General features: G+C 66.8%; 48 protein-coding genes, 3 tRNA genes and 1 pseudogene. 19 read left to right on the forward strand and 33 right to left on the reverse strand.

Annotated features, from left to right (window positions below; translation table 11 throughout):
- The 3 genes from OU11_RS02460 to OU11_RS02470 form a co-directional block, all read right to left on the reverse strand.
- Nucleotides 1-5,388, reverse strand: a 5,388-nt coding sequence (locus OU11_RS02460) for a fatty acid synthase subunit beta domain-containing protein (RefSeq protein WP_033514337.1), incomplete at its 3' end; no start/stop codon positions are given.
- Nucleotides 5,389-5,435: 47 nt separating this feature from the next.
- Nucleotides 5,436-7,043 (reverse strand): acyl-CoA carboxylase subunit beta, encoded by a 1,608-nt coding sequence (locus OU11_RS02465; RefSeq protein WP_033514338.1) that lies wholly within the window; start codon nt 7,041-7,043, stop codon nt 5,436-5,438.
- Nucleotides 7,040-8,899, reverse strand: a complete 1,860-nt coding sequence (locus OU11_RS02470) for an acetyl/propionyl/methylcrotonyl-CoA carboxylase subunit alpha (protein ID WP_033514339.1) — start codon at nt 8,897-8,899, stop codon at nt 7,040-7,042. The genes OU11_RS02465 and OU11_RS02470 overlap by 4 nt, the downstream gene beginning before the upstream one ends.
- 268 nt (nt 8,900-9,167) lie before the next feature.
- Between OU11_RS02470 and OU11_RS02475 the strand changes: the two genes are divergently transcribed.
- Nucleotides 9,168-9,731, forward strand: coding sequence for a biotin transporter BioY (locus OU11_RS02475; RefSeq protein ID WP_033514340.1), 564 nt, complete (start codon nt 9,168-9,170; stop codon nt 9,729-9,731).
- Nucleotides 9,732-9,897: 166 nt separating this feature from the next.
- Here OU11_RS02475 and OU11_RS02480 read toward each other — a convergent pair whose 3' ends face one another.
- Nucleotides 9,898-11,007 carry a biotin--[acetyl-CoA-carboxylase] ligase gene (locus tag OU11_RS02480; RefSeq protein ID WP_033514342.1) on the reverse strand — a complete coding sequence of 370 codons (1,110 nt, stop codon included), beginning with the start codon at nt 11,005-11,007 and terminating at the stop codon, nt 9,898-9,900.
- Between the two features lie 260 nt (nt 11,008-11,267).
- On the opposite strand from OU11_RS02480, the gene OU11_RS02485 reads away from it, so the two are divergent.
- The gene (locus OU11_RS02485) at nt 11,268-13,286 is read left to right on the forward strand and encodes a DUF6020 family protein (RefSeq protein WP_373869292.1); all 2,019 of its coding nucleotides are present in this window, start codon (nt 11,268-11,270) and stop codon (nt 13,284-13,286) included.
- Nucleotides 13,283-14,131, forward strand: coding sequence for a PucR family transcriptional regulator (locus OU11_RS02490; protein WP_081963403.1), 849 nt, complete (start codon nt 13,283-13,285; stop codon nt 14,129-14,131). The genes OU11_RS02485 and OU11_RS02490 overlap by 4 nt, the downstream gene beginning before the upstream one ends.
- A gap of 102 nt (nt 14,132-14,233) precedes the next feature.
- On the opposite strand, the gene rplA is transcribed toward OU11_RS02490, so the two are convergent.
- The 13 genes from rplA to dapE all read right to left on the reverse strand — a co-directional run bounded on the left by rplA (nt 14,234) and on the right by dapE (nt 26,141).
- Complete coding sequence (gene rplA, locus OU11_RS02495) at nt 14,234-14,926, reverse strand: 50S ribosomal protein L1 (protein ID WP_033514344.1); 693 nt, start codon at nt 14,924-14,926, stop codon at nt 14,234-14,236.
- Nucleotides 14,927-14,940: 14 nt separating this feature from the next.
- Nucleotides 14,941-15,372 carry a 50S ribosomal protein L11 gene (rplK, locus tag OU11_RS02500; protein WP_033505350.1) on the reverse strand — a complete coding sequence of 144 codons (432 nt, stop codon included), beginning with the start codon at nt 15,370-15,372 and terminating at the stop codon, nt 14,941-14,943.
- A gap of 347 nt (nt 15,373-15,719) precedes the next feature.
- Complete coding sequence (nusG, locus tag OU11_RS02505) at nt 15,720-16,493, reverse strand: transcription termination/antitermination protein NusG (RefSeq protein WP_033514345.1); 774 nt, start codon at nt 16,491-16,493, stop codon at nt 15,720-15,722.
- 25 nt (nt 16,494-16,518) lie between these two features.
- Entirely contained in the window at nt 16,519-16,746 is a 228-nt protein-coding gene (gene secE, locus OU11_RS02510; RefSeq protein WP_033514346.1) for a preprotein translocase subunit SecE, read from the reverse strand.
- A 36-nt stretch (nt 16,747-16,782) separates the two neighbouring features.
- A tRNA-Trp gene (locus OU11_RS02515) sits at nt 16,783-16,858 on the reverse strand.
- Nucleotides 16,859-17,010: 152 nt separating this feature from the next.
- The gene (locus tag OU11_RS02520) at nt 17,011-18,216 is read right to left on the reverse strand and encodes a pyridoxal phosphate-dependent aminotransferase (protein WP_033514347.1); all 1,206 of its coding nucleotides are present in this window, start codon (nt 18,214-18,216) and stop codon (nt 17,011-17,013) included.
- Between the two features lie 68 nt (nt 18,217-18,284).
- Nucleotides 18,285-19,418 carry a glutamate 5-kinase gene (gene proB, locus OU11_RS02525; RefSeq protein WP_033514348.1) on the reverse strand — a complete coding sequence of 378 codons (1,134 nt, stop codon included), beginning with the start codon at nt 19,416-19,418 and terminating at the stop codon, nt 18,285-18,287.
- Nucleotides 19,419-19,434: 16 nt separating this feature from the next.
- Nucleotides 19,435-21,111, reverse strand: coding sequence for a GTPase ObgE (gene obgE, locus OU11_RS02530; RefSeq protein ID WP_033514349.1), 1,677 nt, complete (start codon nt 21,109-21,111; stop codon nt 19,435-19,437).
- Between the two features lie 102 nt (nt 21,112-21,213).
- Nucleotides 21,214-21,465: a 50S ribosomal protein L27 gene (gene rpmA, locus OU11_RS02535; protein ID WP_033514350.1), complete on the reverse strand. Its 252-nt coding sequence runs from the start codon at nt 21,463-21,465 to the stop codon at nt 21,214-21,216.
- 34 nt (nt 21,466-21,499) lie between these two features.
- Nucleotides 21,500-21,808 (reverse strand): 50S ribosomal protein L21, encoded by a 309-nt coding sequence (gene rplU / locus OU11_RS02540; RefSeq protein WP_033514351.1) that lies wholly within the window; start codon nt 21,806-21,808, stop codon nt 21,500-21,502.
- A 139-nt stretch (nt 21,809-21,947) separates the two neighbouring features.
- Nucleotides 21,948-24,602 carry an Rne/Rng family ribonuclease gene (locus OU11_RS02545; protein ID WP_033514353.1) on the reverse strand — a complete coding sequence of 885 codons (2,655 nt, stop codon included), beginning with the start codon at nt 24,600-24,602 and terminating at the stop codon, nt 21,948-21,950.
- 160 nt (nt 24,603-24,762) lie between these two features.
- Nucleotides 24,763-24,936 carry a hypothetical protein gene (locus OU11_RS09315; protein WP_161782751.1) on the reverse strand — a complete coding sequence of 58 codons (174 nt, stop codon included), beginning with the start codon at nt 24,934-24,936 and terminating at the stop codon, nt 24,763-24,765.
- Between the two features lie 47 nt (nt 24,937-24,983).
- Nucleotides 24,984-26,141: a succinyl-diaminopimelate desuccinylase gene (dapE, locus tag OU11_RS02550; RefSeq protein ID WP_223224083.1), complete on the reverse strand. Its 1,158-nt coding sequence runs from the start codon at nt 26,139-26,141 to the stop codon at nt 24,984-24,986.
- Nucleotides 26,142-26,493: 352 nt separating this feature from the next.
- On the opposite strand from dapE, the gene OU11_RS02555 reads away from it, so the two are divergent.
- Nucleotides 26,494-27,435, forward strand: coding sequence for an AEC family transporter (locus OU11_RS02555; protein ID WP_033514354.1), 942 nt, complete (start codon nt 26,494-26,496; stop codon nt 27,433-27,435).
- Between the two features lie 139 nt (nt 27,436-27,574).
- Here the strand turns inward: OU11_RS02555 and OU11_RS02560 are convergent, their stop codons facing one another.
- The 10 genes and pseudogenes from OU11_RS02560 to OU11_RS02605 all read right to left on the reverse strand — a co-directional run bounded on the left by OU11_RS02560 (nt 27,575) and on the right by OU11_RS02605 (nt 38,495).
- On the reverse strand, nt 27,575-29,035 hold the full coding sequence (locus OU11_RS02560; RefSeq protein WP_033514355.1) for an FtsX-like permease family protein: 1,461 nt from the start codon (nt 29,033-29,035) through the stop codon (nt 27,575-27,577).
- Nucleotides 29,010-29,934 (reverse strand): annotated as a pseudogene (locus OU11_RS08605) (ABC transporter ATP-binding protein); the annotation flags it as partial. The pseudogene OU11_RS08605 and the gene OU11_RS02560, both read right to left, overlap by 26 nt.
- 649 nt (nt 29,935-30,583) lie before the next feature.
- Nucleotides 30,584-31,318: a ribonuclease HII gene (locus tag OU11_RS02570; protein ID WP_033514356.1), complete on the reverse strand. Its 735-nt coding sequence runs from the start codon at nt 31,316-31,318 to the stop codon at nt 30,584-30,586.
- Nucleotides 31,319-31,504: 186 nt separating this feature from the next.
- The gene (lepB, locus tag OU11_RS02575) at nt 31,505-32,242 is read right to left on the reverse strand and encodes a signal peptidase I (protein WP_081963404.1); all 738 of its coding nucleotides are present in this window, start codon (nt 32,240-32,242) and stop codon (nt 31,505-31,507) included.
- A 135-nt stretch (nt 32,243-32,377) separates the two neighbouring features.
- Nucleotides 32,378-32,749 carry a 50S ribosomal protein L19 gene (rplS, locus tag OU11_RS02580; protein ID WP_033505372.1) on the reverse strand — a complete coding sequence of 124 codons (372 nt, stop codon included), beginning with the start codon at nt 32,747-32,749 and terminating at the stop codon, nt 32,378-32,380.
- A gap of 296 nt (nt 32,750-33,045) precedes the next feature.
- Nucleotides 33,046-33,486 carry a DUF1893 domain-containing protein gene (locus OU11_RS02585; RefSeq protein WP_081963405.1) on the reverse strand — a complete coding sequence of 147 codons (441 nt, stop codon included), beginning with the start codon at nt 33,484-33,486 and terminating at the stop codon, nt 33,046-33,048.
- 163 nt (nt 33,487-33,649) lie between these two features.
- A complete protein-coding gene (locus OU11_RS02590; RefSeq protein ID WP_033514357.1) occupies nt 33,650-34,216 on the reverse strand; it encodes an ECF transporter S component in 567 nt (188 codons plus the stop codon).
- A 43-nt stretch (nt 34,217-34,259) separates the two neighbouring features.
- Nucleotides 34,260-35,159, reverse strand: coding sequence for a DUF362 domain-containing protein (locus tag OU11_RS02595; RefSeq protein WP_052122569.1), 900 nt, complete (start codon nt 35,157-35,159; stop codon nt 34,260-34,262).
- Nucleotides 35,160-35,451: 292 nt separating this feature from the next.
- Nucleotides 35,452-37,149 carry a glucose-6-phosphate isomerase gene (gene pgi, locus OU11_RS02600; RefSeq protein ID WP_033514358.1) on the reverse strand — a complete coding sequence of 566 codons (1,698 nt, stop codon included), beginning with the start codon at nt 37,147-37,149 and terminating at the stop codon, nt 35,452-35,454.
- A 143-nt stretch (nt 37,150-37,292) separates the two neighbouring features.
- A complete protein-coding gene (locus OU11_RS02605; protein WP_152597042.1) occupies nt 37,293-38,495 on the reverse strand; it encodes an acyltransferase family protein in 1,203 nt (400 codons plus the stop codon).
- 322 nt (nt 38,496-38,817) lie between these two features.
- Here OU11_RS02605 and OU11_RS02610 point away from each other — a divergent pair.
- The 3 genes from OU11_RS02610 (at nt 38,818) to OU11_RS02620 (ending at nt 40,203) form a co-directional block, all read left to right on the forward strand.
- A tRNA-Thr gene (locus tag OU11_RS02610) sits at nt 38,818-38,893 on the forward strand.
- A 72-nt stretch (nt 38,894-38,965) separates the two neighbouring features.
- Nucleotides 38,966-39,046, forward strand: a tRNA-Leu gene (locus OU11_RS02615).
- Between the two features lie 155 nt (nt 39,047-39,201).
- The gene (locus OU11_RS02620; RefSeq protein ID WP_033514460.1) at nt 39,202-40,203 is read left to right on the forward strand and encodes an AEC family transporter; all 1,002 of its coding nucleotides are present in this window, start codon (nt 39,202-39,204) and stop codon (nt 40,201-40,203) included.
- Here OU11_RS02620 and OU11_RS02625 read toward each other — a convergent pair.
- Together OU11_RS02625 and rph are read right to left on the reverse strand one after the other, a co-directional pair.
- On the reverse strand, nt 40,200-40,868 hold the full coding sequence (locus tag OU11_RS02625) for a non-canonical purine NTP pyrophosphatase (protein WP_033514461.1): 669 nt from the start codon (nt 40,866-40,868) through the stop codon (nt 40,200-40,202). The genes OU11_RS02620 and OU11_RS02625 overlap by 4 nt on opposite strands.
- 116 nt (nt 40,869-40,984) lie before the next feature.
- Nucleotides 40,985-41,743 carry a ribonuclease PH gene (gene rph / locus OU11_RS02630; RefSeq protein WP_033514360.1) on the reverse strand — a complete coding sequence of 253 codons (759 nt, stop codon included), beginning with the start codon at nt 41,741-41,743 and terminating at the stop codon, nt 40,985-40,987.
- Nucleotides 41,744-41,841: 98 nt separating this feature from the next.
- Here rph and OU11_RS02635 point away from each other — a divergent pair, with 98 nt between their 5' ends.
- Together OU11_RS02635 and OU11_RS02640 are read left to right on the forward strand one after the other, a co-directional pair.
- On the forward strand, nt 41,842-43,164 hold the full coding sequence (locus OU11_RS02635) for a nicotinate phosphoribosyltransferase (protein WP_033514361.1): 1,323 nt from the start codon (nt 41,842-41,844) through the stop codon (nt 43,162-43,164).
- Between the two features lie 29 nt (nt 43,165-43,193).
- Complete coding sequence (locus OU11_RS02640; RefSeq protein ID WP_033514363.1) at nt 43,194-44,207, forward strand: aldo/keto reductase; 1,014 nt, start codon at nt 43,194-43,196, stop codon at nt 44,205-44,207.
- A gap of 4 nt (nt 44,208-44,211) precedes the next feature.
- On the opposite strand, the gene OU11_RS02645 is transcribed toward OU11_RS02640, so the two are convergent.
- Nucleotides 44,212-44,502 (reverse strand): DUF3039 domain-containing protein, encoded by a 291-nt coding sequence (locus OU11_RS02645; protein ID WP_373869293.1) that lies wholly within the window; start codon nt 44,500-44,502, stop codon nt 44,212-44,214.
- Nucleotides 44,503-44,650: 148 nt separating this feature from the next.
- On the opposite strand from OU11_RS02645, the gene coaD reads away from it, so the two are divergent.
- The 9 genes from coaD (at nt 44,651) to OU11_RS02690 (ending at nt 51,442) form a co-directional block, all read left to right on the forward strand.
- Nucleotides 44,651-45,145 carry a pantetheine-phosphate adenylyltransferase gene (coaD, locus tag OU11_RS02650; protein WP_033514365.1) on the forward strand — a complete coding sequence of 165 codons (495 nt, stop codon included), beginning with the start codon at nt 44,651-44,653 and terminating at the stop codon, nt 45,143-45,145.
- Entirely contained in the window at nt 45,094-45,816 is a 723-nt protein-coding gene (locus tag OU11_RS02655) for an ATP synthase subunit B family protein (RefSeq protein ID WP_373869291.1), read from the forward strand. Before coaD ends, OU11_RS02655 begins: the two co-directional genes overlap by 52 nt.
- A gap of 4 nt (nt 45,817-45,820) precedes the next feature.
- A complete protein-coding gene (locus OU11_RS02660; RefSeq protein WP_033514366.1) occupies nt 45,821-46,435 on the forward strand; it encodes a YceD family protein in 615 nt (204 codons plus the stop codon).
- Between the two features lie 87 nt (nt 46,436-46,522).
- Nucleotides 46,523-46,717 carry a 50S ribosomal protein L32 gene (gene rpmF / locus OU11_RS02665; RefSeq protein WP_033505387.1) on the forward strand — a complete coding sequence of 65 codons (195 nt, stop codon included), beginning with the start codon at nt 46,523-46,525 and terminating at the stop codon, nt 46,715-46,717.
- Between the two features lie 167 nt (nt 46,718-46,884).
- Nucleotides 46,885-47,673, forward strand: a complete 789-nt coding sequence (gene rnc / locus OU11_RS02670) for a ribonuclease III (protein ID WP_081963406.1) — start codon at nt 46,885-46,887, stop codon at nt 47,671-47,673.
- A 161-nt stretch (nt 47,674-47,834) separates the two neighbouring features.
- Entirely contained in the window at nt 47,835-49,769 is a 1,935-nt protein-coding gene (locus tag OU11_RS02675) for an acetolactate synthase large subunit (protein WP_033514367.1), read from the forward strand.
- Nucleotides 49,770-49,798: 29 nt separating this feature from the next.
- Nucleotides 49,799-50,353, forward strand: a complete 555-nt coding sequence (gene ilvN, locus OU11_RS02680; RefSeq protein WP_033505388.1) for an acetolactate synthase small subunit — start codon at nt 49,799-49,801, stop codon at nt 50,351-50,353.
- Nucleotides 50,354-50,753: 400 nt separating this feature from the next.
- Complete coding sequence (locus OU11_RS02685) at nt 50,754-51,017, forward strand: FitA-like ribbon-helix-helix domain-containing protein (RefSeq protein WP_033514368.1); 264 nt, start codon at nt 50,754-50,756, stop codon at nt 51,015-51,017.
- Nucleotides 51,017-51,442, forward strand: a complete 426-nt coding sequence (locus OU11_RS02690; RefSeq protein ID WP_206538218.1) for a type II toxin-antitoxin system VapC family toxin — start codon at nt 51,017-51,019, stop codon at nt 51,440-51,442. Before OU11_RS02685 ends, OU11_RS02690 begins: the two co-directional genes overlap by 1 nt.
- Nucleotides 51,443-51,445: 3 nt before the next feature.
- On the opposite strand, the gene OU11_RS02695 is transcribed toward OU11_RS02690, so the two are convergent.
- Both OU11_RS02695 and OU11_RS02700 read right to left on the reverse strand, forming a co-directional pair.
- On the reverse strand, nt 51,446-53,818 hold the full coding sequence (locus tag OU11_RS02695) for an ABC-F family ATP-binding cassette domain-containing protein (RefSeq protein WP_033514369.1): 2,373 nt from the start codon (nt 53,816-53,818) through the stop codon (nt 51,446-51,448).
- 213 nt (nt 53,819-54,031) lie between these two features.
- The gene (locus tag OU11_RS02700) at nt 54,032-54,757 is read right to left on the reverse strand and encodes a type 1 glutamine amidotransferase (protein WP_033514370.1); all 726 of its coding nucleotides are present in this window, start codon (nt 54,755-54,757) and stop codon (nt 54,032-54,034) included.
- A 172-nt stretch (nt 54,758-54,929) separates the two neighbouring features.
- On the opposite strand from OU11_RS02700, the gene cysS reads away from it, so the two are divergent.
- On the forward strand, nt 54,930-56,567 hold the full coding sequence (cysS, locus tag OU11_RS02705) for a cysteine--tRNA ligase (protein ID WP_373869294.1): 1,638 nt from the start codon (nt 54,930-54,932) through the stop codon (nt 56,565-56,567).
- A gap of 120 nt (nt 56,568-56,687) precedes the next feature.
- Here the strand turns inward: cysS and OU11_RS02710 are convergent, their stop codons facing one another.
- Nucleotides 56,688-57,593, reverse strand: a complete 906-nt coding sequence (locus OU11_RS02710; RefSeq protein ID WP_033514372.1) for a cation transporter — start codon at nt 57,591-57,593, stop codon at nt 56,688-56,690.
- Nucleotides 57,594-57,671 lie beyond the last annotated feature (78 nt).

Genomic DNA, 57,671 nt, shown 5'->3' on the forward strand with positions numbered 1-57,671 from the left:
CGGAGCGGACTCGACCGGGGCCGGGGCGGCGGCAGGAGCGGCCGCGGGGGCGGCCGGAGCGGACTCGACCGGGGTCTCCTCCGGCTCCTCCTCGACGACCAGCGAATCGGAATCGGTCATCGTGACACGTCCCTCATCGCGACCGACGTTGTACACGGTCACGTCGCGGCCGGCGAACTCCGGCAGCTTCAGGGTCTTGGCGGCCATGTTGGCCAGCGTAGGCGAGTTGCCCAGGCCGACCTCCACGAGCTCCTCCACACCCAGGCCGCCGATGCCGCGGGCGCTGAACATCAGGTTCTGCGTCTCGATCCAGCGCACCGGGGAGGCGAACTGCCAGGAGAGCAGCTCGGTGAGCAGCAGACGGCCGAGCTTCTGGTCGTCGGCGGCATAGGAGTCCCACACGGCCGGATCGTCCAGCGCGGCCTTGATGCGCTCGGAGGGCACGACCTCGAGGATCTTGGCAGCGAATTCCTTGGTCATCTCGAACGGGCAGGCCACCAGGTTCGGGATGTAGCGGCCGACCAGGCGGTCGTAGTCGATGTACTGCGGCAGCAGCGCGTCGAGCTTGTCGCGGAAGTCCGGCACGCCCTTGCGCAGCATGCGCGAATGGAACGGCACGTCGATGCCGGGCAGCACCATGAACGACTTGCGCCCGCCGTATTCGGCGGCGCGGCGTTCGGCGTCGGCGCCCAGGGCCTTCAGACCCGCCACGGTGCCGGCGATCACATACTGCGAGCCGGAGAGGTTGTAGTTGACGATCTGCAGGAACTCGCCGGTCTTCTCGGCGATGGACTGCACGTACTCGTTCACGCCGTCGTCGCCGATGCCGAACTGGTTGGAGCGCAGGGCGCCCATGCGGTAGTTCGTGCGGCCGTTGGCGTCACGTTCGACCAGGCTGTCCATGGCGGAGCCACGGTGGAACACGAGCACCAGCACGGTCTCCAGCGGGATGATGCCGGCGAACGAGCTCAGCGCGTTGTACTCGCCCAGCGAGTGGCCGGCGAAGTAGGCGGGCCAGATGTCGCTGCCGGATTCGCGCAGGCGCGCGGTCTGCACGAACGCCACGGTGGCGAGCGCCACCTGTGTGAACTGCGTCAGGTTGAGCAGGCCGTCCGGATGGTAGTAGCGCACGCCGTTGGCCACGAGCTCCTTCGGGTTATCGCGCACGACGGCGATGATCGAGAAGCCGAGCTGCTCACGGGTGATCTGGTCGGCTCGCTCCCAGACCTCGCGTGCGGCCGGGGACTTGGCGCGGGCGTCGAGTTCCATGCCCTGCTGCTGGATGCCCTGGCCGGGGTAGACGAAAGCGGCCTTCGGGGCGCGGGTGATCGCGGTGCCGCGCGAGACGATCGCGCCATCGATGCGGCAGGTCACCTCGAGCACCATGCCGCCGTGACGCACCTTGCCGACGCGTTCGACGGAGATCTCCACTTCGTCGTCCAGCTGCACCATGCCATACATGTTGTAGGTCCAGCCGGCGATCTCGTAGTGGGCGCCCTTGTCGTCGGTGGCCTGGGCCACGTGCTGGGCGGTGGCGGACAGCCACATGCCGTGCACGAGCGGGGCCACGAGTCCGGAGATGGCGGCGCCGCGGTGCGAGGTGTGGATCGGGTTGAAGTCGCCGGAGGTGCGCGCGAACGCGGTCATCTCGTGCGGCGCCTTGACCTTGACGCGGCGCAGCAGGCGGCGCGGGGTCGAATCGGTGAGCAACTCGTTGGCGTCCATACCGTCGAGGGCGAACATCGTCTCCTTGACGGCGAGCTCGTCGCGATGGAAGTCGAGGTAGTCGCCGTAGTCCGGGGCCTCGGTCGGCAGCGCGTCGGAATAGGCGCGGCCGCGGATCGCGAAGCGCTCGGTCTCGTGGGCGAGCACGGTGCCGTCGGCGGCGGCGTGGTCCACGTGAATGGTCACCACGCGGCCGGAGGCGGACTCGAAGTAGTCCTCGGCCCAGCTGGTCATGCTGATGGTCTCGCCGGTGTGGGCGAGCAGCTCCTCCTCGGTGACCTCGAGCTCGATGAGGTGGTCGAGGTGCACGGCGTTGAGCAGGCCCTCGATGACCGGGAAGCCGTTGACATACACGGAGCCGAGCGCCGCGTAGATGGCGGGCCAGGCCGGGCCGACCAGCGCGTCGGGGGCGATGCGGGAGGCCTTGAGGTTCTGCGGCATGGTGCCGGCGGTGGCGGCCTCGTGGTCGAATCCGAGGTTGGCGGACAGCGTGTAGGTGGCGTGGGCCTCGCCGAACGGGCGGGCGGCCGTGTCGTCGCTCTTCTCGATGACCGGCATGGCGGTCAGCTCGTCGCCGGTGATGGCGGTGTTGCCGATGCCGGCGGTGGCGGCGAGCATCGCGTAGACGTGCTCGGGCAGGCGCTCGCGGTCGACGACCGGGAACAGGCCGGATTCGGTGCCGTTGACGACCAGCGGGATGACGATGTCGCGCACGGCGTGCTTGGACAGGCCACCGTCCGGATCGTTGTCCCAGTAGGTGTCCAGATGGATGTCGAGGTCGAACAGCTCGCCGTTCTCGCCGGTGCCGACGTGGCGGATCTCGTAGTGCTCGTCGCCGTTGGCGGTGCCGTAGGCGGGGTTGGCCATCAGGTGGCCGACCCAGGAGATGTTCGGGCAGTTGCGGATGAACGCCTCGGCGTCGGCGGAGACGCCCAGCTCGGCGAAGGCCTCGGTGGTCTCGCCGTTGTTGGCGGCCTTGACGCGCTCGGTGGCGGCCTGCTCGAAACGGCCGAGGATGTCGGCGATCGGCTCGTCCATCGTGGTGATGCCGGCCACGGAGATCGGTCCGGGGATGATGCGCACGGAATCGGCGGAGTAGCGGGCGTCCTCGGACTGCCACAGCTGGTCCTGGCCCCACCAACGCAGCAGGTCGTTGTCGATGACCGGCACGAACGGCATCGGCTTGGGGAATTCACGCACCAGGGTCGGGAACCAGGCCACGTCGGCGGCGGTCACCTTGAGCTCGGCGGCCTGCGGATAGGCGGCGCGCAGCTTGGCGATGGCGGCCTGCGGATCGGATTCCACGGCGGCGCGGTCGGCGAACAGCGAGTCCAGCTCGCCGGACTCCTGCGAGCAGACGCGGGCCTCGATGCGCTGCAGCAGGTGCAGGAAGCGCTCGGCGTAGGTCTCGTCGACCCACGGGAAGGACAGCTCGGCGAAGCGCTCGGCCCACTCGAGATAGGTCATGTCCTTGAGGTCGCCGAAGTACGGCTTGGCGGTCTTGTTCAGGGCCTCGACGATCTCGTCGTGGCGGGCGTCCAGCTCCTCGGGGTGCTTCATGACGCGCACGAGCAGGCGGCCGCACTGGGCGGAGGAGTTCTCCAGCTCGTAGATGTCGGCGTGCAGGTGGCTCAGACCGGAGGTCACGCCGCCGACGGCCTTGCCGGACGGCACCCACTTCTCGCCGCGCGGCGCGAACGGGTCCGGATCGGGGGTGGTGTCGGTGATGCCGGGGGTTTCGACCAGCATCTTCTTGACCTGCGGGCTGGTGTGCGCCTCCTTGGCGGTCATTGCGGCGGTGCCGACGAGCACGCCGTCCACCGGCATGTCAGGCATGTCATAGACGCGGGCCCACTGACCGGAGATGTAATCGGCGGCACGCTCCGGCGTGCCGATGCCGCCGCCGGCCACGAGCACCAGGTTCTCGCAGTCGCGCACGTCGGCGTAGGTGGTCAGCAGCAGGTCGTCCAGCGACTCCCAGGAGTGGTGGCCGCCGGCCACGCCGCCCTCGATCTCGACGATGATCGTGGTCGGGGCCACCGCCTTGGCGATGCGCACGACCTGGCGGATCTGGTCCACGGTGCCCGGCTTGAACGCCACGTACGGGATGCCGTCGGCCGCGAGCGAGGCGACGAGCTCCTTGGCCTCGTCGAGCTCGGGGATGCCGGCGGAGACGACGACGCCGTCGATCGGGGTGCCGGAGGCGCGCTTCTTCGGCACGATGCGCTGGGAGCCGAACTGCAGGTTCCACAGGTAGCGGTCCATGAACATCGCGTTGAACTCGACGGTGCGGCCCTCCTCGAGCTGTTCCTCGAGCTTGGCCACGTTGCGGTCGAACACGTCGGCGGTCACCTGGCCGCCGCCGCCGATCTCAGCCCAGTAGCCGGCGTTCGCGGCCGCGGCCACGATCTCCGGGTCCACGGTGGTCGGCGTCATGCCGGCGAGCAGCACCGGGGCCTTGCCGGTCAGCTCGCTGAACTTGGTGCGGATCTTGTCGCCGGCCGGCGTATGCAGCACGCTCGGGGCGAAGCGACGCCAATCCTGGGTGCGCTCCGGGTCGCCGTCCAGCGTGGCGAGCGCGGCGCGTTCGGTTCCGGTGGAGGCCTCGACCACGCCGACGCCGGTGCCCTGCACGTTGGCGGCGATCAGCTTGCCGGCGGTGGCGCCGGGGCCGAGATCGACGATCCACAGCTTCGTCGGATCGTTGGAGGCGATCAGCTCGCGCACGCGCGAAGCCCAGTCCACATGGTTGACGAGCACCTCGTCGGCCAGCACGCGGGCGCGCTCGCCGTCGAGGCCGCAGACCTGCGCCCAGGCCACGGTCTGCTCGACCGCGTCGGCCATCAGCGGGGAGTGGAACGGCAGCGTGACCTCAAGGTATTCGAGCACCGGGTTGAACACCGCGCCGCCGCGCACCTTGTCCTCGCGCAGCTTGGCCTGGTGCTTGTGCTCCTTCTCCGCCTCGGTGACGAACGAGGCCAGGTCCTCCGGATAGCCGGAAAGCACCTGGTTGTCGGAGGCGTTGGTCACGGCGATGGAGATCGGGCCGCGCGGCTTCGACACGCGGGCGATCAGCGCCTCGACCTGCTGGACGGTGGCGCCCTTGACCGACAGCATCGGGGTGGCCTCGCCGACCTTGGCGTTCAGGGCGATGAGCTTGGTCTGGCGGCTGCCGGCCACGCCGATCAGCTGGGCGATGGCCAGGATCTGGTCGATCTCGTCGGATGCGGCCTCGATCGACCCGGCGGCCATGGCGGCCTGCACCATGTGCACGGCGAGCACGCCCTGCGAGTGGCCGAGCACGGCGGCCGGCTTGGCGGCGGCCGGGTCGTAGCCCAGGCCGGCCATGTCGAGCAGCGCGCCCAGCTGGGCGAGCGCGATGCCGGGCACGGAGGCCGCGGCGTCGGCGGCCGTGCCGAGCTTGGCCGGGTTCGCCTCGAAGCCGAACAGGTCCACGGGGTGTCCGGTGGCGGCCAGCAGATCGGCGTTCACCGGGGTGAGCAGCCGGTTGGCGGCGGCCATGTGGCCCTTGAGCGACGCCTCCAGCATCGGGTCGGTGGTCTGGTCGGCCAGGGCCACGGTCCACGGCGTGGACTGCCCGCCGAAGGCGAGCGCATGGGGCTCGCCCGCCAGACGGTTGAGGAAGAACATGGTATCGGTCATTGCTGTTCCTTTTCTTCTGTTTGGTTCAAGTCGGTTCAAGTGTTGGGTTACAGCGGCTGGTTGCCGTGATGCTTGGTGGTGCGGCGGACCCGCTTCTTGCCGGACAGCAGTCGCAGCGATTCGGCGATGGCCTCGCGGGTCTGTTCGGGGTCGATCATCGCGTCGATCTCGCCCATCTCCAGGGAGAGGTTCGCGTTGACGGTGGTGGCCTCGTATTCGTCGGCGAGCTTGGTGCGCAGCGCCTCGACGTCCTGGCCCATCTCCTTGGCCTTCTGCAGCGCCTTGCGGTGGATGATGTTGACGGCGCCCTTCGCGCCGAGCACCGCGATCTGGCTGGTCGGCCAAGCGAAATTCACGTCCGCGCCGATGGCCTTGGAGCCCATGACGATGTACGCGCCGCCGAACGCCTTGCGCAGGATGACGGTGACCATCGGCACCTGGGCGTTGGCGTAGGCGTAGATGACCTTCGCGCCGCGGCGGATGATGCCCGCGTGCTCCTGCTCGGCGCCCGGCTTGTATCCGGGGGTGTCCACCAGGGTGATGACCGGCAGGTTGAACGCGTCGCACAGACGCACGAAACGGGCCACCTTCTCGGAGGCGTCCACGTCGAGCACGCCGGCGTTGACGTTCGGCTGGTTCGCCACGATGCCGACCGGATGGCCCTCCACGCAGGCCAGCCCGACCACCGCGGAGGGGGCGAACAGCTCCTGCACCTGCACGAACTCGCCGTAGTCCACGATGCAGCGGATCACGTCCAGCACATCGTAGGGCTGGCGGTCGTTCTCCGGCACAATCGTGCCCAGACGCTCGGCCACGGCGCGGTCGCCGCGGGTGGCCGCGTAGGCGAAGGTCGGCGGGTTGTCGTCGGAGCTGGACGGCAGGTAGGCGAGCACGGTGCGCGCGTAGTCGATCGCGTCGGCCTCGTCCTCGCCCAGGTAGTGGGCCACGCCGGAGGTGGCGTTGTGCACCAGGCCGCCGCCCAGGTCGTCCATGCTGATCGTCTCGCCGGTGGCGGCCTTGACCACGTCCGGTCCGGTGACGAACATGCTGGAGTTCTCGCGGGTCATGATGATCAGGTCGGTCAGGGCCGGGCAGTACACGGCGCCGCCGGCGCACGGCCCCAGGATGATTGAGATCTGGGGGATGAAGCCGCTGGCCTCGCAGGTCTTGCGGAAGATGCGGCCGTACTGGGTCAACGCGGCCACGCCCTCCTGGATGCGGGCGCCGCCCGAGTCGATCAGGGCCACGACCGGCACCTTCAATTCCAGGGCCATGTCCATCAGGTGGCAGATTTTCGTGCCTTCGGCGGTGCCGAGCGTGCCGCCCTGCACGGAGAAGTCCTGGGCGTACACGCCGACCTTGCGGCCGTAGATCTCACCGAAACCGGTGATGACGGCCGATCCGGCCTTGCCGCCGTTGATGTCGCCGCCGGCGAAACGGCCGATCTCCTGGAAGGAGCCGGTGTCGAACAGCAGATCCAGGCGTTCTCGCGCGGTGCGCTTGCCCTTGGCATGCTGACGGGTGCGGGCGTGCTCCTCGGCATCGCGGGCGAGCTGCGCCGCGCGCACGATGGCGGCGCGGATCGGCTGCTTGTCGGCGCTCTCCCCGTTCTCCATGGCCTTGACGACGGCGGGGGCGGTCATAATGTCGGTCACTTCGACTCACCTCCCTGCTCCTCGGGCTTGGTCGCGCCGTCGATGTCGAGCGTGACCAGCGTCTCGCCGGCCTCCACGCCGGCGGCCGGCCCGACGAAGATCTTGGTGACGGTGCCCGCCACCGGCGAATACACGTAGTTCTCCATCTTCATCGACTCGAGCACCACCAGCAGGTCGCCCTTGGCCACCTGCTGGCCTTCGGCCACGTTGATGCGCGTGACGACGGCCTGCATCGGGGAGGCGATGACCCCGGACTTGCCCTCATCGTTGGCGGCCTTGGCAGACACGTTGTGCAGGCCCTGGCCGCGCAGCGGCTGGGTGGGCAGCTTGGCGCCGCGGGCGCGGGCGGAACCGGTCAGATTGTCGACGATGTCCTGCGGCACGGTGAGCGTGACGCGACGGTTGTCGATCTCGATAACGAAGGATTCGGTCGCGGTCTTCGGCGTCTCCGCGGCCCCCGCGCTCAGCGAAGCGGGCTGTCCGGCGCTCAGCGAACCGGGTTCGCGGTTCAGATAGGTGCGCTCCAGCCACTTGGTGGACACGTCGTAGGCGTGGCCGTTCTCGGCGGTGAAGTCCGGATCGTTGAAGATCTGTTCGAACAGGGCCGCCGGGGTGGGCACGCCCTCGATGGCCAGCTCGCCCAGCGCGCGGCGCACGCGGGCCACGGCGGTGGCGCGGTCCTGGGCGGTGACGATGAGCTTGCCCATCATCGAATCGAACTTCGGGGAGACGGTGTCGCCCTCCTTGACGCCGGAGTCGATGCGGATGCCCGCGCCGGACGGCCAGACGATCCGGGTCAGGGTGCCGGAGCTCGGGGTCAGGTTGGTGGCCGGATCCTCGCAGGTGATGCGCAGCTCGAAGCTGTGGCCGCGGGGTTCGGGGGCTTCGGTCAGCTCGCCGCCCTGCGCGATGGTGATCTGCTCGCGCACGAGGTCGAGCCCGCACACCTCCTCGCTGACGGTGTGCTCGACCTGCAGACGCGGGTTGACCTCGAGGAAGTAGACCTTGTGCTGCGGGGTGACCATGAACTCGCAGGTGCCCAGGCCCACGTAGCCGACCGCCTCGAACAGGTTGCGCGAGTACTGTTCGAGCTGGCGGGCCACGGATTCGCTGAGGAACGGGGCCGGGGCCTCCTCGATGAGCTTCTGGTTGCGACGCTGCACGGTGCAGTCACGCGTGGAGTACACGGTGAAGTTGCCGTGGCTGTCGCGCCCGCACTGGGTCTCCACGTGGCGGGCCTTGTCGATGAAGCGTTCGATGAAGTATTCCTTCAGATCGCCGCCCTGCAGCGAATCATGGTTCAGGTAGAAGCCGCGCAGCTCGTCGTCGTTGTGCACGATGGTGATGCCGTGTCCGCCGCCGCCGTCGGTGCGCTTCATCATGATCGGGAAGCCGTGCGTGTGCGCGAAGTCGAACAGCGCGTGGATGTCGGTGGCCGATTCGGACAGGCCGGGGACCGGCGGGACCTTGGCCTTGGTGGCCACGCGGCGCGCGGTGATCTTGTCTCCCAGGTCGGTCAGGGCCTGCGGGGAGGGGCCGATCCAGACCGCGCCGGCGGCGGCGACCTTCTCGGCGAAGGAGGCGATCTCGGAGAGGAACCCGTACCCCGGGTGCACGGCGTCGGCGCCGGACCGCTGCAGGATCTCGATCATGAGGTCCTCGTTGAGGTAGGTGTCCTTGTAGGTATCGCCCGAGAGCAGATACGCCTCGTCGGCCATGCCCACATACTGCGATTCACGGTCCTGCTCGGCGTAGACGGCCACGCTCGCGATGCCCATCTCCTTGAGGGTGCGCACCACCCTCAGGGCGATTTCGCCGCGGTTCGCGACCAACACTTTTTCGATACGTTTGCCCATGGTATCCAAACTTATTCCGGCACTCGTGTGAAGGGTTAGCGAAGAATCTACAAAACATCGCGTCCGCTTTTGTGAGGTTCCACAAACGTCGCCGTAACCTACGCGCGCGTACCCCGCCGGTACAACACGGACCCGGATTTTTTGTGCACGGTCACAGCGCGCAACCGCACGCGCGACGCCTACCATGGCCATGCCACGTCCTCCCGCAATCGTTCGTCGCCGGATTCCAGGTGCGGCGGGAGGTTCCACGTCATGAAAGGGAGGGGCCATGTCCACCAGCGTCATCGCAATCATCCGCACCGCAACCGCCCACGTCCGGCCCGCGGCGCTGCCGCTGCTGTTCGCCGCACTGCTGTGGGCGTCCGCGGCCGCAGGCGCCGTGCCGATTCCCGGCACGCCGGTGCCGATCACGCTGCAGACCCTGGTGGTCATGATGGCCGGTCTGATGCTGACCCCGCGCCAGGCCGCGGCCTGCATCGTGCTGTATCTGACGGCGGGAGCCGCCGGACTGCCGGTGTTCGCCGGCGGCATGTCCACGGCCGCGCTGGTCAGCCCGACCGGCGGATTCCTGCTCGGATTCCTGCCCGGCGTGGTGGTGACCGCGCTGCTCAAGGGCGCCTCCCAGGGCCGGCTGGTCGCGTTGCGCCACTTCGCCGCCTGTCTGATCGGCTGCGTCGTGGTCGTCTACGCGTTCGGCATCACGATGCAGTCGGTGCTCACCGGCGTCCCGGTCGCCGCCATCGCGATCGCCTCCACCGGTTTCATCATCGGCGACCTGATCAAGGCCGCGGTCGCAACCCTCGCCGTCGCGGGCATCAGCCGCCTGCGCTGACGCGGGCACGTCCTCCACTGACGTGCCCGTGGTACGGTACAGAACACACAAACGCCGCCTTTCCTGGTTCCGTACCACAGCGTCGTGGTACGCAAACGCGACACGCCTGCCGCCCCGGCTCCATACCACGGCCGGTTTCCGCGACACCTCCCGCACCGCTTCGGGTCTACAGCACCCCCACGTCGCCGGTAGTGACCGTATACTCGCGCCCGCCGGCGTCGCGTATCACCAGCGACGCGTCGAGGTTCAACCGCAGCGCGACACCTCGCACCACTCCGCCGTCGGCCAGGCGCGCCTCCACCAGCCGCCCAAGCGTCCAGCACGCCGGTTCCATCTCATCATGCAGCGCAGCGGCATATCCCACGGGATTCCCGACGAACGCCCGCAACCGCGAACGAAGCGCGGTCACCATGCGTGCGGCGATCAGGTCCCGCAGTCGCGCCGGCTCGGGCAACGGCGTACGATGCAGCTGCAACGAGGTGGCAAGCTCCGTCGGCAGACGGTCGGCGGGAATCGCCAGATTCAGACCGATGCCAATCACCAGTCCGACCATCCGCCCATCATCGGAAACCGACGGGCATGCTCGCGCCTCGGTCCCGGCAGCCGCACCTGTCACGGCGGATGCGGCACCGCCACAAGGCAGCACCAACTCCAACAAAATCCCGCCGAGCTTGTGATCGTGGAGGAACACGTCGTTCGGCCATTTCAACCTGAGACCGCACGCATCTTGTCCGCCGGCGGCGCGGTGCGCGCCAGCGATGTCCGCGGAACCGTCCTGCGGGGAGTCCGGCGCATCCGGCGATGGGGTTGGCATGTCCAACGATGCGTGTGCGCATGTCGCACCCACCTGCGCGCATACACCGTCGATGGCCTCCACCGCGGCCAGGCCGGCGATCATCTGCAGCCAGCCGTTGATGCGGGGATCGGTTGCCAGCGATTGCGGCAGCACCGTGGCGAACGACACCATCGACGACTCCCCCGGCCGGCTCACCCACTGCCGTCCGAGTCGGCCATGGCCGGCGGTCTGGCTGTCGGCCACGATCACGGCGATGGTCGGCGCGGCGGTGGTATCCGCAACCCCGGTATCGCATGCACCCCTGGCGTCAGCGGACGCCTCGGCATCCGCGGCCGAAGCATCGACCGGCGGCCGCATCTCGGACAGCAGCCGTCGCGCCACCGCATTCGTCGAGTCCACCTCGTCGAACCACAGCACCCTGTCGGCGGCGCGGCAGGTGCACGGCAGACGCCGCATCGCCTCGTTGTTGTTCCCGTCCATGACTCCACCCTATCGTCACCGGGCTCCACCCGCGCGGCGCACGCGCAGCGTCCCGGCGTCCCGACGATCGTCCCGGCACCCATGCAGGCGGCGCACCCCATGCGCATCATCCGTCGTTCCACGCGCCCATGCGGGCGACGCACCGTCCCGAAGCGGGCCCCACGTGTGTCGGGGCTTTGCGAGGGTGCGCCGGATCCCGACCCGACAATCATCCACGCACGCTACAATTGCCATCCATGACCGAGCCTTCCAGTATGGATATGATGCATGCCGCCGACGGACGACGCCCCGTATCCCCAGCTGAGAACGCTCACACCGATGCCGCCGCCAAGGACGTCGCGTCCCACCGCCGCACACGACTGTCACGGTTCGCCGCCGGCGCCCGCTGGGGGGTGGCGGGGTTCGCCTGCCTGTGGATGGCGTTGTGCACGGCCGTGGGCCCGCTGTACTGGGCCGAGGGGTCGATCGCCGACTGGTCGTGGGCCAACACCGCGTATTTCCTCGTCTCCTTCGCCGTATACCTGGGCATCGTGACGCTGCTGGTCCGGTACGCCACCGGACGACGCACCCTGCCCCCGCCGCCCATCCCCTGGAGACGGCGGCTCGTGCATCTGGCCCTGACCGCGCCGGTGCGGGCGCTGGCGCGCGTTGGCTGCCGGCTCCGCCGGATCATCATGCGCGGCACCGACCGGTGGTGGAAACTGTTCCTTGTCATGCTCGTCGGATGGCTGTGGGTGCCGACGACCCTGCTGAGCGCGTTCGGCGCCGACATCCGCTCGCAGGCGCGCGAATTCAGTTGGGCGTGGAACCAATGGCTGGGCGTGGACCAGCCGTATATCGGATTCTTCTCCTTCGTGCCGATGGACATCTATCCGACCGCGCATTACCTGTGGACGGACGCCCCGACGTATCTGACCAACCAGCACAATATCGTGCTCACCGTGTGCTACGGCGCCGTCGCCGCCGTCTCGCGGTATCTCACCGGTTCGAACGACGCCGGGTTCGTGGCGCTGTCGGCGGCGCAATACGTCTTCGCCGCGTTCTGCTGCGCGGCGACCGCCCACAGGTTCTTCAACCTGCCGTTCCCGCGGCCGGATGGCGGGCGGGAGGCGTCCGGCGAATCCCGGATCGCGGGGGCGCTGCCCCGATTCCTGATCCTGCTGTTCTTCATGGTCTGCCCGCTGGCCGTGTTCGCCACGATTTCGCTGACCAAGTCGCCGCTGTTCGCGTTCGCGTTCGTCTGGTGGTTCGGCGTGTGGTACGAGCTGCATATGACACGTGGCGGGCTGCGGCGAGACGGAAGGCCCCTGCGGCTGCGCAAGTGCTCCTGGTTGGCGTTCGCCGCCGCATCCTGCGTGATGCTGATCTCCGCCAAATACGCGTGGTACATCATCGTGTTGCAGGTCGTGCTGGCGTTGCTGGCTGACCGGAAGCGCTGGCGCGTCTATGTGACCGCCCTGCTGCTGCCGACGGTGCTCATCCACGGCGGCATATCGCTGATGATCCGATCGGGGCTCATCATCGACGGCGACCCGATCGAAAGCCGGGGCATCCAGCTCCAGCAGATCGCGCGCGTGGCCAAACTCAATCCCGACGGCATCCCCGATTCGGCCGCGGAGCTGCTGGAACCGATCTTCAATCTGGATCAGATGGCGGACGCGTACCGTCAGGATGACGCGGACCCGGTCAAATCCTCCGGCGTCCAATCCAAGAAGGTCAGCTATAAATGGCGCACGGTGACCGAGGAGGACATGGCGCAGTTCAACAGCGCGTGGGCCCAGATCGTGGCCGCCAACCCGGTGATCGCCCTCGACGCGTTGCTGGCCAAGTGCTACGGCTATTTCGACGTGACCGCCAGCCCGTACGTTTCGATGGATTACTACGTGGACAGCATCTATGTGCAGGACCAGACCGAATGGATCAAGGACTGGTGCCACGACTGGAGAGCGGCGGTCGCCGAATTCGCGCGGGATTGGGGCGCCGTGCCGGTGCTCGGATGGCTGACGCACGGCAACCTGTACGTGTCGCTGACGCTGCTGATCGGCGCGGCGGAACTCGTGCTCCGGCGGTGGAGCACGCTCGCCTGGCACATGCCGTTGGCGTTGCTGATGGGCGTCATGATCACCGCGCCGGCCAACAACTTCGAGCGGCATATGCTGCCCGTGGCGTTCTGCTTCGGGTTCCTGTGCCTGACGTTCTGGAGGGAATCCCTCGCCTCGCGCCGCAAGGCGGACGTCATACCCGCAAATCCGCCGGATACGGATACAGTGGAATCATGACTCCATCCGTCTGGCCGTTATCATCCCACCGTCGCCATGCCGAACAGCAGCATGATGTTCCCGGCGACCTGCTCTCGCTGCTGCAGCGCGGCGAGGGGGATTCCGTCGATGCCCGGATCGAATCCGTGGCGTTCGAGTGTCTGGCGGAGGGCGTGGCCGATGACCGCGTGATGTCGCTGCTGCGCGTGCTGGGCTGGCGTGACCTGTTCACATGCTTCACCGTGGCCGGCACCCCCGCCAAGGGGATGGCCGATTCCGGACGGGTGATCCGCGAGGCGGTCCGCGATCTCGGCGGCTCGCACTGCGTCATCGGCATGAGAGGGGCCTGGTGCGTGGCCCTGGTGGAGATGCAGAGCGCCGTCACCCCGGAAGTGGCCTGCACGGCCATGGCCGAAGCGTTCCATGACCAGGCTCCGCTGTGTCTGGGGCCGGTGTGCCAGCAGGTCGAGGGGGCCCGCCGCAGCGTGCAGAGCGTGTTGTCGGCGTTGGCGGCCGCACCGGCGCTTGCCTCGCTGCCGAGGCCGATGCGGGCCGACGATGTGCTGCCCGAACGGGCGCTGCTGGGCGATGCCGTTGCGCGCGACGAGCTGGTCGAAACCGTGTATCGCTCGCTGAAGGGGGACAATGCCGACGATCCCACACTGGCCACGGTCTCGGCGTTCCTGAAATCCGGCAACTCGCTGGAGACCACGGCCAAGGAGCTCAACGTGCACCCCAACACGGTGCGGTACCGGTTGAAGCGCGCCGCCGAGTCCACCGGCTGGGACGCCACCGATCCGCGGGAGAGCTACGTGCTGCAGACCGCCATCGCGCTGGGGCTCATGAGGGACGCCGCGCAGCGCTGACCGGCTTGAGGAAACCGGCGATTCGCCCCGGAATACGCTGAACCCCGCCTCCGGCAAGCGGATGCGGGGTTCAGCGGTCCGTACAGACGAAACGTTCCGCGATCAGACCAGGGTCATCGGGTCGACCGGGACGCCCGGGGCCATCGTGGAGGTGATGGTCGCCTTGGTGATGTAGCGGCCCTTCACGGTGGACGGCTTCAGGCGCTTGACCTCTTCGGCCACGGCCTTGAAGTTCTCGACCAGCGCGTTCTCGTCGAACGAGAGCTTGCCGATCAGGAAGCTCAGGTTGCCGTGACGATCGACACGGAACTCGATCTTGCCGCCCTTGATGTCGGCGACGGCCTTGGCCACATCCATGGTCACGGTGCCGGTCTTCGGGTTCGGCATCAGGCCACGCGGACCGAGCACGCGGCCCAGACGGCCGACCTTGCCCATCATGTCCGGGGTGGCGACCACGGCGTCGAAGTCGAGGAAGCCGCCGGCGACCTTCTCGATGAGCTCGTCATCGCCGACGATGTCGGCGCCGGCCTCGGTGGCCTCGGTGGCCTTCGGGCCGCGGGCGAACACCAGGACCTTGGCGGTCTTACCGGTGCCGTGGGGCAGGTTGACGGTGCCGCGGACCAGCTGGTCGGCCTTGCGCGGGTCAACGTTCAGACGCAGCACGGCCTCGACCGTCTGATCGAACTTGTACGACGGCATGCTCTTGAGCAGAGCGATAGCCTCGGCGCCGGTGTACAGGTTGTTGCGATCGATCTTCTCGGCCGCTTCGCGGTACTTCTTGGAATGCTTAGCCATCTGTCCTTCTCCTCTCAGTCGGTCACCGTGATGCCCATGGAACGGGCGGTACCCTCGATGATCTTCATGCCGGCCTCGACGTCGCGAGCGGACAGATCAGGCATCTTGGTCTCCGCGATCTCGCGGATCTGAGCCTTGGTGACGGAGCCGACCTTGTGGGTCAGCGGGTTCTCGGTGCCCTTCTGGATACCGGCGGCCTGCTTGAGCAGGGCCGCGGCCGGCGGGGTCTTGAGAACGAAGGTGAAGGAGCGATCCTCGTAGACGGTGATCTCAACCGGGACGATCTGGCCCATCTTGTCCTGCGTGGCCGCGTTGTAGGCCTTGCAGAAGTCCATGATGTTGACGCCATGCGAACCCAGGGCCGGGCCGAGCGGCGGGGCCGGGTTGGCCTTGCCCGCCTGAATCTCGAGCTTGATCAGCGCTGAGACCTTCTTCTTGGGAGCCATAAATGGTTCTTCTTTCTGTGAAGCGGTGCAAACGGCGGCGGTCCTGCGACCGCCTCCTCCCGCAACGGGTATTGCTGTGCTGTGCTAGCGGGTCTCCCCTCCAGACACAAGCTTTCCCATTATGCCGACCCTGCCGGACATTCCCACGCCCTCCCCTCCCGCTCCGGACTCTGATCTATCGTGACCGTGATCCAATCTCAACATCCTTGGAATTCCGCCGTTTCCAGCAATGAATCAGAGTCACGATGCATCAGAGTCCGGGAACCGGGAGGGACGGGATGGTGGGGCGGGCAAAACCTGGGGAAACGAAGAAACCCCGCCGAAGCGGGGTTTCTTTGGTACGAGTATCAGCCGAGCTTTTCGACCTGGTCGAAGCCCAGTTCGACCGGTGTGTCACGGCCGAAGATGGAGACCAGCACGGTAAGCTTCTGCGTGGTCGGCTCCACATCGGAGATCACGGCGGGCATCGTGGTGAACGGGCCATCGGTGACGGTGACCTGATCGCCCACGGCGTAGGAGACCTCGACAGTGCGCTTCTTGGCCGCGGCGGGCTTGTCACCGGCCTTCTTCAACGCCTCGGAGGCGATCATCGGGGCCATCATCGCCACGACTTCCTTGCGCGTCAACGGCGCGGGATCCTTGGTCGGGCCGACGAAGCCGGTCACGCCCTCGGTCTCACGCACGATGCGGCGGGCGTCCTCATCCGGCCACATGCGGATGAGCACATACCCGGGCACGCGGACGCGGGTGATGACCTTCTTGCCCTTGTCGGTATGCTTCTCGACCTCCTCCATGGGCACCTCGACCTGGAAGATCTTGTCTTCAAGGCCGAAGCTGGCCACACGGGACTCCACATTGGTCTTCACGCGCTTCTCATAGCCGGAATAGGTGTGGAGCACATACCACTTGCCTTCCAGCGTGCGCAGGCTCTTGGAGAACTCCTCCACGGCCTTGGCGCCGGGATCGAGCTCCTCGTCGGAGGATTCTTCGGCGTCCGCGGTCTGCTCCACGGCAGGCTCGGAATCAGCCGCCTGCGGCTCATCCGCCACGGCCGGCTCTTCGCCGGTCTCGGGGATGTCAGGCAGCTCGTCGAGATTGTCGAGATTCACTTCGTCAGTCATGCATTCACCTTCAGATCGGGATCAATCAGCCGAACATCCACAGCATGAGCTTGCCCAGGCCGAGATCCATACCGGTCACGATTGCCATCAGGAAGAGCACGAAGATAAACACCGCAAGCGCCCAGAAGAACAGTTCCTTGCTGGTCGGGGTCACCACTTTGCGCAGCTCGTCGACGATCTGCTTGATGAACATGCCGATACGCATGAAGATGTTCGGCTTCTTGGCTTGCGCGCTGGTGCTTCTCTTCGCCATAGTCCGTCCTTCACTTCGGCTTGCAATGGAAAAAATTGGCAGGGACGGCGGGACTCGAACCCACAACCTACGGTTTTGGAGACCGTTGCGCTACCAATTGCGCCACATCCCTAGGTGAACTTTGCCCACAGCCGTGCGAATGCATCAGCCGGCGGGCAAAACCGCCAAGAGGCAATCATAGCGGGTCCCGTCGATTTCGTCCACCTCGCGGTGTTCGCTCGTCGACAAACCGCTATTTTTCACCGTTTGTTCCGGTGTGTCCCGTCAGCCGACCCACGCCTGGAACCGGCGCATGCCTTCGGCCAGCTGGTCGTCGGCCAAGGCGTAGGAGAACCGCAGGTAGCCGGGTGCGCCGAACGCCTCGCCGGGGACCGCGGCCACATGCGCCTCGTCCAGCAGCATCGCCGCCAGTTCGGCGGAGGTCGAAGCCACCGAGCCGTTGGCGCCCAGCGGCCGGTTCAGCAGCCCGGAGACGTCGGCGAAGGCGTAGAACGCGCCGGTCGGGGTCGGGCAGTGCACGCCGTCGACCGCGTTCAGCGCGGCCACGATGGCCTTGCGCCGCACGTCAAAGGCCTCGCGCATGGCATAGACGGCATCGAGGTCGCCCGCCACCGCGGCCAGCGCCGCGCGCTGCGAGACGTTCGCCACGTTCGAGGTCATGTGCCCCTGCAGCTTGGAGGCGGCTTTGGCCACCGGCTCGGGCGCCACCATCCAGCCGACGCGCCAGCCGGTCATCGCGTAGGTCTTGGCCACGCCGTTGAGCACGAGCAGCTGGTCGCGCACCTCGGGCACCACCGCGCCGATATAGGCGGTTTTGGCGCCGTCATAGTTGAGATGCTCGTAGATTTCGTCGGAGACCACCCACACGTGGTGCTCCACCGCCCAGCGGCCGATCGCCTCGATCGTCTCGCGGCTCCACACCGCACCGGTCGGGTTCGACGGCGAGGTGACGATGATCGCCTTGGTCCGCTCGGTACGCGCCGCCTCGATGGCCTCGATATCCGGCTCGAAGGCGCGGTCGGCGCCGGCGAACACCTCGACGGGCACGCCGCCCGCCAGCTTGACCGCTTCGGGATAGCTGGTCCAGTACGGGGTAGGGATGATGACCTCGTCGCCATCATTGAGCAGGATCTGGAAGGCCTCGTAGACGGCCTGCTTGCCGCCGTTGGTGACCACCACCTGCTCGGGGGTCACCTCATAGCCGGAATCACGCAGCATCTTGCGGGCGATGGCTTGACGCAGCTCCGGCAGGCCGGGGGTCGGCGTGTACCGGTGGTTCCGCTGGTCGCGGCACGCCTCGGCGGCGGCCTCGACCACATAGTCCGGGGTCGGGAAGTTCGGCTCGCCGGCACCGAAGCCGATAACGTCGATGCCCGCCGCCTTCATGGCCTTGGCCTTGGAATCCACGGCCAGCGTGGCGCTCGGCGCCACATTGTTGATACGTTCGCTCAGGGTCTGCCAGTCTGCCATAGTCATGGTCCCCATGCTAGCCCCACGCGCCGAGAACGCCGCGCCGCGGAACGCCGGCACGGCCCCGCTCAGACCAGAACCAGGTCGTCCCGATGGATCAGCGGATGCGCGTACGCCTCGCCCAGGAAACGCTTGAGCTGGGCCGTGTTGCGCCCGAGCATCTGCGGAATCTCCTCGGAGTCGAACCCCGCCAGGCCACGCGCCAGATGGGTGCCGTCCTCGGCGTCCACCCATACCGGGTCGCCGGCGGAGAACCCGCCGCGCACCTCGAGCGCACCGGCCGCCAACAGGCTGGCCCGTCCCCCGCGCACGGCCCGCGCCGCCCCCTCGTCGACCACGATCGTCCCACGCGGTTCCGCCGCGAATCCGATCCACAACCGGCGCGAGGAGCCGCGATCATGCACGGGCGCGAACACTGTCCCCACCGGGTCGCCCATCATCGCCGGTCCGGCGTTCGCCGCGCTGGTCAGCACCACGGGCACACCGGAGACCGCGGCGATCCTGGCCGCCTCGAGCTTGGTGACCATGCCGCCGGTGCCGACGCCGGAGGTGCTGCCGCCCACCGTCACCTCATGCAACGTGTCGACGACGTTCGGCACGTAGTCGATGCGCCGCGCACCGGGGCTGCCGGGAGGCGCGGTGTACAGGGCGTCCACGTCGGTGAGCAGGACGAGCGCATCGGCGCGCACGATGTTGGCCACGAGCGCGGAGAGCCGGTCGTTGTCGCCGAAGCGGATCTCGTTGCTGGCCAGGGCGTCGTTCTCGTTGACGATCGGCACGACGTCGAGGTCCAACAGCCGTTCGAGCGTGCGCCGGGCGTTGCGGTACTGCGTGGCGCGGATCGTGTCCCCGGCGGTGATGAGGATCTGCCCCACACGGATGCCGAAACGCGCGAACGCGGCCTCGTACCGTGCCATGAGCAGTCCCTGGCCGACCGAGGCGGCGGCCTGCTGGGTGGCCACGTCGCGCGGTCGTTCGCTGAAGCCGAGCGGGCCGAATCCGGCCGCGATGGCGCCCGACGAGACCAGGACGACGCGGGCCCCGGCGTTGACGTTGGCCGCCACGGCCGCCGTCAACGCCTCCAGTTTGGCGGCGTCCAGATGGCCGGACGGCCGCGTCAGCGAGCTCGACCCGACCTTGACCACGACGGTCCCCGCCTGCGCGACGGCCCGCCGCACCTGTGTCTGGCTTGGTGTGGACACGGTTGGACTCCTTACGCTACTCGTCGGCCTCCTCGCCACGGCCGAACAGGCTCTGCTCGTCGTGCGGATCGTCGTCGATGCTCGGATCGGCCCAGTGGCCGGCGGCGCGTTCCGCCATCATCGCCTCGCGGACGGCCTGGCGGGCGTCCATCATCTCGTGGTACTGGCGGCGACGCTCGGCGTTCGTGCGGCGGCGGGCGCGGTTGTCCTGCGCCTCGAGGCGCAGATCCTTGCCGCGGGCGCCCAGCTGGGCACCGTCCAGCATCTCCGCACCGGCGGCGATCGTCGGATCCCAGTCGAAGGCGACGGCACGGTTGCCGCGGCCGATGCGCACCTCGTCGCCCGGCTTGGCGCCCTGGCGGCGCAGTTCGTCCTCCACGCCCAGCTTGGCCAGACGGTCGGCCAGGTAGCCGACGGCCTCGTCGTTGTCGAAGTTCGTCTGCATCACCCAACGTTCCGGCTTGGTGCCGCTGACCGTATACCAGAACTCGCCGCCGGCGTCCTCCACGCGCTCCACGGTGAAGTCGACGCCGGGACCGGAAGCGTCCTGCCCGCGACGGCGGCGCGCCGGCTGCTCCAGCGGCTTGATGACCACGCGCTCGGCCTCCTGCGTCTGCTCGCGCCTGGAGACCTCCTCGCGCATCCGCGCCACCATCTCGGCCAAAGCGAAGTTCAGTTCCTTCAGCCCCTCATGCGATGCGGTGGAGATCGCGAACACCTTGTATCCCATCGCCTCGAACTCCGGGCGGACGAATTCGGCGAGCTCCTTGGCCTCAGGCACATCCACCTTGTTGAGGATGATGATGCGCGGACGTTCGGGGATCGGGATCGCGCCGAGCGGCAGTTCCAGCCGGTCCGCGTACACGGCCAGCTCGTGTTCCAGGGCCTCGTAGTCGGAGATCGGGTCACGGTCCGGTTCCAGCGTGGCACAGTCGATGACATGGGCGATGATCTCGGTGCGCTCGATGTGGCGCAGGAATTCCAAGCCCAAACCCTTGCCCTCGGAGGCGCCGGGGATCAGTCCCGGCACGTCCGCGATCGTATAGCGGCGGTCGCCGGCCATGACCACGCCCAGATTCGGCACCAGCGTGGTGAACGGATAATCCGCGATCTTCGGCTTGGCGGCGCTCATGGCGGCCACCAGGCTCGACTTGCCCGCGCTCGGGAATCCCACCAGCGCCACGTCGGCAATGGACTTGAGCTCCAGGATCACGTCGCGTTCCTCGCCCGGTTCGCCGAGCAGCGCGAAACCCGGGGCGCGGCGCGTCTTGTTGGCCAGGGCGATGTTGCCCAGGCCGCCGGCGCCGCCCGCCGCGGCCACGAACCGGTCGCCGTCATGACGCAGGTCGGCCAGCTGCTCGCCCGGCTTCTTCGGCGCCCCCTGGCCCCCGCGCGCCTCGAAGATCACGGTGCCCACCGGCACCGGCAGGATCAGATCGTCGCCTTTGGAACCGTCCTTGTTGTCTCCCAGGCCCATCGTGCCGTTGCCCGCCGAACGGTGCGGCATGAACCGGTAGTCCAACAGGCTGTTGGCGTTCTGGTCGGCCACGAAGACGACGGATCCGCCGTCGCCGCCGTTGCCGCCGTTCGGGCCGGCCAACGGCTTGTACTTCTCACGCCGGATGCCGGCCGAACCATTGCCGCCGTCGCCGCCCTTGACATGGACGACCACGCGATCCACAAAATCACTCATAGCTGCCTACCTTACCGTGTGCCCCTGCCCGTGGCCGAGGATAGCAAAAGCCGCATCCCGTGGATTGCGGGATGCGGCCCAAACGTATTGCGCCTGCGGAAATCAGGCGGTCACGACGTCGACGACCTTGCGGTCGCGGCGCACACCGAAGCGCACGTTGCCGTCGGTCAGCGCGAACAGGGTGTGGTCCTTGCCCATGCCGACATTCTGGCCCGGGTGGAAGTTGGTGCCGCGCTGACGCACGATGATGTTGCCGGCGATGACGGCCTCGCCACCGAACTTCTTGACGCCGAGGTACTGCGCGTTGGAATCGCGACCGTTGCGCGAGCTGGAAGCGCCCTTCTTATGTGCCATGTCTGTTCCTTTCGGTCCTTACCCAGCCGTCAGATCAGGCGATCGCGGTGATCTTGACGATGGTCTGCTGCTGACGATGGCCCTTGCGACGGGTGACGCCAGTCTTGTTCTTGTACTTCATGATGTTGATCTTCGGACCCTTGGCAGAGTCGTCGATCACTTCCGCCTTGACGGAGATCGCGGCAAGATCCTTGGCACCGAGGGTGACCTTGGCACCGTCAACCACGAGGGCGACCGGGAACTCCACGGTATCGCCGACCTTCGCATCGAGACGGTTCACCACGATGACGTCACCGACCTCGACCTTCTCCTGATGGCCACCGGCCTTCACAATCGCGTACATAATCCGTTTCCTTGCTAGTGTTTGGAAGCTGTTCTGTCCGGCACGGCAAAGCCTCACGGCCAGACACCGACTATCTAATCTACACCGACCCGTGTACGAACGCAAATGGACGAGTCGTGCGTGTCAACTCGACACGCCGTCAGTCCTCGGCGCTCGCGGCCACCGCGGCGGCCGCGATCTGGGCGAGCTTGGCCTTGACGTCCGGCGAGGAGCCCTGCGGCACCTGCACCTGCGTACCCTGGCCATGCTTGTTCGTCTTGACGAACGGATCGCCGCCCTTCAGGGCATACGGGTCGTCGAAGTCCGCGGACACGGTCGGCTCGTCGTGCAGGATGAAGCCACGGCCCTTGCAGGTCGGGCATTCCTCCGAGAACGCCTCCACCAGGCCCTGGCCGATGCGCTTGCGCGTCATCTGCACCAGACCCAGCGAGGTGACCTCGGCCACCTGATGCTTGGTGCGGTCACGCGCCAGGCATTCGACCAGACGGCGCAGCACCAGGTCGCGGTTCGCGGGCATGACCATATCCACGTAGTCGATCATCACCATGCCGCCGATGTCGCGCAGACGCAGCTGGCGGGCGATCTCCTCGGAGGCCTCCAGGTTGCAGCGGGTGACCGTCTCCTCCAGGCTCTTGCCGCGGCCGATGAACCGGCCCGTGTTCACGTCGATCGTGGTCATCGCCTCGGTGCGGTCGATGACGATCGAGCCGCCGGACGGCAGGTAGACCTGGCGCTCCATGCCCTTCCTGAGCTGGGAGTCGATCTGCCACTTGTCGAACACGTCCTTGCCCTCGTGCTCGGCCGGGTCCCACTTCTCCAGCTTGCCCTTCAGGTCGGGGGCCATCGTGTCGAGGTACTCCTCGATGCGCGCGTACACCTTGTCTCCCTCGACAATCATCCTGTCGAAGTCGTCGTTGAAGATGTCGCGCACCACGCGGATCGCCACATCCGGCTCGCCCTGCAGCAGCTTGGGACGCTTGCCGTGCAGGAACTCGTCACGCTTGGCGGTGATGCGCTCCCACTGGTGCACCAGCGTCTCCAGATCCTTGACGATCGCCTCCTCGGAGGCGCCCTCGGCCGCCGTGCGGATGATCACGCCCATGTCCTTCGGCGCGATCTTGGAGACGATGCCCTTCAAACGGCTGCGCTCACGCTCCGAGAGCTTGCGGCTGACGCCGGTCATGCCGCCGGAGGGCACCAGCACCAGGAAGCGGCCGGCCAGCGTGACCTGCGAGGTCAGACGCGCGCCCTTGTGGCCGATCGGGTCCTTGGTGACCTGCACGAGCACCGGGTCGCCGGACTTGAACGCCAGCTCGATGCGGCGCGGCTGGCCCTCCAGACGCGTGGTGTCCCAGTTCACCTCGCCGGCGTACAGCACGCCGTTGCGGGCCTGGCCGATGTCCACGAACGCGGCCTCCATGCTCGGCAGCACGTTCTGCACGCGGCCGAGATAGATGTTGCCGACGGTGGCGACCTCCTGGATGTCGGAGACGTAGTGCTCGACCAGGATGTTGTCCTCGATCACCGAGATCTGCGTATGGCGCTCACGTTCGCGCACCACCATCAGGCGCTCCACGCTCTCGCGGCGCGCCAGGAAATCCTGCTCCATCAGCTGGTTCTGGCGGCTGCGCTCACGGCGGTTGTCGCGCCGACGCTGCTTCTTGGCCTCCAAACGGGTCGAGCCCTCGACATCGGTGATCTCATCGATGTACTGCTGCTTGCGCGAGCGGCGGACCAGCGGCTGCTCCTGCTCCTGCTCGGCCTTGGCACCGCGGCGGCGGCGACGACGACGGCTGACGGTCTGCTCCTCGTCGTCGTTCTCATCCTCCCGGGAGGACTCGCGGGGATGTTCCTCATGCTCGTCACGCGGCCGATCCTCGTTCGCGCGCTCCTCGCGGTTGCCGCCGCGCGAGCGGCGACGACGGCGACGGGTCGTGCCCTCCTCCTCGTCATCGGATTTGGTGGGACGCTCCTCGTCGATCGGCAGATAGGTGATGTCGTCGAGCTCGAGGTCCTCCTCGATCTGCTCGACCTCGGCCGCGGCACGACGCTCCTGGGCGTTCAGACGACGCGAACGGCGCGACGAACGCGTCGACTCGGCATCGGCGGTATCGGCGTGTTCCTGCTCCTCGCGGTCATGGCGGTTCTCGTCACGGTCCTCAGCGCTGGCGGCGCGACGACGGCGCGACGGGCGGGATTCCTCCTCCGTGCGCTCCTCCTCGACCTCGATACGCTCCTCCTCACGGCCCCGCGCACGGCGGGAACGGGAACGACGGGACGCGGGACGATCCTCCTGCCCGTCCTCCTCCTCGTCGTCATGGACGGGACGCGGACGCGACTCCGGCAGCACCGGCTCCTGGAACAGCAGGGAGGTCATCGGGCGGGGCTGACGCCGCGGCTCATGCCCCTCGGGCAGCGCGGCCACCGCGTCGAACGCGCGATCATCACCCGCGGCGTCGCTGAACGGCGAATGGAACACCTGAGCGGATTCCGACTGCTCGGCGTCCGCGCGGCGACGGGTGCGACGGCGCGTGGGCGTGGGCTCGGCATCCTCGCGAGCGGCCTCGGACACGGGCTTCGACTCGCCCCTGGACGGCAGATGCGGCTCCTCGAACAACGGCAGCGAATGATCCTCCACCTTCAGCGCGACGGTGGCGCCGGCGGCACCCACGTCACGGGTGACGCGACGGCCACGGCGGCGGCGCGGCGCGGCGGTCTCGGACGACGATGCTTCAGACAACGACTGATCTGCGGCTTCGACCTCGTCGAAGCCCTCACGGTTCACTCTGGGCACAATGCTCCTCGCGACGCGCTGCACCGCGTCGTCTGTTTTCCGGCCCGTCCCGGCTGTCACCCCACGCTCTCACCGTGGTCGCGCACTATCGCGCACCGTACAGGCTGCTCCTGCAAAAGTCTGTGCTGCTCGACGGCGGACACCGGCGCTCGCGGAACACTCACGCGAGGGGATCGACGCCATCTTCAGGCTGCGGCGGTGGTGTGCAGAACCACCACAGTCCAGTATGACACACTTTTTGCCGGCCGTTCACCACCCATTGGTTTTGCCGCGCGTCGCCGGTCCGCACGGCGACGACCTCCACCGCCGCGCATGCGAGGAACATCCCGCCCATGCCGCAAGGCGGACACGGCGGCGCAGGAACGCGGAAGGCCCGGACCGTCAGCCGAGCCAGTCGCGCAGGATGCCGGCCATCAGCGTCAGGTCGCTTTCCGGCACCTGCTCGTCATGCTTGTGCGCGAGCAGCGGATCGCCGGCACCCAGGTTGACGGCGGGGATGCCGATCGCGGCGAAACGGGCCACGTCGGTCCAGCCGAGCTTGGCGACCGGCTCGCGGCCGGTGCGTTCCCGGACCAGATCGACCAGCGACCGGGCGAGAGGGTCATCCAGGCCAGGGCGGGCGGACGGCGATTCGTCCTTCATCTCGATGCCGAAGCCCTCGAACACGCCGCCGGTGGCCGTATGCTCGCCGTTGTTCAGCTCCGCGCCGGCGTCCGTGCCCATCATCAGCGCCTTGGCCTCGGGCAGGGACTTGTCCGGTGCGAAACGGTAGTTCACGTGGATGCGGCATTCGTCCGGGATCACGTTCGTGCCGTTGCCTCCGGAGATCAGCGTGGCGTTCAGGCCCTCGCGGTACTCCAGACCGTCCACGGTGATGGCCTGCGGCTCATAGGCGTTGAGACGCATCAGCACCTCGCCGGCCTTGTGGATGGCGTTCTCCCCCATCCACGCGCGCGCCGAGTGCGCGGCCACACCGTGCGCGACCACATCGAAGCGCATCGTGCCGTTACAGCCGCCCTCGATGCCGCAGTTCGTCGGTTCGCCGATGATCGCGAAGTCGCCCTCGATCCATTCGGGATGGGCCTCGACCACCTTGCGCAGGCCATTCTTCTCGGCCACGACCTCCTCATGGTCGTAGAACACGTAGGTCAGGTCCACCTTCGGCTCGGTCAACGCGGCCGCCAGATACAGCAGCGCCGCGTCGGAGGCCTTCATGTCGGTGGCGCCGCGCCCCCACATCACACGCTCGCCCGGATGCGCGGCGGCGATCTCCGCACGGATCGCCGGATCGCCGGGTTCCAGCCAACGCGGCGGGAAGTTGTCGATCACCGGCACCGTATCCAAATGCCCGCACAGGATCACGCGGCGATCACGGCCCAGATCGGTCGAGGCCACCAACGTATCACCGTGCCGGCGCACGGTCAGATGCGGCTGGCGGCGCAGGAACCGCTCCACCATGTCGGTCAGAGGCCCCTCGTCGTCACTCACCGAATACACGGCCATGATCTGCTCCATCAGCGCGGCCAGCGCCTCGCCCATCGTGGCGTCCGGCGCGAACCCGATCTCCGCCGGCGTCTCGATCGCCGCGGCCTGCATCATCTCATCACTCATGTCCCCCAGCCTACCCGCCCCCGTTCCGATAATCGACACGCCCGGCCTATTGCGGACTCTGCGACATCGTGACCGTGATACAAGTCCCCAAAACGTTGATATTTCGCCACTGTTCCAACTCCTCGCACGGTCACGATGTCGCGCGGTCCGGAGAAACCGGGTGTGTCGCGCAACGGGATATGAGACGAAGGCGGCGACGGCCGCGCGCCGATGCGACACTGGTTACCACGTCCGCAACGGCACCGCCGCGGACGCGATTCCATACAGGCAAGGAGAAGTCATGGGGCTGCTGAACGCGTTGCAGGGATTCTGCGTCATCGGCATCGTGATCCTCACCGGATACGTGGCGGCGCGGCTGCGCATCGGCGGGTCCAGCGCGCAGATGGTGCTCAATCGTTTCAGTTTCTTCGTGTGCAGCCCGTGCCTGATGTTCGCGATCCTCTCCAAGGAGCCGATCTTCGACATCTTCCACTCGTCGATCGTCGTGGCGTTCGCCTCGGCCATGGCCGTCGGCGTGGCCTTCCTCATCATCAACCGACTGTGCTTCCACATGGATGCGGCGCACGCCACCATCGGCGCGTTGAACTCGCTGTATCTGAACTCGAACAACATCGGCCTGCCGATCGCCACCTACATCCTCGGCGACCCGGCGCTGGTGGCGCCGATCCTGGTGATGCAGCAGGCGCTGTTCACGCCGGTCGGGCTGACCGTGCTCGACATGGCCACCACCGGCCGCGTGTCGGTCAAGGAGGTGCTGAAGCAGCCGTTCCACCAGCCGATGCTCATCGCCTCGATACTCGGCATCGCGGTGTCGATCGTCTCGGCCCAGGTCGGCTGGTTCGTGATCCCCGGGTTCATCTTCGACCCGATCGACATGATCGGCGGCGCCGCGGTGCCGATGATCCTGATGGCGTTCGGCATGTCCCTGCACGGGGCCAGGCCGATGCAAGAGCGGACCGCGCGCCACGCCACGCTCACCGTCACCGCGCTGAAGAACCTGGCCATGCCGGCGGTGGCGTTCCTGCTCTCCTACTTCGTAATGGGCTTCCGCGGGCCGACGCTGTACGCCTGCGTGGTGCTCGCCGCCCTGCCGACCGGGCAGAACGTGTACAACTACGCGGCGCGGTACAACGTCGGCACCACGTTCGCGCGCGACGGCATCCTGCTGAGCACGATGACCAGCCCGGTGGTCATCGCCCTAATCGCCGTGCTGTTGGGCTGATCCCGGTCCCTGCCGACCCCGTTTGTCCGAATCGGGGGATTCTTACGTTGTGAACGTAACCATCACCCCGAAATAGCAAGAATCCCCCGATTCGGACAAAACACGGGCCCGCCACCGACACGGGCCCGCGCCTGGCCCGTCAGTCGTCGGCGCGGTAATCGGTCAGGTTCAGGTTGGCGGCCACGCGATTGGACGCGAACGCACCGACCGAGACCAGCGCGAAGCACAGCGCCACGCCGCCCACGAAGCTCAGGATCGTGGCGGGTTGCGTCATCGATGCCGCGAACAGCGGGAACATGAGCAGCAGCGAGCAGCCGCCCGCCACCACGACCACGGTGGCCAACGGCGTCAGCACCTCCACGAACCGCGCGCGGTTCAACGTCTTCACGTCGGTGCCTTCCAACACCAGCATCCGGTATTCGGCCGCCTGGTCGTATACGGAGCCCGCCTGCATCACCCCGCAGCTGACCGCGGCCAGCACGGCGGCGAACCCGAGCGTCAGCAGACCGCCGGTGCCGATATCGCGCATCATCGTCACACCCGGATCGTCGGCCGGCGGCGCGGCGCCACCCGACGTCCACGCGGCCGTCGACAGATACCCGCAGATCGAGGTGATGCCGGCGATGAACACGGCCAACGCCACGCCGGAGACGTTGCGCCAGGCGCGCTTGGGATTGTCGAGGATGCGGCGCATCGCAATCATCGTGGCCGCGTCCTTCGGACGACGCGCCTTGGCGCGGGCGCGAGCCGCCACCACCCATGCGCCCACCAGGTTCACCACGGCGAACACCAGGAAAAAGAACCCAATGATCACCGCATAGATCATCGCATCACCCAAGCCGGTCAGCATGGTCGGATTCGAGAACACCAGGTACGCGGCGGCCACCACGGCCAGGAAGACCAGCACACGCCATTTCGCCGGCAGCGGCTCGGCGGCATGGGACGTCACACCCAGCGGGGTGATCGCCACACGGCGCAGCGTGACCAGCGCCGAGACCAGCGCCAGCACGGTGACACCCGCCAGCACGGCGATCAGCGCGATCGAACCGACCCACAGCTGCTCGAACGTGAACCGTTGATTCTGGAAGTTCAACAGCATGATCAGCGGCATCAGGGCGAAATATCCGACGATGCCGATCAGTGCGCCGACCAACGCCTGTCCTGCGGCGTCCAACGCGGTCAGCCGCACCACCTGGCCGGTGGTCGCCCCCGCCAATCGCAGCGCGGCCAGGCGGGAGTCGCGCCGGGACGCGGCCAGACGCGCGGCCGAACCGGCGAGCGCCACGAACGGCACGACCAGCAGGATGCAGGCGAACACGGCCAGCACCACATAGGTCGAGGCCATCTGCGTCATCTGGTCGTCCGCGAGCCGGCGGGAGAACGCCTCGTAGGTGCCGGGCGCGCAGGCGTCGGGACTGAACAGGCAGCCGATGGTGTGGTCGGCGGAGGCGCGCCAGACGAAGCCGTGCAGGCCGCCGAGCACGGTCAGGAAGATCGCGGTGGCGGCGGCGAAGGCGATGATGGCGAGCGCGGAGGTGTGCGCGGTCGTGTCGGCGCGGCCGGGGCGGTGGAACAGGCGCCAGAGTGCGAAGGTGCTCATCGGGCCACCCCGGTTCCCTCGTTCGGGGTCCGCCCCCGCCAGCTGGGGGCCGACACCACGCGTTCGTCACGCCCGCCGGCGACGCCGGGCAGGTCCGCCAGACGCCCGTCCTGCATGGTGACGGTGCGGTCGCAGAACGCCGCGACGTTCGGATCGTGCGTGACCACCACCACGGCGGCGCCGTTCGCACGGCTCGCCTCCATCAGGATCGACATGACCTCGCGCCCGGTGGCCTGGTCGAGCGCGCCGGTCGGCTCGTCGGCGAACACCACGGCCGGTTGCACGCACAGGGCGCGGGCGATGGCCACGCGCTGCATCTGCCCGCCGCTCATCTCACCGGGCCGTTGGCCCGCGAGCGCCCTCAGGCCGAGCCGTTCCAGCCACAGGATCGCCGTATCGGTCGCCTGACGGTAGGCGACCCCGTCGAGCATCATCGGCAGGGCGATGTTCTCGACCGCCGGCAGTTCGGGCAGCAGCTGGCCGGACTGGAAGACGAAGCCGAAGGCGCTGCGACGCAGCCTGGTGCGTGCCGCGTCCGGCATGGCGGTCAGGTCCGTGCCGCGGAAGGTCACGGTGCCCGCGGTGGGCCGGATGATGCCGGCGAGCGCGTGCAGCAACGTGGATTTGCCGGAACCGGAAGGTCCCATGACGGCGACCGACTCGCCCTCGTGCAGGGTGAAGTCGACATGGTTGAGCGCGAGCGTGTGCGCGGGTGCGGGACCCGTGCCGACGGTGCCATGATCGGCGGCGGCGCGGGCGTTGGCGGCGCCGTAGTCCATGACCAGACCGGAGGCGTTCAGGATCGCGGATCCTTGGGGCGTCCGCGAATGCGTGGATTGGACGGGGACGGCGCCGTGCACGGCGTGTGTCGGCGCGTATTCGTTTCGATTGCTGTTCATGGTTCCGAGATTATGGGCGCGCCGCCGCGCCATCCATAGCACTGCGGAACGATTACCAACGGCGGGATTGACGATTCTCATCCTTCCGAACGAGCCGGGCTTCCACCCAGTCGGGCCGATGGTCGTAGGGGAAAACGGCACAGGGGGACACGTTCGACCGATTCGCTGACGCCGAGCCGATGGCTGTAGGGGACGATGACGTCCTTCAACGCAAGTCCAGCTCTTACGCAAGAGTAAGGCGCAGGTGCATGGCGCAGGTGACGCACGAATGGCACCCGGCACCATCTCTGTGGCCGTATGGCATCCGCTTGACCGCGTAGATTTGCGGGTTCAACTGGCAAGCCATCTCCGTGGCCGCATGGCATCCGCCGTGGTACGGTACGGAACGCTCAAACCCCGCAAACTGCGACTCCGTACCACAACAGTGTGGTACAAAACGAATAAAGCCGCACGGAATGAACTCCGTACCACAGACGGACGGTACGGAAGAGCTCGAACCCGCAAAACACAGTTCCGTACCACAGCGGTACGGTACGGAACGCGGCAAAGGCCGTTTTCGGACTCGGTAGCGTGCCGGCGCGATGCCGTGGCGGTCAGACGCCAGCTGATGTGGCGGTCACCGCAGGTCAGACGCCAGCTGATGCAGCGGTCACTCGCCGGTCAGATGCCAGCTGGTGCGGTGCAGCGGGGTGGGGCCGAGTTCGGCGATGGCACGGCGATGAGCGGCGGAGCCGTACCCCTTGTTGCGGTCCCACTCATACGGCGCATACCGCGGATTGCCGCGGGCGATGTCCACCATCAGCCTGTCCCTCGTGACCTTGGCGATGACGGCCGCAGCGGCGACCGTGGCGCAATGCCGATCGCCCTTGACCCGGGTGATGACATGCGCCGGAACCGGCACGTCCGGCGCGTCAAAGGTGTCGAGCGCTTTGGTGATGTAGTCGTTGGGACCGTCAAGAATCGCGCCGACCCGGCCGATTTGCCCGGTCCGGACTTGGGACGTGGGCCGTTCGCCGCCTAACGGCATAAGCCCCAGCTGCCGTTCCACGTCATTGAGCGCACGCAGGGCGGCGATGCCGAGCGCATGGCCGATTCCCCACTCGTCGATTTCGTCGTTGCCGGCCTGCCCCACCGCGCTCGCCGCGCACCATGCCCGCAACGGTTCGAACAGCGCCTCGCGGCGGCGTTCCGTCAGCACTTTGGAATCGGCCACGCCGGCAGGCACTGTCAGTTCCGGCAGGTCGCAGGCGAGCACCGCCGCGGCGCCGACCATCACCGGACCGGCCAGCGCGCCGCGCCCGACCTCGTCGAACCCGACGATCAGCTCGTAGCCCTGTGCGGCCAGTTCCCGTTCCGACTCCAGTGTGGGAATCTCATACACCATATCCTGCTCCTGCCGTGGTATCCCCGATAGATCACAGTCCGGGGCATAGCCGGTCGGATGGATCATTGTCCGGATACCCATAGTCTAGAGAGGTCACCGCCCGAATAGATCACGGTCCGAACGAATCGACGTCCGAATAGATACGGTTCGGGGAAATTCAACCGGGCGGACCGTCAGCCGAATGGGTCATAGGCCCACGGAGTCGGCGCCCGGCACGTCCGCGAACACGTCGTGATGCGAGTCCAGCGCGCCAATGCGCTGCAGCGGCCAGTACGTGGCCAATGCGACGCCTTCGATGTCCTCCAACGGCACCAACCCGTTCTCCTCATCATCCTGGTGGTACCGGGAATCGGCGGAATTGGAACGGTTGTCACCCATGACGAACACATGCCCCTCCGTGACTTCCACCCGGAACGGGAAGCTGCTGGGCGCCACACCCGGACGGATGTAGGCGGATTCGTCGATGGCCACGCCGTTGATGGTCACCGGGCTGCCCTCCCCCGCGCATTCGACCACGTCGCCGGGCAGTCCGATCAGCCGCTTGATCAGGCGGTCCTTGCCGAAGATGCTATCGGTCTGCTCGTTGCGCAGCCAGTTCGAGGGGTCCTTGAACACCACGATGTCGCCGCGCTTGAGATCCACGACCTTCGGTGCCAGCGACAGCGTCAGCACCCGGTCGCCGGGCATGATCGTGTTCTCCATGGAGCCGCTGGGGATGGCGTACATGCCGAAGACGAACACGCGCAGCAGCAGGATGATGACCACCGGCACGCCGCACCAGACCAAGGTGTCGCGCCATCCCGCGCCCGCGGGTTTGGGCTCCGGCCTGCGGCGGCCGGGCACCGGCGACGGGTCCACGCCATGGTCGGCGACCATCATCGTGCGCAGATCCCGTTCCTCGTCGGGATTGGATGGCAGCTGCATCTGGCGTCCTCCTTGCGTTGGCGGCGCGGTCGGTTGACGGCACCGCGTTCCATCATAGCGACTGCGGATATGAAACAACCCGGAGGCCTTGCGGCGACCGGGTTGCGTTCACGTTTTGACGGTGAGCGATGCGGCTCAGGCCTTGGTGGCCTTGTTGTCGCGACGCTCGACGATGCGAGCGGCCTTGCCGCGCAGAGCGCGCAGGTAGTACAGCTTCGCACGACGCACGCGGCCGCGACGGACCAGCTTGATCGAGTCGATGGACGGGGAGTGCAGCGGGAAGCGGCGCTCCACACCGGTGCCGAAGCTGATCTTGCGCACAACGAAGGTCTCGCGCACGCCAGCGCCCTGACGGGCGATCACCACGCCGGTGAAGGTCTGGATACGGGAGTTGTTGCCTTCCTTGATCTTGACGTTCACGTCAACGGTATCGCCGGGACGGAAATCCGGGATCTCCTCGGCCGGCTTCATGTGCTTGGCGTCAAATGCCTCGATAGCATTCACCATGATGGTTTCCTCCAACGCTGCCGCATGTCAGCGCCTCGGTTCGGGGCGCGGCGCATGGTCTGGCCATCGCCGGCCCTGGTTCAGTATTCCGTCGGGTTTGCCCTCGGGAAGCCCGCCAATCCGCCGGATGCAAGGCCTTGCGGCCGACCGGCTGGACCCTTATGGGGAGAACGGTTCATGCGGCGACCAATCTCCCGGCACAGCGACTTTCCACTGTACCCGCTCGTTCGGACACCACCGTCCGCCGGGATGCCCCGTGCGGGATGGGCCGCGCCGACGGGCACGGGGGAGCCCGGTCAGGACCTCGCGGCCATAAGTTCGGCGACGGCGGCGCGGATGGGGGTCTCGGCCTGTGCCGGGTCGTCGATGCCACGCACCGACTGTTCGATCGGGCACATGCCGGTGTTCGCACGGTTGCGGATCATCGGCACCAGTTCGTCACAGGCGGCCTCGACGTGGTGGGACCGCAGCATGGCCAGTCCCGCCTCGCTCATCACATGGCCGTGTACGGCTACCGCGCCCAGTTGGATGTACAGCATCGCGGCGGCCTTGCCGACCACCCGATCGGAGGCCGAGAATCCGTCGAGCCGTTGCCCCGCGGCCAGCCAAGCCAGCAGCGGTTTGACACCACGGCCGGCGCCGGTGAGGGTCTCGTCGCCACGGCAGGCGACACAACCGAGCGCGCCATCGGCCTTAAGCGTGCGACGTGCCCGCATCCAGTCATCATGCATAGTCATGAGGTTGTTCTCCTTTACGTCTGTCCGCGACTCTCCGTCCACGGGATGTCAGGCGGACGGCCTAATCGACGCGACTGCGCCCTGACGATGGAAAGCCGCCCCGCCCGCGCATGCGACGGACGGAAGCGGCTTTCAAACGATCATCGGACCGAGGCGGCAGACGTCACTCCTTGGCGGCGCGATGCTCCACCCAGAACATGATCAGCGGCACCAAGCCCCACTGCAGGATCAGGCCGGGCAGGCCGGCGAGCACGCTCGTCCAGATCGAGGCGACGGCGACGGTGGCGTTGCCGAGCACGCCGACGGCGAACAGGATCGCGGCGGCACGCACCACGCGTCCGCCCACCTGCACCAGCAGCACCTTGGCGATCGTCGGCATCTTGGCGGCGCGCAGCAGGCCGGCGATCAGACCGTAGGCGGCCAGTTCGATCACCATGAACGGCAGCATCGCCGCACCCGGCATGCCGGAGAGCGCGAAGCTGACGAGCGGACCGCACGCCCCGGCGATCGCGCCGGCATACGGGCCGGCCAGCAAACCGACCAGCATGATCGGCAGGTGCATCGGCAGGAACGCCTCACCCAGACCGGTGCCCATGCCGGAAATCGCGCCGACGACGTGGAAGATCTGCGGAATCGCCACCGCGCCGGCGATCGCGGCGAGGGTGGCGGCCGCCTGCACTTTGACGGACGGCAGCGCGCGGGTGCGGCTGATGCTCATTGTTGTTGCCATGACTGTTTCCCTTCTATGCAAAACCAAACTGTGCGGGGCCGATTCAGGCGTCGAGGTCGACGAGACGGTAGTTGCGGTTGCCCAGCCCCATTTCCACGGCGTGCTCGACCGTATGGATCGCATGGCGCGACTCCATGCGCTCGATGAGCGGGCCGTTGTTGTCGTCGGACAGGTACACCTGGTCGACGCAGGCCTGGTCCACGGCCACCGGGTCGAGCGAAGCGAGGATGCCGATGTCGTTCATCTGCGGGGCATGCGGGTTGCCGTCGCAGTCGCAGTCGACCGAGAGGTTGTTCATCACGTTGATGAACAGCATGTTGCCGTGCAGTGCGTTGAACACGCCGGTCGCGGCCTCGGCCATCGCCTCGAGGAAGGAGTCGTGGTCGCCGTCGAACGCGTTGGGCAGCGCCTCGTCCTGACCGGAGTGGATACGCTCCTTGCCGTGCGAGGAGGCGATGCCGATCGAGATGTTCTTGAGGGCCCCGCCGAAGCCGCCCATCACATGCCCCTTGAAGTGGGAGAGGACCACGTAGTAGTCGTAGTTCGGGAAGTGCGAGCCCACGGTGTCGCTGGTCAGGCGCTTGCCGCCCTCGATCGGGATCTCGATCTCGCCCTCCTCGTCCTGCAGGTCGACCGGGGCGATCTCCATGAAGCCGTGCTCCTTGATCGTCTCCCAGTGCTTCGAGGACTCGTTGCGGGTGCCGGCGTAGGCGGTGTTGCATTCGACGATCGTGCCGTCGAGCTGTTGCACGAGATCCTTGATCAACGCCGGCTGGAGATAATGTGTGTTGCCGCCCTCGCCGGTGCTCAGTTTGACCGCCACCTTGCCCTGGGGCTTGACGCCGAGCGCCTCGTAGGCCTTCTTCAGGCCCGCGGGGCTGATGTCCCGGGTCATGTAGACCACGGACGCGGTGGGGGAATCGGTCTGATAGGTGGTCACCATCTGTTGCCTCCTTGCGATTGAGATCGTGATGGTTTCACGATACCGCCAGCGCCACGACAATACGCCGGATACGAAATCAACACCAATGCGCCGATCGGTGCCGAACCATACCCGGAATGCATGGCGGCCGCCGTGATTCCTGCCCGATACGGGAAGACCCCGGCGATGCCGGGGTCTTCAACAGTGCTCTGAGCTTTACCCAGAACTCCTCTGACGAACAGTCCAGCGGACTGTTCGTAGCCGGGCGCGCCGTATTGCGCGCCCGCGCTGGGCACAGCGTTCTGAGCGGAGCTCAGAACTCCCTGTGCTCACGGTAGAAGCGGATCAGCGACTGGGTCGACGCATCCTGCGCGGCCAGCGCCTCGTCGTCCTGCGAGATGGCCGGGGTGATCTCCTTGGCCAGCTGCTTGCCGAGCTCGACGCCCCACTGGTCGTAGGAGTCCAGGCCCCACACGGTGCCCTCGACGAAGGTGATGTGCTCGTACAGGGCGATCAGCTCGCCGACGGCGAACGGGGTCAGCGCCACGCCCAGGATCGAGGTGGTCGGACGGTTGCCGGTGAACACGCGGGCCGGCACGATCTCCTCCGGGGTGCCCTCGGCGCGCACCTCGTCAGCGGTCTTGCCGAACGCGAGCGCCTTGGTCTGCGCGAAGTAGTTGCCCAGGAACAGCTCGTGCACGTCCTGGTCGCCGTCCTTCAGCGGGTTCGGGGTGTTCACGAACGCGATGAAGTCGGCCGGGATCAGCTGGGTGCCCTGGTGGATCAGCTGGTAGAAGGCGTGCTGGCCGTTGGTGCCCGGCTCGCCCCAGAAGATCTCACCCGTCTCGGAGGTGACCGGGGTGCCGTCCCAACGCACGGACTTGCCGTTGGATTCCATGGTCAGCTGCTGCAGATAGGCCGGGAAGCGGTGCAGGTACTGGTCGTACGGCAGCACGGCGTGCGAGGCGACCTTGAAGAAGTTGCGGTACCACACGTTGAGCATGCCCATGAGCACGACGGCGTTCTGCTCGAACGGGGTGTTGGCGAAGTACTCGTCGATCTCATGGAAGCCGTGCAGGAACTCCTCGAAACGGGCCGGGCCGAAGACCACGGCGAGCGAGGTGCCGACGGCGGAGTCCACGGAGTAGCGGCCGCCGACCCAGTTCCAGAAGCCGAAGGCGTTCTCCGGGTCGATGCCGAACTCGGCGACCTTCTCCAGGTTGGTGGAGACGGCGACGAAGTGCTTGCGGATGGCCTCGGCCTTCTTCTCCTCGGAGCCGTCGATGGCGCCGGAGGCCTTGAGCTCCTCGAGCAGCCAGGTGCGGGCGCCGCGGGCGTTGGTCAGGGTCTCCAGCGTGGTGAAGGTCTTGGAGACGATGATGAACAGCGTGGTCTCCGGGTCGAGGCCCTTGGTCTTCTCGGCCAGGTCGTTCGGGTCGATGTTGGAGATGTAGCGGGCCGAGATGCCGGCGTCGGCATACGGCTTGAGCGCCTCGTACACCATGACCGGGCCCAGGTCGGAGCCGCCGATGCCGATGTTGACGACGGTCTCGATCTTCTTGCCGGTCACGCCGGTCCACTCACCGGAGCGGACCTTGTCGGCGAAGGCGTAGATGCGGCCGAGCACCTCGCGCACATCCTTGACGGTGTCCTGACCGTCGACGATGTACTTGCCCTCGTCCTCGACCGGGCGGCGCAGCGCGGTGTGCAGCACGGCGCGGTCCTCGGTGTTGTTGATGTGCACGCCGGTGTACATGGCCTTGGTGCGCTCGTCGAGCTTGACGGCCTTGGCGAGGTCGGCGAACAGCTTGAGGGTCTCCGGCTTGATGAGGTTCTTGGACAGATCGAAATGCAGATCGCCGGCATCGAAGCTCAGCTTCTCGACACGCTCCGGATCGTCGGCGAACCACTGCTTGAGGCTGACGCCCTCGTGCTGCAGCTCGTCGTAGTGCTTCTGCAGCGCGGCCCACTCCGGGGTGGCAGTGGCGTCAACAGGAGGATTGATGGCCATAGTAAACAGGTCCTTTCCTTAACCGATGAAGCGGCACGGAAGTCGCCCCGCGCCGTTGCTCTTCATGCTCCACGGTACCTATGAAATTGGACAGGGCGGCATCATGACACGCGTCGGCCGAACACGACATGCAAACGTTCGCATCAGCCCAGCCGCATCCATCGCAGCAGCGGACGCCTGATCAGGCCATCCGCCACCGTCACCGCAACCACATACGCCACGGAAACCGCCACGCCGGCGGCGAGCAGCGCCCAGCCGCCACCCGCGGAGACCACGGACGCCAGCATCCCCTGGATACCGGCGTCCATCACCACCGAGGCGAACACCGACTGCACGATATAGAATCCCAGGATGCCGGCCGCCAACCACGCCGTGCACCGCGCCGCCACCGAGCCGGACGAGCCCGACCTGCGCGACGCGCCCGCCAGATCCTCGCCCTCGCGCCCGGCCCCCATCGCGCACGCCATAAGCGGCAGGAACGCCAGCGCCATCGACGCCGCCGACGTCGACTTGTAGGACAGGGCGCCCAGCACCGTCACGTCCCTGCGCGCAGCGGCCACCGTCACCACCGCCAGCACCGCCACGGCCACCACGGCCGAAGCCGCCAGCCAGCGGCGTCGACGGCGCTCGAGATCCGCCGCCCGCGGCGCTTCGGACATGCCGGCGACCCCGGCGAGCGCGAACGCCGCCGCATACGTGACCGCGCTCATCCACTTGCGCCAGTCGGTCAGCCCGCGCGCCGCATCCCCGGGGGATACGAACGCGATGTACCCGTTCAGCAGCATCACCACGGCCACCACCACGCCAACGACCGCCACGCGCGCCCGCGCCGGCATGCGCCGCAGCAGCCACGCCAGAACCGGCGCCACCGCTGCAAAGGCGGCATACAGCCACACGAACTCCAGTCCCAACGTCCACTGCCACAGCTCGTGCACGCGCGCCAACGGCGTCACCCACGCGTCGCACGCGAGCGCGAACACCGCCACCACCGCCACGGATACGGCGATCGCCAGCACGCGCCGCACGGTGCCGCGGGCCGACGACAGCCAGTACCCGACCTGCGTCGAACGGCGCGCCAGCGAAGGCACCAGATACAACCCGGAAATCATGAAGAACACATGGTTGCCCCACGCGCCCATCAGCGAGATGACGCCCAGCACGGTCAGCATCACGGGGTCCGACCCCAGCGCCTCTCCGATCGGGCCGCAGCCGGTCTGCGGATCGCACAGCGCCTGGGCCGTCCACGGCATCATCGTGTGAAACAGGGAGATCCCGACGATCGCCGCCAACCGCAGCGCCTCGACACGCACGTTTCGGGAACGCGGCCCACCGCCTCCATTCGCCATCGACACCCGCCTTCGCTCAATCCATCTGAATTTCAATGCCTCACAGCATACCGTGACGGCCGGCAGCCGCGAACCGCAAGCGGAACATACGGGCGCGCGAATCCCCGAACCCCGAACGGAACGCACGAGCCCCGGAACTCCGAACGGCACGCACAGGCGCACGAGGCCCGGAGTTCTGCGTGATGTCGGGCAGGCTCAGGCTGAGCCCGAACGGATCCCACGGGCGCACGACTCCCGGAGACACGGCGAGTTGGACAAATCCCGACCCTGCGCTACAATCTATTTTTCGTGCGCGGGTCGCGAATGCTGCCCGCACGACCACGCCACTTTAGCTCAGTCGGTAGAGCGGCTCACTCGTAATGAGCAGGTCGACAGTTCGATTCTGTCAAGTGGCTCCACAACCCTAGGCGCGGCGGCAGTCGCGGCCTAGGGTTTTGCATAACCGGCGGCGGAACCGCCCCGGGATGCACGCGCGAGTGGCGTAATGGTAGCCGCGCAGGATTTAGGTTCCTGTGTCTTCGGACGTGTGGGTTCGAGTCCCATCTCGCGCACCCGTTCCACAATGCGAGAGACCGCCGATTCCGCGGTTTTCCAGGTCGCAGCGCACCACATCACCCGGACGGATCCCTGCCGCGCCCACGGCATCGCATACGGGAGTACCATGGCTTGCGTCGCCTACCCCATGGTCAACCGGGAGGGTTCCGCCATGTCAGCACTCATCCAGCCGATCACCCTGCTGATCATCATCGCCGCCGGATACCTGTTCAAACGCTTCGGACTGTTCGGCGAGCGCGACTACCGGGTGATCCAGAAGGCCGAATTCAACCTGATCCTGCCCGGCGCGATCATCTACTCGTTCGCCACGAATCCGCATGACGTGAGCCTGCTGATCGTCTCGGGATTCGCGTTCGTCGCCGCTCTGGTGCCGACGCTGGTCATGTACGCCTATTCGTGGCGCAGACCGGTGGCCGACCGCGCGTTCCTGATGCTCAACGGGTCAGGCTACAACGTCGGCTGCTTCTGCTTCCCGGTGTTGCAGTCGCTGATCGGCCCGGCCGCGCTGGTGCCGGCCGCGATGTTCGACGTCGGCAACTGCGTGATGGTGTCGGCGGGCACGAACGTGATGACGCAGACGCTGCTGCACATCGAGCCCGGCCGCACGCTGGCCGAGCAGGGGGCCGGGGATGCGCCGACGCTGCCGTACGAGCGCCCCGCCGACCGCGACGCCCGGCGGCTGGCACGGCGCGCACTGGCGCGCAACGTGCTCAAGGGGTTCGCGTCATCGCCGTCGTTCGACACCTACATGCTGATGATCGTGCTGATGATCGCCGGCGTGAGCCTGCCGGAATGGCTGGGCACGTTCTGCCAGCCGTTCTCCAACGCGAACGCCTTCTGTTCGATGCTGATGGTCGGCATGCTGATGGACCTGCCGGCTTCGCGCCACGACGTGCGCGACGTGCTGGAGATCCTGGGCTGGCGCGTGCCGTTCGCCGTGTTGTTCGCGGCGGCCGCCTGGCTGCTGCTGCCGTTCGACGCCCTCACGCGCGAGGCGGTGGCGTTGTGCTGCCTGGCGCCGACCGCCATCTTCGCCACGTTGTACACCGACAAGGTGCTGGGCAATGCGCGGCTTGCCGGGTTCACGCTGTCGTTGAGCGCGGTGATCGCGATGGCGCTGATGGTCGGCGCCCACTTCCTGCTGAACGCTTAGAGGAGGATGGCGGCTAGCTCGGGCATCAGGGCGCGCAGGGCCTTGCCTCGGTGGGAGATGGCGTTCTTCTCCTCGGGGGTCATCTCGGCGCTGGTCAGCGGTTCGCCGTCGGCATTCGTGCGGCCGGGCTGGTCGTCTGGCACGAACAGCGGATCGTAGCCGAAACCACGCTCGCCGCGGGCGGCGCGCAGGATGACGCCAGGCATCTCGCCGTTGCGGACGATTTCCCGGGTGATACGATGACGTCCGTTCTCGTCCACATCGGATGAGGGCACCACCAGGGCGGCGGCGCAGCGGAACCGGGCCGTGCGCTTGGCGTCAGGAATGTCCTCGATCTGGGCGAGCAGCAACGCGTTGTTCGCCGCGTCGTCGCCATGGTGGCCGCACCAGCGTGCCGATAGGATGCCCGGCGCGCCGCCCATCACGTCCACGATCAGGCCGGAGTCGTCGGCCACGGCCGGCAGTCCGGTACGCTCGGCCACGTCACGGGCCTTGAGCAGCGAGTTCTCCTCGAAGGTCACGCCGTCCTCGACCGGGTCGGGCAGGTCCAGCGAGCCGGCGGAGACCAGCCGCACGCCCGAGGCGCGCTCCCCGAGGCACTCCTCGAGGATCTGGCGCATCTCGGCCAGTTTGCCCTCGTTGTGGGTGGCGACGACGATGGTCAGGTTGGTGGTGGTCATGAGTCGTTCCTTTCGGTGGTTCGCACTACCTCGCGTTTCAGATTCCGAGGCGGCCATTTTCAACCGTTCCCGTTCGGAACCCCGAGGTAGTGCGAACCCCATTACTCGGCCAGCGCCGCACGCTGTGCGGCCTGGAGCTCTTTGTTGCCCTTTTCGGCCAGATCCAGCAGCCGGTTCAGCTCCTCACGGCTGAACGGGCGATGCTCGGCCGTGCCCTGGATCTCGATGAACTGGCCGGAACCGGTCATGGCCACGTTCATGTCGGTCATGGCCTGGCTGTCCTCGATATACGGCAGGTCCAGCATCGGCGTGCCGTTGATCACACCGACCGATACGGCCGAGACGCAATCCTTGAGCACCTTGTCCGCGCTTCTGATCTTGCGGTTGCGCTCCGCCCAACGCAACGCGTCCACCAGCGCCACATACGCGCCGGTGATCGATGCGGTGCGGGTGCCACCGTCGGCCTGGAGCACGTCGCAGTCCAGCTGGATCTGGTTCTCGCCCAGCGCCTTCATATCCACCACGCCACGCAGGCAGCGCCCGATCAGGCGGCTGATCTCATGCGTGCGGCCGCCGATCTTGCCGCGCACCGACTCGCGGTCCGTGCGCTCGGCGGTGGCGCGCGGCAGCATCGCATACTCGGCGGTGACCCAGCCCAGACCGGAGTCCTTGCGCCAACGCGGCACGCCCGTGGTGAACGTGGCCGTGCACATCACGCGCGTCGAACCGCATTCGATGAGCACCGACCCTTCGGGGGCATCGGTGAAGTTGCGGGTGATGCGCACCGGGCGCAGCTCGTCGGCCGCGCGCCCATCCGGGCGCAGCACCACATCGTTCAGCAAATCCTTGATTTCAGCCATGCCCACCAACCTAGCACCCAGGGCATATTGGGGGCCGGGATGGTCTCCCCGGCTCACTACGCTTCTGGGTAATATTCCTCGCCGAAGGAGGGGCAACGATGGTTGATTATTCGCCGGCCATGATGACCGACATGTACGAGTACACGATGCTGGACGCCGCGCTGAAGGACGGCACCGCCAACCGCAGGTGCGTCTTCGAGATCTTCACCCGCCACCTGCCGGAAGGCCGCCGGTACGGGGTGGTGGCCGGCACCGGGCGCATCCTCGACGCGCTCGAGCACTTCCATCTGGACGACGAGGATCTGAAATTCCTCGCCGACCGCAACATCGTCAGCGCCGACACCGTCAAGTGGCTCGAGAACTTCCGTTTCTCCGGCTCGATCAGGGGCTACCGCGAAGGCGAGATGTTCTTCCCGAACTCCCCCGTGCTGCAGGTGGAGGGCACCTTCGGCGAGTGCACGCTGCTGGAGACGCTGTTCCTGTCGATCCTCAACTACGATTGCGCGGTCGCCTCGGCGGCCTCCCGCATGGCCACCGCCGCCAAGGACCGCCCGTGCATGGACATGGGCGGCCGCCGCATCAACGAGTGGGCGGCCGTGGCGGCCTCCCGCGCCGCCGTGGTCGGCGGGTTCCAGGGCACCGCCAACCTGTTGGCCGCCCAACTGTACGGGCTCAAGGCCATCGGCACCGCCGCGCACTGCTTCACGCTCGTCCATGATTCCGAGCGCGACGCCTTCGTCTCCCAGATCGACGCGCTCGGCAAGAACACCACGCTGCTCGTCGACACCTACAACATCGAGGAGGCCGTCAAGACCGCCGTGGAGGTGGCCGGACCGGAGCTCGGTGGCGTGCGCATCGATTCGGGCGACCTGGCCGCGCTCGCCCAGCGCGTGCGCAACCAGCTGGACGCCCTGGGCGCCACGAACACCAAGATCACCGTGACCAACGACCTCGACGAATACGCGCTGGCCTCGCTGCAGACCGCTCCGGTGGACTCGTACGGCGTGGGCACGCGACTGGTCACCGGTTCTGGCGCGCCCACCTGCGCGATGGTCTACAAACTCACCGAACGGGAGAATTCCGCAGGCGTGATGCAGCCGGTGGCCAAGAAGTCGAAGGACAAGGCCACCGTGCCCGGCCGCAAGCTGGCGTACCGCTCCTACGAGTACAACCTGGCCGACTGCGAGCATGTGATTTCCGGTTCGGAGGACAAGCTGGCCGCCTTCCGGCCCGAGGACGGGTGGAAGGACCTGCTGGTGGACTTCGTGGACCACGGCCGGATCGATTCGACCTGGCAGGGGCATGACGCGATCATGGCCGCGCACGACTATCGCGCCCAGGCGCTGGCCGAGCTGCCGATCACCGCGCAGAGCCTGATGCGCGGCGAACCGGTGATCCCCACCGAAACCACCGTACTGTGACCACCCCGATTCGCAAAGGAAACCCGCGCATGATGGAACCGACGACGACCTACGTCCCCGCCGCCGACCGCTATGACGCGATGACCTACAACCGCTGCGGCGACAGCGGTCTGAAACTGCCGGCCGTCTCGCTGGGCTGCTGGCATAACTTCGGCGACCGCACGCCGTTCGAGACGATGCGCCAGCTGACCCGGACCGCGTTCGACCACGGCGTCACACATTTCGACCTGGCCAACAACTACGGCCCGGAACCCGGTGCCGCGGAACGCAACATGGGCCAGCTGCTGCGCACGGATTTCGCCGCCCACCGTGACGAGCTGATCATCAGCTCCAAGGCCGGTTACGAGATGTGGCCCGGCCCGTACGGCGACCTGGGCAGCCGCAAGTATCTGATCGCCTCGCTGGATCAGAGCCTGAAGCGCCTGGGACTGGACTACGTGGACATCTTCTACCATCACCGCATGGATCCCGACACCCCGTTGGAAGAGACGATGGGCGCGCTCGCCCAGATCGTGGCCAGCGGCAAGGCGCTGTACGTGGGCCTGTCGAACTACGACGGTCCGACGCTGCAGAAGGCTGCCGCGATCCTCGATGAGCTGCATGTGCCGTTCATCATCAACCAGAACCGCTACAACATCTTCGACCGCACCGTGGAACGCAACGGCCTCAAGGAGACCTCGCAGCGGCTGGGTCTGGGGCTGATCACGTTCTCCCCTCTCGATCAGGGACTGCTGACCGACCGCTACCTCGACGGCGAAATCCCCGCCGACAGCCGCATCGCCGCCGACGGCCGTTTCCTGCACGCCGACGCGCTGACCGAGGGCAAACTCAAGCAGATTCACAACCTGAACGACATCGCCGCCATGCGCGGCCAGACGCTGGCCGAAATGGCCCTGGCGTGGCTGCTGCACGACGGCGCGGTGACCTCGGTGCTGGTCGGCGCCTCCAAGCCGGAGCAGCTGCTCGACAATCTCAAGGCGTTGGAGAACACGACGTTCACCGACCGCGAGCTCAGCGTCATCGATTTCATCTCACGGGTCTAAACCGTCACCAGTTGCGCATCTCGTCGTAGATGCGCTTGCAGTCCGGGCACACCGGATACTGCGACGGGTCATGCTTGGGCACCCACACCTTGCCGCACAACGCCACCACGGGACGTCCCGTCGCCCGCGACTCGGCGATGCGGTCCTTCGACACGTAGTGGGCGAACCGATCGGCGTCGCCGTCGTCGGTCAGATCGGTCTGTTCACGGGTTTCCGGGCGTTCCAGAACCGCCGTGCCGGTCCCCTCGTCGGGGCTGGACAGCGGGGATACCGGATCGGCGTCGTCCCACATCATCTCTGTCATCGGTTCCCTCCATCATGCTCGACAACGTACACCGCATCCCATCATAAACCGCGGCCGCCCGGACGCACCTGCGCGCTACGGCCACGACATCCCCGCCGGCCTGGTTCCTCGGCGGGCGGGCACGCGGTAGTCTTAAGGCATGACTATCGCAGTATGCCCCGGATCGTACGACCCCGTCACCGCCGGTCACCTGGACGTCATCGAACGATGCGCCAGGTTCTTCGACGAAGTGCATGTGGTCGTCGCCGTGAATTCGGCGAAGCGGCCGATGTTCCCGGCCGCCACCCGCGTGGATGTGATTCGCCGGGCCCTCGACAAGGATGGTTTCTCCGACGTCAAGGTGGCCTCCACCGAAGGCCTGATCACCGATTACTGCAAGCGGGTCGGCGCCACCGTCATCGTCAAGGGGCTCCGACAGAACGGTGACTACGAGGCCGAACTCGGCATGGCGCTCGTCAACCGCAAGCTGTCGGGCGTCGAGACGTTGTTCCTGCCCGCGGACCCCGTCCTGGAACACATCTCCAGTTCCATCGTCAAAGACGTCGCACGGCACGGCGGCGACGTGACCGGCATGGTGCCGGATTGCGTGGTCCCGATGCTGGTGGAGGCGCTCAACCAGGAAAAGAGTCGATGATGACCGATGAAGCCACGATGAACGACGCGACCGACGAGCATGAGGTCACGCCGCAGGTCCAACCGTTGTTCCCGCCGATGCCCGATCTGCGGCAGGAGGAGGCCATGGCGGACGAAACGCGCAGCCGCGAGGAATTCACCACGGTCTACGACGTGATCGATCAGATGGAGCAGTCGATCGACCAGGCGAAGGGGACGCTGTTCGCCCCCGGAGTCATCAAGGTGGACCGCGACGAGTTCGCGGAACGGCTCGCCACGCTCAAGAAGATGCTGCCGGTGCAGCTCGAACGCGCGTCGGCGCTGATGCGCGAGGCCGAACGCCGGCTCGAGAACGCGCAGACCCAGGCCAACGCCATCATCTCCGCGGCGCAGAGCCGCGCGGCGGACACCGTGCACGAGGCCGAGGAACAAGCGCAGTTCCTGGCCGGACAGGAGAACGTCACCACGCTCGCACGGCAGAAGGCCCGTGATATCGTCGATCAGGCGCAGGCCAAGGCCGACCATCTGACCCAGGGCGCGGACCAGTACTGCATCACGGTGATGGATGGCCTGCAGCAGCAGCTCGCCAAACTCGAACACGACGTCAAAGCCGGTCTGACCGTGCTCCACGAACGCCAGCAGGCGGCGATGCAGCAGATGGCCGAATCCGATAGCAGCACCATGAAGGAGTGAACCCATGCCACGTCCGGAAGATTCCGTGTGGGCCGTCTCGGTGGCGCAGGTCGCGTCCCGTCCGGGCCAGAGCAAGCCGATCGACACCGTATTCCCCGCCCCCGCCGGCATCGGGGACAGCGTCGTCGGAGTCAGGGAGGGCGCCGACATCCGCGTGGTCGGATCCTTCGATTCGATCGTGGACGGCCTGGTGTTCACCGGCCGTCTCGAGGCCCCCGTCACCGCCGAATGCACACGGTGCCTCAAACCGATCGACCCCGACTGGACCGTGCCCGTCACCGCGTTCTTCCCGTACGATTCCGGTGCATGCCGTGACGACCGCCGTACCGGCCACGGCAAGGACGACGTCGAGATCATCGCCGGCGAGGATGAGTCCGAGGACGTCTATCCGCTGAGCCCCGACGGCGCCTTCGCCGACATGGAATCGCTGCTGCGCGACACGCTCGTCGAAGCCCTGCCGCTGCAGCCGCTGTGCCGCGAGGACTGTTTGGGATTGTGCCCCCAGTGCGGCGCGGACCTCAACGAGGACCCCGATCATCACCATGACGTGACCGACATCCGTTTCGCCGCGCTCGAACAGCTCAAAGCGCAGCTCGAGGCGGAGCAGACCGGGCGCTGAGCGCGCCGGCTTGGCTTTTGTACCGCGGTTGCGTTAGGATACTGAACGCTTAAGCTCAACTGTTCGAACGAAACAGAGGAAACAACAATGGCACTGCCTAAGTACAAGACCTCGCGCGCCAACACGCATTCGCGCCGCGCGAATTGGAAGGCGACCGCCGCGCAGACCGTGACCTGCGCGAACTGCGGCGCCCCGACCCTGCCTCACATGGCCTGCCCGAGCTGCGGTTCGTTCCGCGGCCGCACCTACCGCAGCGCCATCCAGCCGGCCCACACCAAGTGAGCCGCTGAACCCACAGGCATTCCGGAACCCTGCCATCGACGGGTGGCAGGGTTCCTTCATATCCGGGCCTCGCCGACGCATCGGACTACAATGGAACGTCGAGCAACAGGGGACGTCGCCGCTCCCGCCGACAGGCGCCGGCGAACGATACGTACGAAAGCGAAGATATGAGTCATCATCACGGCACCCGATCGGGCGAAACCATCACCGCGCAACAGGGCGAAGCCACACCGGCGTCACTGCCGGCGGCCGCCGACGAGCTGCTGGCGGCGCTCGGCGCCACCATAACCCCCGATCTGCTGGTGGAGGCGCTCACCCACCGATCCTTCTCGCACGAGCATCCCGGTACACCCAACTACGAACGGCTGGAGTTCCTCGGCGATGCGGTGCTCGAGCTGGTCGTCACGGAGACCCTGTTCGCCGCGCACCCGGACATGACCGAGGGCCAACTCGCCAAGATGCGCGCCAAGGCGGTCTCCGAGGAGTCGCTCTCCGCCATCGCCCGGACCAAGCTGCATGCCGGCTCGTGCATCCTGCTCGGACGCGGCGAGACCGATGACGGCGGCGCCGACAAGAGCTCGATCCTGTGCGACATCGTGGAGGCGCTGATCGGCGCCACGTTCGTGGAGCACGGCATCGACACGGCGCGTGAGGTGGTGCACCGGCTCATCGACGACACGCTGCACGAGGTGGCCACCGAGGGACCCGCCCTGGATTGGAAGACCTCGCTGGTGGTCAAGGCGCACGAGCTGGGCCTTGACGAGCCACGGTACCGCATGGAGGTCTCCGGTCCCGAATACGCGCAGGTGTTTACCGCCCGCGCCATGCTCGGCGACTCGGATACGGTGATCGGCACCGGCACCGGTTCCAGCAAGCGCAAGGCCCAGCTGGCCGCCGCCGAAGCCGCCTGGCACGCGCTGGATTCCGGCAGTACGCCAGTATGTGGGCGCGAATAGCCACGTCCCGCGTTTTGCTACTACGATGATGAGCAGTATGCGCCATTGCCATGCCGCCATCAGCGGCGGACGCCTTCGGCGCAGTGTCGCGCCCGCGGCGCCCACCGATGCGCCCGTGGTACGCGACCTGACCCGGACACACGACGATTGAGAGAGGAACCATGGTACTACCGACACCTCTGCAGGCGTTCAGCAGCGTGCCCAAGGCCGCTGCCGGCACCGACAAACAGACCATTGCAGACGGCGAGAAGATGACCGGCGCCGAAGCGCTGGTCCGTTCTCTGGAGGATCTGGGGGTCCAGGATGTGTTCGGCATCCCGGGCGGCGCGATTCTACCCGTCTACCATGCGATCAAGGACGACTCGAAGTTCCGTTTCCTGCTGATGCGCCATGAGCAGGCCGCCGGCCATGCCGCCGAGGGCTACGCCGTGGCGACCGGCCGTGTGGGCGTGTGCATCGTGACCTCCGGCCCCGGCGCGACCAATATGTTGACGCCGATCGCCGACGCGAACATGGACTCCGTGCCGATGGTGGTCATCACCGGTCAGGTCGGCACCGATTCGATCGGCACCGACGCCTTCCAGGAGGCCGACATCGTGGGCGCCACCTACCCGGTGGTCAAGCATTCGTATCTGGTGACCAACGCGCAGGACATCCCGCGCGTGCTCACCGAGGCCTACTACATCGCCAACTCCGGCCGCCCCGGCCCGGTGCTGGTCGATCTGACGAAGACCGCGCAGGTCGGCGAGATGTACTACTCGTGGCCGCAGCGCATGATTCTGCCCGGCTATAACCCGACGATGAAGGCGCATGGACGCGTGCTGGCCGACGCCGCCCGTCTGTTCGAGCGCTCGTACCGCCCGGTGCTATACGTCGGCGGCGGCGCGGTGCGTTCCGACGCCCGCAAGCAGATCGAGAAGCTGGCCGAGCTCACCGGCGCGCCCGTGGTCACCACCCTGCCGGCGCGCGGCATCATCCCCGACTCGCATCCGCAGAACCTGGGCATGCCGGGCATGCACGGCACCATCGCCGCCACCGGCGCCATCCAGCGTTCCGACCTGCTCGTCGCCATCGGCGCCCGCTTCGACGACCGCGTGACCGGCAAGCTCGATGCGTTCGCGCCGACCGCGCGCGTCATCCACATCGACATCGATCCGGCCGAGATCAGCAAGAACCGTCTGGCGGACGTGCCGATCGTCGGCGACGTGGCCACGGTGCTGGACGACCTGATTCCGGAAATCGAGAAGCTGCAGGCCGAGCACGGCAAGCCGGACCTGAAGCCGTGGTGGGCCGCGATCGACCGCTGGCGCAACAAGTATCCGATGACGTACGAGGAGCCGACCGATGGCACGCTCGCCCCGCAGTGGGTGGTGCAGCAGCTCGGCAAGTACGCCGATCCGTCCACGATCTGGGTCACCGACGTAGGCCAGCATCAGATGTGGGCCTCGCAGTTCCTGGACTTCGAGAACGCGCACTCATGGCTGTCCTCGTCCGGTCTGGGCACGATGGGCTTCGGCCTGCCGGCCGCCATCGGCGCCTCGATTGGCGCGCAGCGCTTCTTCGACAAGACCAAGCCGGTGTGGCTGATCGACGGCGACGGCAGCTTCCAGATGACCAGTGAGGAGATGACGGCCGCGTTCCTGGAGCATGCCCCGGTCAAGATCGCGATCCTGAACAACTCCTCGCTCGGCATGGTGCGCCAGTGGCAGACGCTGTTCTACGACCACCACTATTCGGCCACGAACCTGCATGACGGCGAGGGCAAGGCCGAGAACTATCCGAACGGCGAACAGCCGGCGGGCGAGTTCTTCGATGTGCCGGACTTCGTCAAGCTGGCGGAGGCGTACGGCTGCGTCGGCATGCGCGCGTTCACCAAGGAACAGGCCGTGGAGTGCATCAAGAAGGCGAACGAGATCAACGACCGTCCGGTGCTCATCGACTTCCGCGTGTGGAAGGACGCAATGGTGTGGCCGATGGTCGCCGCCGGCGAGTCCAACAACAACGTGGTATACATGCCCGGCATCCAGCCGCTCAAGGGACATAACGCGGATGCGGATCCGGACGAGGACGCGGACGCCGCGGACACCGAGAACTGACGGAATTTCAGGCAAGAGGAGCGATAATCATGGCTTTGTATCCCGCATCACGGCCCACATCGCAGCGCCACACGCTGTCGGTGCTCGTCGAGAACCGCCCGGGCGTGCTGTCCCGCATCGCCGGCCTGTTCGCACGTCGTGCGTTCAACATCAACTCGCTGTCCGTCTCCCCCACCGAGCGTCCGGACATCTCGCGCATCACGGTGACCGCGGACGTGGAGGACGTGCCGCTTGAGCAGATCATCAAGCAGCTCAACAAGCTGCTCCACGTGCTGAAGATCGTGGATCTGGACGATGAGAACACCGTGAACCGCGAGCTCGTGCTCGTCAAGGTGGCGGCCGACGCCAAGACCCGGTCCGACGTGCTGGAGATCGTGCAGACCTTCCGCGTGCGCGTGGTCGATATGCATCCCGAATCGCTGGTCATCGAGGCCACCGGCGCCGGCGCGAAGCTGGATTCGATGCTGGCGCTGCTCGAGGACTACGGCATCATCGAGATCGTGCGTTCGGGCTCCGTGGCGCTGACCCGCGGCCCGAAGGCGCTGAGCGAGAAGGTGATCGGCTCCGAGATCAAGGGCCGCTGAGTTCGCGCAGCATATCGCAGCGGTGCTGCGCGCGCGTTGCAGGAGCGCTGCACCATCGACACATCCTAGGGGTGGCACACCGTGCCACCCCTTTCTTTTTTCTCTCTCCCGGGGATTTTTCACTCTCCCGAGAAAAAGTAAGCGCACCGTGACAGCGGGATTCCCGTTTCGTCAAGAACTCTTCCGGTTTCGCGTGTGACCTGTCCTGACTGGTCGGCCAGTCATGCATGGTTCGCACTATGCGATTAGTTGCGGATCCGCAACTAATCGCATATGAGGTCACGCAGGATGTATCGATCCCCGCCCCCCTCCTTCCGGAACGAGGACACGCACTGTACGACAACGGAAGATGATGCTATCATTGTGCTGTCGTTACGAATTCATTATTAGGGGGTATATCATGGCGACACTGACCATTCGCAAGCTTGATGACAAAGTCGTCGAGGATTTCAAGCGCATCGCCAAGAAGAACAACCGTTCGGCGGAAGCCCAGGCGCGTTCGCTGATCGAGGATTTCACCGCAGGCGTGCTGGCGCATGACATCATGTCCAACTCCGACTTGGTGCAGGAGATGTGGGACCTGCTTGGCGACGAATCCCTTCAGCCCGGCGAGGAGCTCGCGCCTCCGCGCACCGACGACGCCCGTCCGATCGATTTGGGGTGATGACGATGATCATCCTCAATACCGATGTCATCAGTGAGATTCTCAGAAAGAACCACGCCGACCGCCGTGTCATCGATTGGTTCATCCATGTTCCGATGAATGAGGTCTACACGACATCCGTCACTACGGCCGAATTGCTGACGGGCATAGCCCTGCTGCCCGAGGGAGCGCGGAAACGACGGCTTGGCGACTCCGTGCAGCGGTTCATCAGCCTCTATCTTCCCCGCACCTTGCCGTTTGACGCCGCTGCGGCACCATATTACGCTGCCGTCCACGCCCAACGCCGCGCCGCAGGACGACCCGTCACCACTCAGGATGTGATGATCGCCGCCATCGCACTGGCGTGCGACGCCACGCTGGTCACCCGCAACGTCAAGGATTTCGAGCACACCGGCGTCAAACTGTTCAATCCGTGGGAGCGGTGACCGCTACTCCAACTGTTCGGAGAGCTCCATCCATTCGGCTTCGAGGGGTTCGGTCTCCTCGGCGATGGCCTGCAAACGCACGTTCATCTCGTTGAGACCGGCGTAGTCGCTCGGATCATGAGCGGCCATCGCCGCCTCAAGCTCAGATTTCTCCTCCTCCAGCTTGGCCAGCTTCCGCTCGATTTGGGAGACGCGCTTGGATGCCTCATGGAACGCCTTGCCCGTCAGCTTCGGCGTCGTCGCAACCGTCGCAGCCCCAGCGACCCCATCATTTTCGGACGGTGTCCCATCTTCCGACGCAGCGGCGTCGGCCACGATGCCGGTCGTATCGCCCGCGGCCGGCGCAGCCCCCTTCTTCCGCACGGGCGCGGCGTCGCCGCCGAACGGGTCGCGACCGGCCTTGATCGCCTCGGTCATCGCCAGATAATCGTCCACGCCGCCCGGCAGATGGCGGATCTTGCCGCCGATCAGCGCGAACTGCTGGTCGGTCACGCGCTCCAGCAGGTAGCGATCATGGCTGACCACGATCAGCGTGCCCGGCCAGGTGTCGAGCAGATCCTCCATCACGGCCAGCATATCGGTATCCAGATCGTTGCCCGGCTCGTCCATGATCAGCACATTCGGCTCATCGAGCAGGATCAGCAGCAGCTGCATGCGGCGCTTCTGCCCGCCGGACAGGTCGCGGATCGGGGTCATCAGCTGCGCGGCCTCGAAGCCGAGCCGTTCCATCAGCTGCCCCGGGGTCACCTCCTTGCCGTCCACGATGTAGCTGGGCTTGTACCGGCTCAGCACCTCCTTGACCTTGTACTTGCCGAGCGCCTCCAGCTCGTCCAGCCGCTGCGAGAGCACCGCGAAACGAACCGTCTTGCCGATGTTCACATGGCCGGCGGTCGGGGTGATCGACCCGTCGAGGATCTTGAGCAGCGTGGACTTGCCGGCGCCGTTCGCGCCGACGATGCCGAAACGGTCGCCGGGGCCGATCAGCCAGGTCACGTCGTCCAGCACCTTGCGGCCGGTGACGGAGACCCTGTGCGCCGCGGAGGTCGCAGGGAGCGTCGTCTCTCCGTCCGCGTCCTGAGCAGCGGTCCCTGCTCCGGAAGGAGCGGAATGGGCAGAGGACCGCTCCCCCGCCGCCTTCGAGGTGTCGGGTTCCGCTGCGGAAGGGTCGGGAACGGCAGTCGGGGCAAAGGCGACGCCGGCATCGCGCAGGCGCGGGTCGGCGGACAGGTCGTCGACGGCCAATTCCACGGCACCGTACGCCTGCGGCTCCGCATACATCGGACGCACCACGTCCACACGGGACACGGACGCCGCCATCTCGGACACATCCGGGTCGATTGCGGCCAACGCCCCCGCGCTCCGGGCGGACGCCGCGACGTCGCCGCCAGCACCATTGGCGTCGACCGCATCGTCATCGGGAACGTATACCGGGCGGACCGCGTCGGGACGCGGCGTGCCGTCCACGGTCACACCGTTCTCGGCGGCGAACACCTGCGTCACGTCGATCAGGTCCACCACCTGCTTGCCCAGGCGGGAGGTCGCCATCTGCTTCAGCTCCAGCGTGTTGCGCAACGGCGGCACGTCGGCGATCAGCTCGCGTGCCTGCTTGACGTGGAACTTCTGCTTGGTGGAGCGTGCACGGGCGCCGCGGCTCAGCCACGCCAGCTCCTTGCGCGCCAGGTTGCGGCGGCGGGCCTCGCGCACGTCGGCCTGCCGGTCGCGTTCCACGCGCTGCAGCATGTACGCGCTGTAACCGCCCTCGAACGGGTCGATCGTACCGTCGTGCACCTCCCACATCGACTCGCACACCTCGTCCAGGAACCAACGGTCGTGCGTCACCAGCAGCAACGCGCCCTGCCCCTTGCCCCAGCGGGTTTTCAGGTGTTCGGCCAACCAGTGGATTGTGACGACGTCCAGATGGTTGGTCGGCTCGTCGAGCGCCAGGATGTCCCAATCCTTGAGCAGCAGGCGGGCAAGATCGGCGCGGCGGCGCTGGCCGCCGGACAGTGAGCCGATGCGCGCGTCCAGGCTGATGCCGCCGAGCAGCGCCTCCACGATCTCACGCGAGCGCGTCTCCGACGCCCACTCGTAGTCTTCGCGTCCCTCCAGTGCGGCCTGGCGGACGGTGGCGTTGTCGTCGAGCGGGTCACGCTGGTCGAGCATGCCGAAGCTCAGCCCCCCGCGCTTGGTCACGCGGCCCGCGTCGGGCTCCTGCGTGCCGTTGAACAGGTGCAGCAGCGTGGATTTGCCGTCGCCGTTACGGCCGACGATGCCGATGCGGTCGCCCTCGAACACGCCCTGCGTCACGTCGGTGAAGATCGTCTTGGTCGCGAACGCAAGCGACACCTGTTCCAACCCAATATCGTAAATCGGCATAATCCCTTAATCTACCACCCGCCCCGCCACGCCCGGATTCTCCGGACTCTGATGCATCGTGACCGTGATCCATCTCCAAAATCGTTGATTTTACAAGGTTCTTGAATTGTGTCAGAGTCACGAATATGTCAGAGTCCGGAGAATCCGGGCGTGGCGGGAGACGCGCCGGATGGACCCGGGACGGGAAAAGGACCCGGGATGGGGAAGGGACGGTTAGCCCAGGGTCTTGGCGTAGGTGCTGCAGCGGGCGGCGAAGCTGGAGAACACCTGCTCGGCCAGCGGCTGGATCTGCGCGTTGGCCTCGGCGAAGGCCTCGCGCAGCTTGGACTTCGAACCGCCGGCGGCCTTGAGCTCCTTGACCATCGAAGGCTCCTCCAGCCACTCCTCCAGCATGGCGGCGCTCACCTCCAGGTGGAACTGCAATCCCAGCGCCGAACCGAACCGGAACGCCTGCACCTTGGTCTGCGGGGAACGAGCCAGCAGCTGCGCGCCGTCGGGCAGACCCACCGTGTCGCGGTGCCAGTGCAGCACATCCAGCTGCTTGCCCCACATCGCAAAGTAATCGTGTTTGTCCACGCGTTTGATCGGCCCCACGCCGATCTCCGGACCGTCCCCCTTGCACAGTTTGGCCCCCAACGCCGTGGCGATGATCTGATGCCCCAGGCAGATGCCCAGCACCGGCTTGCCCACGCTGATCGCGGCCTTGGCCAGCTTGGCCTCCGCTTTCAGCCCCGGGTATTGGTCGTAGTCGGCGGCACCCATCGGCCCGCCCATGATCACCACGCCGGCCAGTTCGTCGAAGTCCGGCATGTCCGGTTTCTTCTTCTTGGCCACGTTGAGCGAGAGCGTCTCCAACCCCAGATCCTCAAGATTCGCCAGAATCCGCCCCGGTTTCTCCCACGGGACGTGCTGCAGAATAAGCACTTGCGGTGACGTCATAGCCTCCATTGTTGCACCGGCACGGTAGAAAGGCACGCCGCATCGAACCAAAGACGCCCGAAAAGCGCGGTTTGAAGCGGCATGCCTTGTCTGGCAAAGCGAATACGCTCGAACCATGACCGACACCACGAATCTCGCCGTCGACACGAACGATGACCCGGCCGTCCGCCCGCTGTCCGAGGCCGCCGCGAACCTCAAGCTGTACGACACCGCCTCGCACGCGGTCGAACCGTTCGTCCCGGTCCGCCCCGGGCATGTGGGCGTCTACGTGTGCGGCGCGACCGTGCAGAGTTCGCCGCATATCGGCCACATCCGCGCGGCCGTGGCGTTCGACGTGGTGCGCCGCTGGCTGCTGCGCCTCGGGTACCGGGTCACGTTCGTGCGCAATGTGACCGACATCGACGACAAGATCCTGGACAAGGCCGCGGCCGCCGGCCAACAGTGGTGGGAGCGCGCCTACATCTACGAGCGCGAGTTCACCGAAGCCTACGACGCGCTGGGCGTGCTGCCGCCCACCTATGAGCCGCGCGCCACCGGCCATATGCTCGACATGATCGACCTGATCCGGCGCATCCTGGACAACGGTCACGGCTACATGGTGCTCGACGAAGCGGGCGACCCGACCGGCGACGTGTATTTCGACGTGCCCAGCTGGCCGCATTACGGCGAGCTGACCCACCAGAAGCAGACCGTGGCCGACGAGGCCGCCGCCGTGGCCGACCGTATGGGCCCGAGCGTCGACAACGCGGGCGACGACAAATACAATCCGGTCGACCCCGCCGACGCCTCCCCCGACAAGCATGATCCGCGCGACTTCGCACTGTGGAAGCGTCCGAAGCCGACCGATCCGCCGACCGCCCGCTGGTCGACGCCGTTCGGCGTGGGCCGCCCCGGCTGGCATCTGGAATGCTCGGCGATGAGCCACCGCTATCTGGGTGACGAGTTCGACATCCACGGCGGCGGGCTGGACCTGCGTTTCCCACACCATGAGAACGAGATGGCGCAGTCGCGCGCCGCCGGATGGGGGTTCGCGCGCCACTGGATGCATTCGGCCTGGGTCACGGCCAAGGGCGAGAAGATGTCCAAGTCGCTGGGCAACGGCCTGTCCGTGCCCGCGGTGCTCGCCGAACACTCGGCTTGGGTGGTGCGCTACGCGCTGGGCTCGGTGCAGTACCGGTCCATGTTGGAATGGTCGGATCAGACGCTGGCGGAGGCCGCCGCCGCATACGAACGCGTGACGAACTTCATCGAACGAGCCGCCGCGGCGGTCGGCGGGCAACCGGCGCGCGACGAGATCGAGGCGATGGGCGCCGACGACCTGCCCACCGCATTCGTTGCCGCGATGAACGACGATTTCAACGTCTCCGGTGCCGCCGCCGCGATCTTCACCGCGATCCGCGAAGGCAACACGTTGGTCGAGGCGGTGAACACCGGCCGCTACGCCGATCTGCCCGCCGTTGTCGTGGCCGCTTGGGGCGTCGGCATCGGGGATGCCGCGACCACGACAGCCGACGACGCGAAGGCGATGCTGCGCCGCGTGCTGGTTGCGGTGCGGGCGATGCTGGACACGCTCGGTCTCGACCCGCTGGCCGAACCGTGGGTCAACGGCGGCGCGACGGGTGCAGCCGACAGCGGCGAATCGCCCGAGCATGCCGCACTCGACACGCTGGTCTCGGGACAGCTGGCTCGCCGTGCCGAGGCGCGCAAGGCCCGCGACTTCGCCACCGCGGACGCGATCCGCGACGCGTTGGGCGAGGCCGGCATCATCATCGAGGACACCCCGCAGGGCTCCACCTGGAGTCTCAAATAGCGCGGCGGCTCCCCTGCGGGAAGGGAGCCGCCGACCGCCGATCCGTCGTTGCCGCCCGGCGCGGGACCATCCGTGTCTCGACCGCCGACAGGCTGCGGGACGATGCTCGGCGCATCCCTCTCAGTCGAACACGAAATCGACATCCACGATGTGCAGTCTGCGCTTCAGTTCCCGTTCCAGGGACCGCTTGCATTCGACCAGATCGGTCACGTCGATCGATTCGCCGGTGCCGGCGAGATACACGTCCACCGTGTAGTTCATGCCGGTCTTGAAGATCATCGTCCGCTCGTATTCGGTGTTGGCCGGCAGATGACGCTGTGCGGCCGCCTCCACGAAGGCGTTGGTCTCATCATCGTCGTGCACGCCGCCGACGAGTTCCACGAACGCGTCGCGCAACACCTCGACCGGCTCCCTGACGGCCAGGATCACAATCGCCGTGGTGATGAAGAAATCGCCGGTGTAGTGCAGGAAATCAAGCGGCCCACCGGCCGGCAGCAGCACCAGCACCACCGCGGCCACGCCGATGCCGAACGAGATCATGCCGTCCACCAGGGTGCTCTGCGCCTCCGCGCGCAGCATCATGCTCGAATCGCCGATGCGGGCGTTCTGGCGGCGGTAGTACATGAGCAGGCCGAAGCAGGTGGCCACGGTCAGAATCTGGTAGATCACCACGGGGCCGAAGGTCGCGCGCTCCCCCACGCCGAGCACGAAGTAGTCCCAGGCCACCTGCGCCACATCAAGGAACGAGAACACGAGCAGCGAAAGGGTGAAGATCGCCTTGCAGATCGCGTAGATCGGTTCCAGGGCGAACATGCCATTGGGGAACCGTTCGGTGGTGCGCACGGTGCGCGAGGAGAGATAGGTTGCCACCAGGCCCGAGACCACGGAGATCACGGTGAAGGTGGTGTCGAGGAACATGGCCTTCAGGCCGGTCATGAAAAACACGATCGCGCCGGCGATGACCATGAGGATGTTGATGACGATGCCCACGCCGAGGGCTTTGCGTTCGATTTGCTTATGCTGCATCGATGGTCCTTCCATATTGCATGGCAGTCAGGCGTCGCGCCGCCCGTGGCCGCGCGCTTGGCATGTCTGCGATAGGGG

This window comes from Bifidobacterium pullorum DSM 20433, assembly GCF_000771405.1.
In the GTDB taxonomy this organism is placed as follows: domain Bacteria; phylum Actinomycetota; class Actinomycetes; order Actinomycetales; family Bifidobacteriaceae; genus Bifidobacterium; species Bifidobacterium pullorum.

Excerpts from the sequence above, each read along its gene's own strand:
- OU11_RS02590 (WP_033514357.1), bottom strand. The coding sequence starts at position 34,216 with ATGGCAACAACAATGAGCATCAGCCGCACCCGCGCGCTGCCGTCCGTC.
- rph (WP_033514360.1), bottom strand. The coding sequence starts at position 41,743 with ATGGCTGAAATCAAGGATTTGCTGAACGATGTGGTGCTGCGCCCGGAT.
- OU11_RS02480 (WP_033514342.1), bottom strand. The coding sequence starts at position 11,007 with ATGGACGGGAACAACAACGAGGCGATGCGGCGTCTGCCGTGCACCTGC.
- rpmA (WP_033514350.1), bottom strand. The coding sequence starts at position 21,465 with ATGGCACATAAGAAGGGCGCTTCCAGCTCGCGCAACGGTCGCGATTCC.
- lepB (WP_081963404.1), bottom strand. The coding sequence starts at position 32,242 with ATGCAGCTGCCATCCAATCCCGACGAGGAACGGGATCTGCGCACGATG.
- rpmF (WP_033505387.1), top strand. The coding sequence starts at position 46,523 with ATGGCACTGCCTAAGTACAAGACCTCGCGCGCCAACACGCATTCGCGC.
- rplU (WP_033514351.1), bottom strand. The coding sequence starts at position 21,808 with ATGTACGCGATTGTGAAGGCCGGTGGCCATCAGGAGAAGGTCGAGGTC.
- rplK (WP_033505350.1), bottom strand. The coding sequence starts at position 15,372 with ATGGCTCCCAAGAAGAAGGTCTCAGCGCTGATCAAGCTCGAGATTCAG.
- OU11_RS02675 (WP_033514367.1), top strand. The coding sequence starts at position 47,835 with ATGGTACTACCGACACCTCTGCAGGCGTTCAGCAGCGTGCCCAAGGCC.
- secE (WP_033514346.1), bottom strand. The coding sequence starts at position 16,746 with ATGGCGAAGAGAAGCACCAGCGCGCAAGCCAAGAAGCCGAACATCTTC.
- OU11_RS02570 (WP_033514356.1), bottom strand. The coding sequence starts at position 31,318 with ATGGTGTATGAGATTCCCACACTGGAGTCGGAACGGGAACTGGCCGCA.
- OU11_RS02555 (WP_033514354.1), top strand. The coding sequence starts at position 26,494 with ATGGGGCTGCTGAACGCGTTGCAGGGATTCTGCGTCATCGGCATCGTG.
- OU11_RS02660 (WP_033514366.1), top strand. The coding sequence starts at position 45,821 with ATGCCACGTCCGGAAGATTCCGTGTGGGCCGTCTCGGTGGCGCAGGTC.
- OU11_RS02560 (WP_033514355.1), bottom strand. The coding sequence starts at position 29,035 with ATGAGCACCTTCGCACTCTGGCGCCTGTTCCACCGCCCCGGCCGCGCC.
- OU11_RS02695 (WP_033514369.1), bottom strand. The coding sequence starts at position 53,818 with ATGCCGATTTACGATATTGGGTTGGAACAGGTGTCGCTTGCGTTCGCG.
- rplA (WP_033514344.1), bottom strand. The coding sequence starts at position 14,926 with ATGGCTAAGCATTCCAAGAAGTACCGCGAAGCGGCCGAGAAGATCGAT.
- OU11_RS02595 (WP_052122569.1), bottom strand. The coding sequence starts at position 35,159 with ATGGTGACCACCTATCAGACCGATTCCCCCACCGCGTCCGTGGTCTAC.
- OU11_RS02475 (WP_033514340.1), top strand. The coding sequence starts at position 9,168 with ATGTCCACCAGCGTCATCGCAATCATCCGCACCGCAACCGCCCACGTC.
- rnc (WP_081963406.1), top strand. The coding sequence starts at position 46,885 with ATGAGTCATCATCACGGCACCCGATCGGGCGAAACCATCACCGCGCAA.
- OU11_RS02620 (WP_033514460.1), top strand. The coding sequence starts at position 39,202 with ATGTCAGCACTCATCCAGCCGATCACCCTGCTGATCATCATCGCCGCC.
- OU11_RS02635 (WP_033514361.1), top strand. The coding sequence starts at position 41,842 with ATGGTTGATTATTCGCCGGCCATGATGACCGACATGTACGAGTACACG.
- OU11_RS02485 (WP_373869292.1), top strand. The coding sequence starts at position 11,268 with ATGATGCATGCCGCCGACGGACGACGCCCCGTATCCCCAGCTGAGAAC.
- rplS (WP_033505372.1), bottom strand. The coding sequence starts at position 32,749 with ATGGTGAATGCTATCGAGGCATTTGACGCCAAGCACATGAAGCCGGCC.
- ilvN (WP_033505388.1), top strand. The coding sequence starts at position 49,799 with ATGGCTTTGTATCCCGCATCACGGCCCACATCGCAGCGCCACACGCTG.
- OU11_RS02690 (WP_206538218.1), top strand. The coding sequence starts at position 51,017 with ATGACGATGATCATCCTCAATACCGATGTCATCAGTGAGATTCTCAGA.
- OU11_RS02585 (WP_081963405.1), bottom strand. The coding sequence starts at position 33,486 with ATGACTATGCATGATGACTGGATGCGGGCACGTCGCACGCTTAAGGCC.
- pgi (WP_033514358.1), bottom strand. The coding sequence starts at position 37,149 with ATGGCCATCAATCCTCCTGTTGACGCCACTGCCACCCCGGAGTGGGCC.
- OU11_RS02470 (WP_033514339.1), bottom strand. The coding sequence starts at position 8,899 with ATGGGCAAACGTATCGAAAAAGTGTTGGTCGCGAACCGCGGCGAAATC.
- OU11_RS02640 (WP_033514363.1), top strand. The coding sequence starts at position 43,194 with ATGATGGAACCGACGACGACCTACGTCCCCGCCGCCGACCGCTATGAC.
- OU11_RS09315 (WP_161782751.1), bottom strand. The coding sequence starts at position 24,936 with ATGGGCGGGATGTTCCTCGCATGCGCGGCGGTGGAGGTCGTCGCCGTG.
- OU11_RS02520 (WP_033514347.1), bottom strand. The coding sequence starts at position 18,216 with ATGGCAGACTGGCAGACCCTGAGCGAACGTATCAACAATGTGGCGCCG.
- dapE (WP_223224083.1), bottom strand. The coding sequence starts at position 26,141 with ATGGGCGAGGCGCTGGCCGCGCTGATGGAGCAGATCATGGCCGTGTAT.
- coaD (WP_033514365.1), top strand. The coding sequence starts at position 44,651 with ATGACTATCGCAGTATGCCCCGGATCGTACGACCCCGTCACCGCCGGT.
- obgE (WP_033514349.1), bottom strand. The coding sequence starts at position 21,111 with ATGAGTGATTTTGTGGATCGCGTGGTCGTCCATGTCAAGGGCGGCGAC.
- OU11_RS02645 (WP_373869293.1), bottom strand. The coding sequence starts at position 44,502 with ATGATGTGGGACGACGCCGATCCGGTATCCCCGCTGTCCAGCCCCGAC.
- nusG (WP_033514345.1), bottom strand. The coding sequence starts at position 16,493 with ATGACTGACGAAGTGAATCTCGACAATCTCGACGAGCTGCCTGACATC.
- OU11_RS02605 (WP_152597042.1), bottom strand. The coding sequence starts at position 38,495 with ATGGCGAATGGAGGCGGTGGGCCGCGTTCCCGAAACGTGCGTGTCGAG.
- OU11_RS02700 (WP_033514370.1), bottom strand. The coding sequence starts at position 54,757 with ATGACGTCACCGCAAGTGCTTATTCTGCAGCACGTCCCGTGGGAGAAA.
- OU11_RS02490 (WP_081963403.1), top strand. The coding sequence starts at position 13,283 with ATGACTCCATCCGTCTGGCCGTTATCATCCCACCGTCGCCATGCCGAA.
- OU11_RS02710 (WP_033514372.1), bottom strand. The coding sequence starts at position 57,593 with ATGCAGCATAAGCAAATCGAACGCAAAGCCCTCGGCGTGGGCATCGTC.
- OU11_RS02685 (WP_033514368.1), top strand. The coding sequence starts at position 50,754 with ATGGCGACACTGACCATTCGCAAGCTTGATGACAAAGTCGTCGAGGAT.